Here is a 54809-nt window from a genome sequence, read left to right as displayed (position 1 = left end):
GCTGGGTGTGGCGGCGAACAGCGAACCTTGTGGATCTCCCTCTTGGCTGTAATCGCCGAAAACGTACGTGCCGTCGAGCGAACCGATCGCACCGTCGTAGACGTAGCCACCGATGACCGAGAGGCCGATCGGTTCGCCGTCGCGGGCGTGTGGGTACTCGATGACGGGATCGCGGAGCGGTTCGCCGCCACGGACGTCCGGCGGTGTCGAATCGGGACACTCGTCCGGGATCGCTCCCGGGTTCGCGGTGCTGTAACAGTGCGTACCCTCCTTCACGTTCCACCCGTAGTTGCCGCCCTTCACGACCCGATCGACTTCCTCGAACCGGCTCTGACCGACGTCCGCGACGTAGAGCTCCCCGTCGGAAAACCCCATCCGCCAGGGGTTCCGAAAGCCCCACGCGTAGTGTTCGCTGAGGCCGGCTTCGCCCACCAGCGGGTTGTCGTCGGGGATCGCGTAGGGTCTGTCCCCGTCCGCGCCATCGACGTCGATCCGGAGGATCGATCCCAGCAAGTTCTCGGTGACGTCCTGGCCGTTGCCGCCCGTGTTTGCTTCGTACCAGTCCGCGGCGTGGCCGGGGCCGGTGTCTCTCGATCCGCCCCCGTCGCCGTACGAGGCGTAGAGGAAGTCGTCGGGGCCGAACGCGAGTGCGCCGCCGTTGTGGAACTTCGTGGGTTCGTCGACCGCCAGTAGGACCCGTTCGGAGCCCTCGACCACACCGGTCGCGTCCTCGGTCGCACGGAACTCCGAGAGCCGCTCCGTATGCGAGAACTCGTCGGGGGCGTCCTCGGCCAGCGGCGCGCTGTAACGCAGGAAAAAGCGCCGGTTCTCGTCGAACTCCGGATGGAACGCGAGCCCGAGCAGCCCGCGTTCGCCGGTGCGTTCGGCGAGACGGTCGCTGACATCGAGAAACGGTTCCCCGCGCCCGCCGCCCGACGCGACGGTGTAGATCCGTCCTGGGAGATCGACGACGAACTGACGGTCGTCGCCGGGCGCGGTGGCGAAGTCGGTCGGGACCTGGAACCCGCCAGCGACGGTTTCGAGCGCGACGGTCGGCCCCTGTGGGACGGGACCGCCCGCGCTTCCGGAGGACCCGGCCTCGCTTTCGGTGGTGTCGGTTTCGGCCACCGATCCTTCATCGACGGCGACCGCTCCGCGCATCGTACCGCTGTGTGGCTCGCAGATGTACTCGGCCATCGTCTTGCGCGCCGTGAACGTGAGTGACTGGGTCGTGCCCTCCCCGCTCATCACCTCGGTGCGTTCGAGCGTCGCGCCGTCGGCGTCGAGCAGCGCGACGTTGTGGCCCATCCCGTCGAGGTTCTCCCAGACGATGCGGTAGTCGGTTCCCGGTTCGAGATTCAGCGTGGGGTTGGTCTCGCCGGCGATCGCGTCGGGCGCGCGGCCCTGCCAGCCGGCGATTTCGCCGCCGAGCCGAATCTCCTCGGGCTCCGACTGGGCCGTGGCGCTGCCGAGGCCGCCGACACCCGCGAGCGCACCGGCAGCGGCCGCTCCGAGAAATCGGCGGCGGGATGCCTGGTGCCCGTCAGTGTTGCGTGGATCACCTGTCATCGTGTTCACCGGACCGTTCAGTGAACGAAACCAACGACCGTCCGAGTAAAGCCCTGACGGACTCGGCCGGCACGGCCGCCGATCGCCTCCGGGAGCGCCGTGCGCATCACGCCGTCGCTGTCCCCGTTTCCGCGCTCTGTCGGCTCGCGATCTGGAAACGGTCGGTGCGGCCGCCGTCCCAGTAGAGCCGCACCACCTGTCCGCGAGACGCCTCGACCGCGACCCCATCGCCCGTCGTTACCCGATCGTCCCACGCGGGGTGACGGCTGTACCCATCGACGGTCACGACGAGCGCCGACCCCGCGACCGACTCGCCGCTGTCGTGTGCGATCCGGACGTGTGTCTCGTTGATCTGGCGGATCGACCACTCGGCGTCCGGAGGTTCGACCCGATTCGCCGGGACGTTCACCGCGATGACGACACCGACGACGATCACCACCACTAGCGCGACGACGAGCGCAGCCCCGATGACGTTGAGCAGCCGATCACCCTCGTCGGTCATCCGTCCTTACACGTCCTCCGCGAGGCACTTCGAGGGCCGTGGATAAAAAACCGAACTCGGTGAAGTAAGCGAAACAGCGAGCGACAGCATGCCCGCAACCTTCGGGATTGGCTGACAGACTCCTGCTCTTGTGAGTTGTAGAGTGCAATAAAACCGGTGATACGACACTGAACAAACAGTTTCCGATGGATCGTTTTAGCCCTTCTAAAGACGGCATAGCTTCCAGAAAATACTGTCTCGATTCTCGATGTGTTCGGCGTTAGTCGCGCTCGATCCACGATCAATAACTGGGTTCACAAGGCGGAGTTACAGCCAGAGTCCGGCAAAACGCCGGATCACGTCGCGGTCGACGAGACCGTGATCCGACTCGACGACGAGCGCTACTGGCTGTACGCTGCGGTCGATCCCGAGTCGAACGAACTGCTGCACACGAAGCTTGAGCCCACCAGAAACACCGCTCTCGCTCATGGCTTCTCCGCCGAACGTCGTCAGAAGCACCACGTCGACGACGCCACGTTCCTCGTCGACGACGCCACGTTTCTCGTCGACGGCGCGACACCGCTACACGAAGCCTGCCGCCGCCGACGGCCTCGATTTCCGCTCCGAACGACACGGAAATCGTAACGCCGTCGAACGTGTCTTCCGCGAGGGAAAACGACGCATCTCCTCGTTCTCGAACTGTTTCAGTCATGCCGGCGCAGCAACTGCCGACGAGTGGTTACGATCGTTCGCCGTCGCATCGAATCTGCGTATCTGAACACGACCGTCACGACTGGGACAAGATTTATTTGCTAACGAGTGACCTTCACGGGGCGTGAACCGTTCGCAGGTCTTCGCTATCGCTGTCGCCGTGGTGGTCGTGCTCTCGGGCTGTAAGCTCTCACCGGTAGCGACACCGAAACGGACACACCAACCGTTACCCCGGCCGCCGTCCCGACCGACGAACCGACACCCACCCCGATGCCGATGCTCGCGCCGGGACTCACACAGGCAGGCGTCGTGAGTGTGAGCGAGCTGGCGGGCGCTCACGAGGCCGCCCTCGCCAACAATTCGCATACAGTCGTGTCAAATAACACTGTCAGATACGAAAACGACACGCTTCGTCATCAGATGAACCGAACGATGCGAGTAGCGGAGGGGTCGGAACCGTTCTACGCCATTAGCAGATACGATGGATCGGGACGGCAACCCGTCGTCTCCTCACAGCGTATCGAGCGATGGTCGGAGGGTGAACAGCTATACTCCGCGGTCGTCCGAAAAAACGATACGAGGTATTCAGTAAGCGCGTTGAATCGGGTGTTCTTCAGTGTGCAGAACAGAGAGCAGTTCATCAAGCTCTTCAACGCGCTCGAAACGCGCGTCGTCGGTCAGGAGACACGCAACGGCACGGAACTCTACCGGGTTCGGGCGACGAACGTCTCGAACCCGGAGTACCTCCCACGATCCGTTCTCAACGCCTCGAAAAACCCGCAGAACGTCTCGTTCCGGGCGCTCGTCGACTCTCAAGGTATCGTTCGGTCGTACTATCTCGGCTACACCGCGACCGACATCCGGCGGAGAGTCAACACCACGAACCGCGTCACGCAGTCGCTTCGCTACACCGACATCGGCTCGACGACCGTCGAGCGACCTGATTGGTACGAGGCGGCGAACCGAACGACCACGGTGGCAGAATGACCGATTGAAACATCCGAACGAGTGAATCGGTGACTATCCGACCTCGTCACGGTCCTCGTTCGTCGAAACTCGTCCGAGCGGTGTGTCGCCGGAGGGGGTGCTCGTCGAGAGCGGCTTTCGGCGCGCGGTGAGACTCGCCTGCAACCCACGTCGGACCCGTTCGCGGAGTTCGGTAGCCTCGTTCGCGTCGAAATCCACTGCGCGTGCGCCCCGATCGGTGACCGAGAGCGATCCGGCGGTATCGATCGCGACCGTGGCGAGCGACCGCCACCGCTGGAAGGGTGTCGCGGTCTGGATCACCGTTTGGACGCGGTAGGCGGGCACGACTGCGATCGAGCGCCGCCAGAACCCGTTGCGCGTCTGGACGTGCCTGCTACCCACGTCGTACCCGCGATGGAGCCACTTGTAGTGGCCGCCGATCGGTGCGAGCACGATCGCCACGAGCGGGGCGTACCAGTAGCGGAGAAGCGACACGTCGAGGAAGATGTTCGCGATCCAGAGGACGCCCGCGAGCAGGCCGAGCGCGAGCGCATACCGGACCGCGTAGCGCCGCCTGGCACGGCGAGGCGGGCGGGTGAACTCCGGCTCGTCAAACTCGAACCCCTCGATCGAGCGGGCGAGGGAGAGCACGCGGGCACGCCCCGCGAGCGGGATCGCCGCCTCCGAACCGCCGGATGGCCCCTCGCCCGGCGTGTAGCCCGCAGTCTCGATGGCGAGCGACGCGTAGCCGACCCGGCGCATCAGGACGTTCTCGCGCACGTCGATCTGCTGGATCTTTCCGATCGGGATCGAGCCGTCGTATCGGCTGAGCAGTCCGCGCTCGTATCGGAGTTCGTCGCCGATTCGGGTGAGCCGGAAATCGTAGTACCGCGCGGCGGTCACTGCGGCGGTGCCGATCCACGAGACGATCGCGAGCGCCGCCCCGCGCGGCCCGACCGTGAACGCGCCGGTCTCGGCGAGGAGGTCGGGAATCGAGATCCCGACCGTGGGAACGGCGAAGAAGAGCACGGGCAGGAGCGCACGGAGGTCGGGAGCCACCAGCCCCAGTATCGCGAGGTTCCGTGGCGAGAGCGCGAACAGCAGCTCCTCGGGCTCGTCACGGCGTCGGGGTTCGGCTGCGTCCGCAGTAGCCGCGTCCGCGGCAGCCGCGTCCGCATCGGTCGTGTCCTCGGTACGCGCCCCTCGTCCATCCTCGTCGCTGTCTTCGCGTGCGCCGCGCCGCAGGTCACGCTGGAGGCGTTTCGCCTCGTCGTAGCCCACGTACCGGAGGCTCGCCTCGGTCTCACCGCCGCCGGCGGTCTCGACGTCGATGGCCGCGATCGAGAGGGCGCGCTGGACGATCCCCCGCGAGATATCGACGTTCTGGATCCGCCGGAGCGGGATCTCGCGCTCGCGCCGTGAGATCACGCCCGAGCCGATGTCGAACGTGTCCGCCGTCACGTCGTACTCGAATCGCCGGTAGTAGACGACCTCGTAGCCCGCCCCGAACACGAACCCGAGGACGGCGAGGGTCACTGCAGGTGCGAGCGAGCCGAGCGAAACGATCCCGACCTCGGTCACGACGATGGAGAGAAAAAATCCCATCGCTGCGCCGTTTACCCCACGCGGCAGCGCCCGAAGCGGCAGCGAGAGTGGGTGAAGTTTCATCGGTAGCTTACACCGCATCCTCCAGCTCGCCGGGTTCGCTCTCGGTGGCGAGCCGGCGAAGCTCGGCCTGGATCGTTTCGGCGCGCTCTGGTCGGAGTCCAGGAATCGTGACGTCAGCCCCTCGCGAGCCCGCGGTGTAGACGACCACGCTCGACAGCCCGGCGAGCCGTTCGATCGGTCCCCGTTGTGAATCGACGTGCTGGACCCGAACGAACGGGACGACCGAGTTCACACGGGTCACGACGCCGCGTTCGAGCGTGACCGCGTCCGCCTCGATGTCGAACCCCCAGACCCGGTATCGCTGGAGCGTGTAGCCCACACCGATCAGGGCGAGGACGACGAAAACGACGGGTCCGACCCAGACACCGATCTCGAACCATCGTCGATCGGCGATTCCGACCGCCACAGCCACCACCAGCGCCGTGAGAAGCGAGCCCCCGAGCCAGACGATCCGCACGCGGGGATCGAGCCGTTCCATACCGCGGGCTACCGCCCCACCCCACATAAACCCATCCGCGTCCGGCGGTTGTGGGGTGGACGGCTCGCCGATCGAATTCATCTCAGACGACGAGATGCAGGACCACACCGCCGAACACCGCGAGACTACCGAGCCCGACACAGACGCCCCAGAACGCGACCCGCTCGACCACTCGCATCAGCGCATCGATCGTCAGATACCCCACGATCGCACTCGTGGCGAGCGCGATCGCCGCCATCGCCGGCGGAATCGCCGGGATGCCACTGTCGAGCAGCGGGAGCAGGCCGCCACCGATCGACGCCGGGATCGAGAGCAGGAAGGAAAGCTGGAACGACGACGGGCCGTCGTGGCCCCGGAGGAGCAGCGCGCTCGCGGTCGTTCCCGATCGTGAAATGCCGGGGAGGATCGCAAGTCCCTGAAGTCCGCCAACCAGCACCGCGTCCACGAGATCGGGTGTCTCCCGCCGGCCGCCACGGTCCTCGACCCCGCGTTGGACGAGCCCGGTGACGATCAACAGCGCGCCGATCAGCGCGACGAACACGCCGCCGGCGAGCTCGCTCACGAACCCCTCCAGCAGCACCAACGACGGGATGCCGACGATCCCGGTCATCAACGTGGCGACCACGATAAAGGTAAGCTCCGAACGCTCGCGGTCGAACGCGCGCTCGGGTCGCCACGATGGGAGCGTGCGGACGAGCGAGGCGACCTCGTCGCGATAGTACGCGAGCGCCGAGAGCGCGGTCCCCGCATGGAGGAACAGCGAGAGCTGGATCGCAACGGCCGGCTCGATGTTCGCCACGAGATTCAAAAAGAGCGTGATGTTCCCCTCACTGGAGATGGGGAGCCACTCGAAGATCCCCTGGAGGATACCGATGACGACCGCCAGAACGACCGACTCCTGCATGCGAGAGGAGGCTCGCCCACCGGATAAAGGAAGTTCGGTTGCGCGCTCGTCGGACGTCGCCTCGACCCCAGCCCCGCTCGTCGTCGGCCGGGACGACTGACACCACGAGAACCGACACATGTATGTCGGACTGTGTTGTAGCTTGTCAGAGAACGGACGTGAGCGAGATCACCACCGAGCGCTTCGGCACGCTCGACGACACCGTTCTCGCCGACGACAGCGACGCATTGACGTACGCGTGGACGGCCGCGCTGTTGACTTCCCTTCTCACGGTCGTGATTCCGGTGGTCGGTCTCGCGAGCGATGTCTCGACGCCCGTTCTCGTCGGGGCCGCCGCTGTCCTCTACGTCGCGACTGTCCTCGCGGCCGGTGTGGCGTTCGAAGGGGTCGCCGCATCGGTGTTCGTCCTCGGACTGTTCGACATCGCGGTGACGCTGATCGACGGCCCAGGGATCGCCACTTTCGACCTCGTAGCGGTCGACGTGGTCGCGATCCCGTTGGGGTTCGTGCTCGTCTACGACTGGTTTACCGAGCGTCCTCAGCTCCGCCCGACCGCCCGCGGGATCGCGGTGGCGGCGTTCGCGGGCTTCGTGAGCTGGTCGTTTCTCACCACGTTCTTCGGCAGCGGCCCCTCGGAGCTGGCCGCCGGACTGTTCGCGGTCGAACAGCTCCGGTATTTCGTAGTGTTCGTCGTGGCCGCCCTGATCGTCCGCCGGACGAACCCGTGGTGTGCGATCTACCCGTTCGTGATCGCCGCGCTCGGGAACCTCCTCGTCTCGCTTGCCCAGATCGCGAACGGCGGGCGGCTCGGCTTCCCGCTGCTCGGCGAGCCACCCGACCGATATCTCGGTGCGTTCGCGCTCGGCGCGGCGGAGATCCCGACCGGCTTCTACGCCGGCGGGTTCGTCGGCCACGGTCGGGAGCTGGCGATGGTGCTCTTTCTGTTCGTTCCGCTAGTGATCGCGGTCGCGCTGCGGCGGTCATGGGGCGAACTCGGGCTGGCGGGCGTCGCGGTCGCCGCCTCGGTGTTCTCGATCCGGGTCGCCGACACCGACGCCGGCTGGGCGACGCTGCTACTGCTCGGTGCGGTGTTCGGCACCTACCTCCTCGGGGTGGCGCTCGTCCGGATCCGGCGACGCTACTCGGCGCTCGCGCTGGTGCCGGCGGTGGCCGCCGTCGTCGGGTTCGTGTACGTCCTCGTCCGGGGCGTTCTGGCCATTCTCGCGTCGAGTGCGGGCGACGGTAACCTACTGGTGTTCGAGACGAACACGCTCGCCGTGCGGATCGACCAGTACGTCGCGGCGGTCGGGATCGCGCTCGACCAGCCGCTGTTCGGACTCGGCGGGGAGAACTTCGTGCTCGTCTCGGAGCGCTACGTCGACCAGGCGAATCTCGGCATCCACAACACCCTGCTCGCGAACCTCGCCGCGACCGGGTTCGTGGGATTCGGCTTCTACCTGCTCGCCATTGTGGCAGTGTTCTGGGTCACGCTTCGTCTGGCGCTCGACACGAGCGGTGACGAACGCGTGCTCTGGGTTGCAGTGGCCTGTGCAATGTTCACCTACCACGCCTACTCGTCGTGGATGTGGTCGTACCCCTGGACCGTCGGCAACAGTGCGTTCTGGCTGCTCGCGGGGGTCGTAGTCGGCGGCGCGGCGTCGCGGTGGAACGATACGGTACGGTCGATCAGCGGTCGCATCGTTTAGGAGCCACGGCGTCGTGGTCGCGGTATGCACGATGTCTCCCTCGTCGGTGCGGGCCAGTCGCCGTTCGGCTCCTCTCCCGACAAAAGCTACCGTTCGCTGTCGCGACTGCCGACGACCGCGCGCTCGACAGCGTCGACGGCGAGCTTGACCCGAATCGGATCGACGAAGCGTTCCTCGGCACGCTCGGCGTCGGTGGCCGCCAGATCGGTCTCAGCGCGCCCGCCGTCACTGATCGAGGGTTGCTGTGACGCCCGGTCAGAACGATTTTATAACCATCGAAGCAACGGTTGAACGTCATGGTCGAAGCAACGACGGGCGCGGACTCGCGCGAGCAACTCACCGCCCTTCAAGACGAGCGCCTCGTCGAGACCGTTCGTCACGCCTACGAGAACGTCCCGTTCTATCGCGAGACGATGGACGACGCGGGTGTCGCTCCCGACGACATCGGTGGCGTCGACGACATCCAAAAGCTGCCGATGACCACGAAGGACGACTTCCGCACGGAGTACCCCGACGGGCTGTTCGCGGTCGACGACAGCGAAGTCCGCCGGATCCACGCCTCCTCGGGCACCACCGGCAAGCCGAAGATCGTTGCGTACACCGAGGGAGATCTCGATCGGTGGGCCGAAGTCATGGCGCGTTCGCTCGCCACCGCCGGCGTCGAGCCGGGTGACACGGTGCAAAACGCCTACGGCTACGGCCTCTTTACAGGCGGTCTCGGCTTTCACGACGGGATCGAGGAGTTAGGAGCGACCGTGATTCCGATGGGTGGCGGCGACTCCGCACGCCAGCTCTCGATGCTGGAAGACTTGGAAAGCGACGCGCTCGCCTGCACCCCATCGTACTGCCTCTATCTCGCGGATTTCGCCGCCGACCGCGGCGTCGATCCCCACGATTTGCCGGTCTCCACCGTGGTGATCGGCGCGGAGCCGTTCACCGACCCGATGCGCGAGGAGATCGAGGACGCACTCGACGTCACCGCAATCGATATCTACGGCCTGTCGGAGATCATCGGCCCCGGCGTCGCGGTTGAGTGCGCTGCGGTCCAGGAAGGCCTCCACGTCTGGGAGGACCATTTCTACCCCGAGGTCGTCGATCCCGCGACCGGCGAACCGCTCCCGGCGGGCGAGGAAGGCGAACTCGTCCTGACCTCGCTCACCAAGGAGGCCCTCCCCGTCTTCCGCTACCGAACCGGCGACATCACCACGCTCTACGAGGACGAGTGTGACTGCGGACGGACCGCAGTCCGGATGGGAAACATTACTGGTCGGACCGACGACCTCCTGATCGTTCGGGGCGTCAACGTCTACGCCAGCCAGATCGAGGAAGCGATGCTCGACATTACTGGGATCGCACCCCACTACCGACTCGATCTCCAGCGTGACGGCTCGCTCGACACGATGGACGTGACTGCCGAACGCCACGCCGAGGCCGACGCGAGCGCGGACGAGCTTCGGGCCGAGATCGAAGGCCGGCTCGGCGAACAGTTGGACGTCTCACCCGACGAGATCGACGTGGTCGAACCCGGCGAGATCGAGCGGACCGAAGTCGGGAAGGTCAAACGCGTCTTCGACCACCGCTGACCGGCTGTCGGGTTCGACCCGCGACCGACCACGGACGGCTGACCGACTCTCGATACGTTACGATCGATGCTGATCGCAGAGGTCTACTTTCGAATCACAAGCTTGGACGGGGTACGGCCCAGACGATCGAAGGGGCAACCGCATTGAACGAGGACCCCGTAGAGATAGACAATGAGTCACCGAAAAACCCAGCTCGACATTCAGGGGATGAGCTGTGCGAACTGTTCACAGACGATAACGGAGGCATTGCAGGACCTCGACGGGGTGGAGACGGCGAGCATCAACTACGCCACCGACGAGGGGACCGTCGAGTACGACCCAGAGACGACCTCGCTCGCGGAAATCTACGCCGCGGTCGACGACGCCGGCTACGAGGCGGTCAGCACTGCGACCTCGATCGCGATCACCGACATGACGTGCTCGAACTGCGCCGAAACCAATCAAGAGGCGCTCGAAGACGTCCCCGGCGTGATTGTGGCAGAGGTCAACTACGCGACCGACGAGGCGAGCGTCGAGTACAACCCCGCCGCAACCGACCGCGAGCAGCTTTACGCGGCGATCGAGGACGCAGGGTACTCGCCCGTTCGCGACGACGAGGGTGAGGAATCCGAACAGGACCAGCGCGACGCCGCGCGCAGCGAGGAGATCCGCCGCCAGCTCCGACTCACCTTGTTCGGTGCGGCGCTCTCGCTCCCGCTGATCGCGTTCATGGTCGAGAAGCTCATTCTTGGTGGCGGGGCGCTCCCCGAAACGGTGTTCGGGATCGAGTTCGGCTGGATCGAGTTCCTGCTCGCGACCCCAGTCCAGATCGTGCTCGGGCGACCGTTCTACGAGAACGCCTACACGGCGCTCGTCAAGAACCGCACCGCGAACATGGACGTGCTGATCGCGCTCGGCTCCTCGACGGCGTATCTCTACTCGGTCGTTGTTCTTCTGGGAGTGCTCGCGGGGAGTCTCTACTTCGACACCGCCGCGCTGATCCTCGTGTTCATCACGCTCGGCAACTATCTCGAAGCCCGCTCGAAGGGCCAGGCCGGCGAGGCGCTCCAGCAGCTCCTCGAGATGGAGGCCGACACGGCGACCGTCGTCGACGAGGACGGCAACGAGGAGGAACTCCCCCTCGATGAGGTCGATGTCGGTGACCGGATGAAAGTCCGGCCCGGCGAGCAGATCCCGACCGACGGCGTGGTGGTCGACGGCCAGTCTGCGGTCGACGAGTCGATGGTCACCGGCGAGTCGGTACCCGTCGAGAAGGAAGAAGGCGATGAGGTGGTCGGCTCGACGATCAACGAGAACGGCGTCCTGGTAGTCGAGGCGACCAAGGTCGGCGCGGACACGGCGCTCCAGCAGATCGTTCAGACAGTAAAAGAAGCGCAGTCGCGCCAGCCCGACATCCAGAACCTCGCAGATCGCATCTCGGCGTACTTCGTCCCGATCGTGATCGCGAACGCGCTGCTCTGGGGGCTGGTCTGGTATCTGTTCCCCGCAGCGCTCGCCGGGTTCGTCGACGCGCTGCCGTTGTTGGGGCTCGTCGCGGGCGGTCCGGCGGTCGCCGGTGGCGGCGTGTCGGTGTTCGAGTTCTCGGTGGTCGTGTTCGCCTCCGCCGTCCTGATCGCGTGTCCGTGCGCGCTCGGGCTCGCAACCCCGGCGGCGACGATGGTCGGGACCTCCATCGGGGCGAAAAACGGCGTCCTGTTCAAGGGTGGCGACGTCCTCGAACGCGCGAAGGACGTCGATACGGTCGTGTTCGACAAGACGGGGACGCTCACGACGGGCGAAATGGAACTCACCGACGTGGTTCCACTCGATGGCGCTCGGACCGCCACCGACGGCGGGAACGGGACGGCCACCGACGGTGGCACGCAGACGGTCAGTAGCGGCACGGAACCCGCCACCGATGAAATCGACGAGGAGACCGTGCTCTGCGCCGCCGCGAGCGCCGAATCCGGCAGCGAACACCCGCTCGCACAGGCCATCGTCGAGGGTGCCGAGGAGCGCGGCATCGCTCTCGCCAACCCGACCGAGTTCGAGAACGTCCCGGGACACGGCGTTCGGGCGACGGTCGACGGTGACGAGGTGCTCGTCGGCAACCGCAAACTCATTCGGGACAACGACATCGACCCCGCACCTGCTGAGGACGAACTCGAACGGCTGGAGAGCGAGGGGAAGACCGCGATGCTCGTCGCCCGAGGCGGGAGCCTTCTCGGGCTCGTCGCCGACGCGGATACGGTGAAAGAGAGCGCGAAGGAGGCCGTTGGGGCGCTCCACGACCGCAATCTCGCGGTGCAGATGATCACCGGTGACAACGAGCGGACAGCCGGAGCGGTCGCCGAGGCGGTCGGGATCGATCCCGCGAACGTGCGTGCGGAGGTGCTCCCCGAAGACAAGGCCGACGCGGTCGAGGAGATCCAGTCATCGGGCAGTCGTGCGATGATGGTCGGTGACGGCGTGAACGACGCTCCCGCGCTCGCGACCGCCTACGTCGGGACCGCGATCGGCTCCGGTACTGACGTCGCGATCGAAGCCGCCGACGTCACCCTGATGCGCGACGATCCGCTCGACGTGGTGAAGGCGATCCGCATCAGTGACGGCACGCTCCAGAAGATCAAGCAGAACCTCTTCTGGGCGCTCGGGTACAACACCGCGATGATCCCGCTCGCGTCGCTCGGCCTGCTCCAGCCCGCACTCGCCGCCGCGGCGATGGCGTTCTCGTCGGTCTCAGTGCTGTCGAACAGCCTGCTGTTCCGGCGGTACACGCCGGACGAGGACTATCGCCTGCTGTACCGCTGGCGATAGTTCGAGGAGGCGTGTATCTCGAAGTGCCAGCGGCACTTCGGCGGTACACGCCGGACGAGGACTACGAGCTACTCGGCTTCCTCCGATAGCTGTGTGAGGATTTCCGGCGCTTCTGTGACGGACGAACAGGTGGTTTCTTGTATCCCTCACGCGATCGATGAGGCAGTATGCCCTACAGCTACGAGCCGCACTACTTCGAGGACTTGGACGTGGGCCAGACCTTCGAGAGCGCCGGACGAACGGTGACGGAGACCGATTTCGCGATGCACTCGATGTTCACCGGCGACTGGACCGAACTCCACACCAACAAGGAGTATTCCGAGGACGGCCCGTTCGGCGCGCGGATCGCCCAGGGGCCGATGACGTTCATCCTCTCCACGGGACTCTTCCAGCGGACGGGGATCGTCGAGCGCACGGTCGTAGCCTTCCTCGGCATGAACTACATGGATATTCCGAATCCGGTGTTCATCGGCGACACCGTGAGCGCCGACTTCGAGGTGACCGAGAAACGCGATCTCGACAGCCGCGACGACGCCGGCCTCGTGGTGATCGACAGCGAGATGACCAACCAGGACGGCGAGTCGGTGTTCGCCGGCGATATGAAGTTCCTGTTCAAGACCAGAGAATAACAAACCTTTGAAAGACAGCCACAGTTTCGAGTGTCGTGTTAACCGTAGCAGGGACACGACCTCGTGTAGATCTCACAGAGTGATATCGGTCTCCACAAACGTGTCTGATAGCATTTCTGAGACTCTTTTTCCCCAAACGTCATCCTCAATTAGTGAAGGAAGATGACCAATATTCTTCATGAAATCTCCCCGCGTGAACACCACATATTCAGGGGCGAGAGGAGGTAGGAAGGCCACTTCTAACTGTAGTTTGGAGAGAAATCGATCCAAAACGCCAATAGTGTGATTGATTACAAATGCAATTGGGGGCCAGAATGGAGCAAGATCGTTTTCTAAGAAATCATCCTCGTTCCACACGTCAAATGTAGAAAAAGGTTCAAAATCGGACCTGACCGCATACCCCTCATCTGTGATGAAAATGAGTCTAACTGTTTCCCCATGATGCAAAATATTGTCTCTGAAATCCCTTATTTTGCTAAAAGTTTCTGCTTCATTCTCATAGAACTCTGCAATGGATGTGAGAAGACCATAATCCTTTTCCAAATTTTCTGATGAGACTGGCTGATCTCCATGTAGTGCAATACTTGAGAAACTCGTTGGGGGGAGTTGGTTGCCGCCATCTACGCCGATCAGGTTCCAAACATTTGCTATGATCTCTTGAAATAAGTCATACATACTTCTACATACGCTAAAGATATACTCTACTTCAGATGTTATCATGCGACTCCTGCCAGTGTTGTGTGCTTTTGGCAATTTTTCATACAACCCCAGCTTCGAAATCGAAGCACCCAAATTATGTATATCTTCAAATATGCGGCCAAGTGGTTCCAGAATTGAGTTGTAACACAGATACTGTGTGATCATATTATTAAATCTAAAGTATATATCATCTTGATGTTCTGGTCCCCGTCCAAAATAATGAGACTGTGCTGGATATCCTCTCAGACATTCGATTTTTCCTTCCTGTTCTACCCACATATACCAGTTACGAGGTTCATCCGCCCAATCAGGAATATATCCTTGATTTTCATCAGGGCAGTAGACAGGGTGCAAGGGGATATCTCTCCCGTGAATCTTGCTCGATATGTGGAATAGCTTGTGTAGACTGTCTTTGCGGATCACACCCGACACAATTTGAAGCTACGCTTATAATCTAATAAGACTAACGGGGATTCCGTTCTCAGAAGGTGATTAACACTACTCATCGATTTTTGTGTTTGGAGTGTAGTTCATATCTCCTCTTAAGGACAGAAGAAGACCTCTTATGTTAATATTATTAAATATAATCTCATCAAATCGTTACTTAAACCAAAACCCGACAGCGAATAGCAGCGCCAATCGAACGAGCACGGCTCCGACCTGGTTTACGGTCACGACGAATCCGAACGGTGAAAGTCCCCGCGGCGAGTCGGACTAGTAGTGGCAGTCCTCGCTCGATTGCTTGCGATGCTCGCCGTGGTGCTGGCCGGGACCGGGCTGCGCGCGATCGGGGTTCTCGATGATCGGCGGACTGGTCGGCTGAACGCGCTCGCGTACTACGTCGCGCTCCCGGCGCTGATCTTCACCGCGACGTACGACCAGTCGGTCGGCGACCTCCTCTCGCCGGCGCTGCTCGCGGGGCTGTTGGTCGTGCTGTTCGCGACGGCGGCGCTCGCGTGGCTCGTCCACCGGGATCGGTGGTCGCGGGCGCGCCGGAGCGTCGCGGTCGTCCAGTCGTACCACTCGAACCTCGGCTATCTCGGCCTCCCACTCGTCGCCGCGACGTTCGACGGCGAGGTGACCGCGATTGCGAGCGTGATCCTCGGGATCGTCTCGCTGGTCCAGGTTCCGCTCACGATCGTCGTGCTCGTCGGGATCAACGACGCCGACGCACAGGTGCGCGAGGAACTCCGTCAGATCGCGACGAACCCCGTGCTGGCGTCGCTGGTCGCCGGACTCGCCGTCGGAGAGATCGGCGTCGCGGTTCCATCGACCGTGGCGGCCGGTCTCGACGGCCTCGGTGCGCTCGCGCTCCCGCTTGCGTTGCTCTGTGTCGGTGCGTCGCTCGAACTCGATCTGCCGTCGGTCGACGCTGGTGCGACGCTCTCGGTCGTCGCGCTCAAGATCGCCGCGATGCCGGCGCTCGCGTGGATCGTCTTCTCCACGCTCGGCGTCGATCCCGCGGCGCTGACCGCGGGCGTGGTGATGTTCGGGACGCCGACCGCGGTCTCGACGTTCGTCTACACCACCGAGATCGGCGGTGACGAGGGGTTCGCGTCGCTCAACGTCTTCGTCACGACGGTCGCCTCGATCGGGAGCCTGTTCGTTCTCATCCACCTGATCGGGTAGTCCGGACGGACCCCAACCCTTACTGTTCGATCGCGTCACCTTCCGGTCGAATGCCATCGAACGACTCCCGCCGACAGTTCTTCGTCCGGGTCTCGGTCGTCGTGGCCGTCGCGACCCTGTTTCTCACCGCGAGCTTCGTCGGTCTGCTCGCCCTTCTCAACGGCGATCTGCGAGGGAGTTCCTCCCGTATCGCGTGGTATCTGACGATCGCTGCCGTCGCGTTCGTCGGCGTCATCATTCTCCTCGAAACCCAGGACGCCGCGGGAACGTCGATCATCACGACGGCTGCGATCGTGGCCGTGATCGTCTTCGTGCTCGTCTCGCTCGGTGTCGAAGGACTCCTCTATGCCGTCCGGAACCCGGCCGCAGTGTTCGTCTCACAGACCATTCTCTACTTCTTCGCGGCGGCGCTCATCGGCAGCGGGGTCGGCTACTGGGCGCTGCGCCACTGGCGGGAAGTCGTCGGCTAAGACGCGACGCTGTCGGCGGCCCGGCCAGCACGAACAGACGCGTTCACGGTCGGCAGCGAATCGCTCGCTTACCGATCGTCGCCAGCGAGTCGCCGACGGAGCAGGTACGATCCCAGCCGGAGGCGATAGCCGAGCGACCGAAGCAAGAACAGCGAGAGATCGCCGACTTCGGCGATGACTTCGCCGACGCCGGTGTGGTCCTCCGCGGTAGCCGGCGGGGTCGGCGGCGTCGGACGCTGGCGCGGCGACGACACGATGTCGTTCGGGATATCGATCACGCGTCTAGCCCGCGATCCGGTGTCCCTGCCGGTGGGATCGTCATTAGCGTCGCTGGCTGCGGGGTGGTCGGCTTGAGTAGCTCGAAGCTCGGCGACTTCGTTTTCGAGCGCACGATTCCGCTGTTGCTCTCGCTCGACCGCGGCTTCGAGCTCGGTCGAGTCCATGTTGTCGAGCGCTCGGTCGCCGTCGAGATCGGGTGACGCGGCGTCCACCGCCTCGTCGAGATCGGTGTTCGACGTCACCGTCGCCTGCTCGCCTGCCGCCGACTCGGCCCCCCAGTCCGAATCGGCACGGTTCGGTGCGTCGTGCTCCGGATCGACGTGTGCCGACTCGGGGTCGGTGTCGAGCGGCGATCCATCCGAGCGGAGTGCGTCGGCCGCGCCGCTTCCGGCCGGCGAGTCGTACGAATCGAGACCCGGCGTCGCGCCCGCGTCGTGGGTGGCTTTCCGCCGGAATCGGACGCGATCAACCGCATCGTCCCAGTCCGTGAGGAGGAACCCCTCGCCCGCGTCGAAGTCCTGAATCATGTCGGCGCGTTCCGAGCCGAGCACGTCACCCGCGATCGAGACGTCGTTCTTCCACGTCAAACGGTGCCAGACCAGCCAGTCACACTGGGTGATGAAGTCCTTGTCGACCGACGAGGGGCGCTGTGACATCCCGCAGATGCCGAACCCGCGCTTCCGGCCGCGCTTGCCGATCCGTTTCAGGAGTTTCGCGAGATCGGTGCCGCCGCCGGACTGCGGGAGGTACTCCTGCATCTCCTCGATCAGGAGCAAGAACGGCTTGCGCTCGCGTTTCTCCTTTCGAAAGAGGTGGGCAACCACGTCGTGGATCAGCGTTTCGGCCTCTTCGCCGTCGAAGTAGCCCGATACGTCGAGGATCACGGGCACGTTCTCGACGAGGGCGGCCTCGGCGATCGATTCGGCGTCGTCGGGCGCGACCTCGACGTCACAGAACTCGTCGGCACCGACGTGGAGCACCTCGAACCGTTCCTTCAGCCCGTAGTACTCGCCCTCGGTGTCGACGATCAGGAGGTTGTACCCGTCCGTGAGCAGCTGCTCGGTGATCACGCTCGCGGTGTTCGACTTTCCGCTTCCCGATTTCCCAGTGACAAATCCGCGCCCCGTGAGGATTTCGACGGTCGGGAGCGCCCTGCCGTCCTCGGTCACGACGATACGCTGTTCGCGCTCCTCTTGGGCCATTCGTGAGGATTGGTTCACGCCACCACGATAAAGATCCTGTGTCGACGGCGCGCCACCACGCCGGTCTGCCGAGGCCGACACACGTCGGGATCGACTCGCCGTAGCGGCGTGGGACGTGGGGTTCCGCAGCGTTCATACTGACTGGCCAGTTAGCGATTCGCAAGGAGATATCCTCTCGAAATGCTCGGAGCACTACGAGATCGGCTGTACGCTGCCGTGCTCCACTTCCCTGCGTTGCTGGCGCGGCTCGGCCTCGTCGACCGCGAGAAAGGGACCGAAGCGTTCGATCTCGCTGTCCCGGTGATGGTCTCAGGGGGATTTCGGACGCTGCTCCGAGTCACGGACTTCTTCATGGTGAGCCTCGCGCTCGGAAGCGCGGCGGTCGCCGGGCTCGAACTCGGCTTTCAGTACTACTTCATCGGCTTCGGGCTCGCGCTCGGGCTTTCGAGTGGGACGATCAGCGTCGTCTCGCGGTTCGTCGGGGCCGGCGAGGACGCGCGAGCGAACCTCGCCATCAAACAGTCGCTCTGGCTCGCGCTTTCGGTCACGATCCCGCTCACGCTCGTGACGTGGTTCGAGGCCGAGGCGATGGTCGGCCTGCTCACCGATGCCCCACAGACGATCGCCCTCGGCGGCACGTACCTCCGGATCGTGATGCTCTCGGTCTCCTTCCGGTTCTGGAGCATGATCGCCGCGCGGGCGCTCCAGGGCGCAGGCGACACCCGCACCCCGATGTACGTGCGCCTGCTCACGATCCCGGTCAACATCGTCCTGAACGCCGTCCTCATCTTCGGGGTCAGCGTGTTCCCCGCGCTCGGCGTCGCCGGCGCGGCGTGGGGTACGACGATCGCGAACGTCCTTGCGGGGGTGATCTTCTTCGTACTGCTTACTTCCGGGCGCTACTCCGTTCGGCTGCGGCTCGGGGGCACGCAGTGGTCGACCGACATCGCTCGGGAAGTGATCCGGGTCGGCTACCCGCTCGCCGGCCTCCAGCTGATCCGGACCTTTGGGAGATTCCCGTTCCTGTTCGTTCTCGCGAGCCTCGGCACGGGCGTGGTCGCCGCGTACGCGATCGCGCGGCGGGTCATGCTGCTCGCGATGATGCCGGCGTGGGGCTACTCCACCGCATCGAGCACGCTCGTGGGCCAGCACGTCGGCGCTGGCGACGCAGAGGAAGCGAACGACTACGCCTGGCAGACCCTCCGGATCGCGCTGCCGACACAGCTCCTGATCGCGGGCGTGCTCGTACTGTTCGCGCGCCCGATCGCACTGCTGTTCGCGACCGACACGCCCGGTCTCACAGTAGAATTCATTCGGGTGTTCGGGCTCGGCGTGATCGCGTTCAGCGTCTCACGGACGATGCGGGGCGGGCTCCGCGGCGCGGGCGACACCCGCTGGCCGCTCTACGGGACGCTGCTCGGCACCCTGGTTCGTCTGCCGATCGCGGCGCTCGCACTCCCGACGACGCTCACCATCACCGTCGTTGGTGTGTCGTTCGCGCCTGGTCTCGGCCTCGGCCTCGTTGCCGTCTACGTCGCGATGCTCGCGGATCTCTACCTCCGCGCGGGCGTCAACCTGTTCCGGTTCTGGACCGGGAAGTGGAAGACGATCGCGGCACGCTCCGGCGTCGGTGCCGGCAGTGACTGACGACTGGGTACTCGTGGCAGTGCTCGCATTCTGTACTCGGTGATCGAAAGTTCACGGCGTGTAACTGCAGCCATCGACGATCAGTCGGCCGTGTGATCGATCACCTCGTATCCGAGATCGGCGACGACCTGCTCAACGTAGCTTCCGGTCGTCGGGTGTGGCGTGGCGAACGCGACCACGCCCGTCTCGTGATCGGCTGTCACGTCCGTGACGTCGCCGACCGCGCCCACCTTGTCTTCGACGATCGCTTCACATCCCGCACACGTCATCCCGTCGACGTCGATTCGGTGACGCATAGTCTGTGATACCCACGGAGGCGGCTTAAGCTACCAACAATCTGAGAAAAAATGGATCGGACCGATCACACGTCGACGATGGTCGGTCGACGGTTCAGCCGCGCGTTTCGACCGGTGCTTCGCCGGCGTTCCGTCGTTTTTGGATGATCCCTTCGGAGGGTGACGACGGTTCCAGGTAGATTCAATCGAGATCGTGACCGCAGTGGGGGCACTGGTCAGGGCCGGGATCGGTGTCGGCGTCGTCCGCGATGAACCCCGAAGCGAGGATACTGGCGGGGAGCGCGACGAGGCCGGTGCCGAGCACCGCGACCGTCGCGCCGAGGAGTTTCCCGAGCGGCGTCACGGGGTAGACATCGCCGTAGCCGACCGTCGTCAGGGTCACGACGCCCCACCACAGCGCCGCCGGAATGCTCGAAAACGCCTCGGGCTGGGCGTCGTGCTCGACGAAGTACATCAGGCTCGATGCCAGCGTGAGGAGGAGACTCGTCCCGGCGATCGCGACGATCAGATCGCCGGTTTTCCGCTTCACCACCCGTTCGAACCGCGCCACCGACCGTGAGTATCGCGCGAGCTTGAACAGCCGGAGGAACCGGAAGAGCCTGAGCGCGCGGAGCACCCGGAGGTCCGAGACGAACACGACGGTGCCGAGATAGAAGGGTGCGACGGCGAGCAAGTCGATCACGACCGCGGGCCGCGTCATGAATCGCAGGCGGCCGAAAACCGGATGGTCGTCCTTCTCGGTCGCCGTCGCGGACCAGACTCGGAGGACGTACTCGGCGGTGAACACGCCGACCGAGACCAGTTCGAAGGTATAGAAAACGGCCTGGTAGCGGGTGAACAGCGGATCGACCGTACCACAGACGACGGCGACGACGTTGCAGACGATGAGCCCCGCGATCAGCCAGTCGACGGCCTGTGCGGCCGGTCCTCCCTTGCCGACCGTCAACAGGAGATGTGTCGAGCGCTTTGCGTCTCGATACCGCGCTCGAAGGTGACGTAACATCGATGAGACTGAAAGCTCGGCAAACGTCGACGTCGCTGCGTGTTTTCGGTTACGCCCGATGCATTCTCGTGGTCTCGAAACGGGTGTTACGGACCGAACTCCTCCTTGTGATCCTGATAGAGGATGCCCGTGAACAGGGCGAACGGGACCAACCCGAGCACGGCCAATCCCAGTCCGGCCCCGAGGAGTGCCGGGACGTTCGCATACCGGATGAAGTACACCAGCACGCTGATTCCGGCCCCGATGAACGCGACGACGCTCGTGATCGCCAACCCGAAGCTCCACTTCCGCATCCGCCATCCGAGGTTCTCCGAGCGCCGGAGCATCTGGATCAGGACCGCGATCGGCGGGATCGTCAGCGCCACCAGCTGGAGGAGGTTCAGCGCGACCTCTTCACTCACCGGCCGCCTCCAAAACCGATGATCGGCCGCCGTTCGATCGTGCGTCGTCGCTCTCGGACCGTCCGGATGTGTTTGGTTCGTGCATGTGTCGTGTTCAGCGTTCGATGATCGTTCCGTCCTCGCCGACCGCGACGTCGGTGGCTCCGAGCGCGATCCCCCAGAGGTCGGATTCAGTCGGGGAGTCGATGCCGCGCCAGCCTCGGCCGGGCGTTCGTTCGATGACCGCTCCACTCTCGCCCACCGCAACTGCGCGCGTTCCGTCATCGTGGCTCGCAGCGTGTTCGTCGCTGGCGAGGCCGTGAATCGCCGCCTCGCCGACCGAGAGCGGTGTCCAGTTGCCGCACGCGCGGTCGTAGCGATAGAGCATGCCGTCACCGCCGCCGACGAGCAGTGTCCCGTCCGCGGTGCACATTCCGTAGAAGTTGACCTGCGCGCAGTCGATCCCGATCTGGGCCCACTCCTCGTCGGCGGTTGCGAAGACGCCACCGCTGGTGTCGGCGGCGTAGCAGGCAGTCGCGTCGGCAGCAAGTGTGGCGATCGTCGAGCCACCACCGGGTTCGGTGACTGCACCGTACTGCGGACAGCCGCGGTCGTCGAACCCGATCGGGAGCAGTTCCCCCGACCCGTTCGCGACGCAGAGGCGCTCGTCGTCGGGTGTGCCGGCGACCGCGATCGCCTCCCACGTGCTCGTCTTCTCCATCGGGGCGGTGTAGTCGTACTTCCGGCCGGAGGTGGTGTCGTACATCCCGAGCGCGCCGCTGTCGCCCGCGAACCAGCACCGCTCGCGGTCGGGCGTGACCGCGGCGCAGGTGAGCCGGTTGCGCTTGGTCGCTGGCCCGGCCCCGATCACCGTCGTCCATCCAGCCTCGTCGCGTGCGAGAACTACCCCGTCCTCGCCGACCGCGTACGGGCCGCGGACGGTTTCGACGACGCCGAGAAGCGTCTTGTCGGTCGGTGAATCGATCGCTCGCCACTCGGTGCGGTCCCTGTGATTCGTCGTTTCGGTCATGGTGTGCAGTAATCGGTGTGGGTCGGGAGCAGCGCCACCAGTCTCACTGAAACCCGCCGAGCAGGAGGACGGAGAGGCCGTTCGTCATCACGAGTGCGATCGCCCACGCGACGACGCCGACCCCGACCGCTGTCGGGGGGCGCGCATCGGTCCGGTGGCCGACGACGCCGACCCACGCCGCGGCCGGCAGGATCGCTCCCAGGAGGGGGATCCAGCCGAACAGCAGCGCCACGACGACGGCGAGCACCGCGCCGACCGCTGCGGTGGCGAACGACTCTTCGCCGGTGGGCGTCGCCCCCCCTGCCCCCAGCGGGACACCGACGTAGATCGTGAGCCCGCCAACGAGGACCCCGACGACGAGGTTCACCAGCGCACCGAGGAGTCCGGCGATCATCGGTCGAGGAGCTTCGTGTGCGCCGTGGTCGTTTCGAGGTCGTCGACGTCGAACGTGGCGGCGTGGAACAGCTCGCCATCGGCCGAGAGCAGCATGACGAGGTGGACCTGGCTCTCGGGGTCGGGATCGGGGAGGACGTACAGCTCGTAGAAGTCCTCCGTGCCGTGCTCGCCGACGGTGGCTTCGAGATTGCCGGCAAGCAGGTCGTTCAGGTCGGCCAACAGGCCGTCGTCACACGTGATGTCGGGCGATCCACTCGTCCCCGCGCCCGCGTCCGTTCTTCCTTCGTGGCTCGGATCGGTGTGGTTACTGCTCATGATCGTTGGCCCCCAGTTCAGGCTGCCTCACCAGGGCCATCGAGAAGACACCACTCGCTCCACGCGGTGTGGGCTTCGAGGTACTCCCGTGCCGCCGCGCTCGCGCGGTAGGCGTTCGTCCGCCCGTCGACCGGACGCTTCTCGACCAGGCCCTCGTCGACGAGTTCGCGGAGGTTCTGGTAGAGCCGACCGTGGTTGATCTCCTCGTCGTATGCCTCGCGGAGCTCGCGCTTGATCTCCACGCCATTCGGATTCGTCCCGTCGAGGCTGACGACGACGAACAGCACGTCGCGCTGGAACCCCGTCAGTTCGGCGAGGGGCTGTGGTTCGTCCGGAAGGTCGGGTGCCGGTTCGTCGGTATCGCTGGTGGTGTCGTACACGGACATGGCAATCACGACGGCTCGCGCCGTCGACGCCGCGACCGGGACTCGAACCCGGCGGTCGGCCTGGCTACCGAACACGGTGGAATCGCTGCTACGCACGCTTGTCATCCGCAGTTGTCGCCGCCGAATCGGGACGGGATTCGGCCTCTTCCAGACGCTGCTCGAACCGCTGCCACTCCCGGGTGAACGCCCCGCTTGCCTTCAGGTTCCAGATGTCGGCGGTCTCGACGATTCGTCCTGTGCGCCACGAAACCAATATATTCCACAGCCAGAGCACCTGACCGAACCCGATCAGGTACGCCCCGAGAGTGGCGAGCTGCTGGGTGGTGGCGAACCGGACAGGATAGGACGCCATCCGTCGCGGCAGCCCGCCCATCCCGGCGACCAGCATGGCGAGGAAAGCGATCACCACCCCGATCGTCGTCAGCCAGAAATGCGCACGGGCGAGGCCGGGATCGAACAGCCGGCCCGTCAGGAGCGGGAACCAGTAATAACACGCCGCGAACAGCGCGAACACCACCATCCCGACGAGCACGAAGTGGAAGTGACCGACGACGTAGTACGTGCCGTGATACAGCAGATCGACGGGCACCGAAGCCAGGAACACACCGGTGACGCCGCCGATGATGAAGTTCCCGATCGCGCCGACACAGAACAGCATCGGTGCGGTCAATCGGATCGTGCCGCCCCACATGGTGGCGATCCAGTTGAACGTCTTGACCGCGCTCGGCAGCGCGATCGCGAGCGAGACCGCCATGAAGCTCGCTCGGAGCCGGGGATCGATCCCGGTCGTGAACATGTGATGAGCCCACACACCGAAGGCGAGCACCCCGATCGCCAGCGTCGAGTAGACCACGAACTGGAAACCGAACAGCTTCCGCCCGGTGAACTTCGGGATGATGTGGCTGAGCAGGCCCATCGGCGGGAGCGCGAGGATGTACACCTCGGGATGGCCGAAGAACCAGAACAGATGCTGCCAGAGGAGCGGGCCGCCCGCTTCGACCGCGAAGAAGGTCGTCCCGAGGTTGCGATCGAGCAGCAACATGACGACCGCGCTCCCGAGCACCGGAAACGCGAACAGGACGAGCCCGCTCGTGGTGAGCACCGTCCACGAAAAGATGTCCAGCCTGTGCCACCCGACCAAATCGGCGCGCTCGGTGACGATCGTCACGACGAAGTTGCCCGCACTCAGGAGCGTGCTGACGCCGCTCAAGTGGAGCCCGAGCAACACGAGATCGAGATCGACGTTCGGGGCGCGTCGCGACAGCGGCGGGTAGAGCGTCCAGCCGGTCGCCGGTGGGTGAATGTCGGCGATGCCGAGCAGATCGGCGACGATGCCGGCGCGCATGAGGACGAACGCCGCGGGGAGCAGCCAGAACGCGGTCGCGTTGACCCGCGGGAACGCCATGTCGTCAGCGCCGATCAGCGACGGCACCACGTAGTTCGCCAGTCCAAAGGCGACCGGGGTCGCGAAGAGAAAGAGCATCGTCAGGCCGTGGGTGGTGAACAGCTCGTTGTAGGTCTCGGGCCCCCAGACGTCGGCCGACGGGGTGAGGAGCCCGGTTCTGAGCAACATCGCGTCGAAGCCACCGAGCAGCCCGGCTGTGGTCCCGAAAACGAGATACAGCAGCCCGATATCCTCGTGATCGACGGTGGTAACCCACCTGAGCGCACCGCGAAGTTTCTCGCGGTCGTCGGTCGTTCGGTCGGTGGGTGGTCCTGCCATACTGAACGCTCGTTATCCGGTGTCGGTGGATTCGCCACCGAGTCGCGTCACGCCCACGAGGAGTTCACGGACGCCGACCGCGCCGACGACCGTCGCGAGACCGAACGCGAGCGTCGGGCTCACGGCGTACAGCACGCCACCGACGAGAGCGCTCGGAACGCGCAACGCGGCCCGTACCGTTCGGTAGCCGCGACGATCGTCCGAGATGTCGTTCGCGGCGCCAGTCTCCGTCGTCGTGTCATCCCCCGTTGTGATCGAATCGACGAACGCATGGCGGGTCGGGAGACCTGCACGATACAGCCCGAACGCCGCGAACAGACCGGCGACGATGGCCGCGTTCGCGGGCGCGCTGACCAGCGCGATCGGAAACAACGCTCCGACGAGGAGAGTGCCGGCGACGACGCGCTCGCGGCCGATTCGACTGGTGAGCCGCGTCAGCGGTCCGGTGGCAACGAGTGCGACGCTCATCTCGGCGATCAGACACACACTGAAGAACGCGTCGGGCCGGAGCCGGTGGCCGAACAGCGTGACGTCGATTTTGAGCACGCTCGTGACGGTGATCACAAGAAACACCGAGACCATCCCGACCGCGAACTCCACGAGCGCGTCGCCGACGAGGGGCTGGCGGACCGATCGCGGCAGCGAGCGCAGCGAATCGAGCGCGGATCGGATCGGCTCGTCACGGATAGCGATCCATCCGTCTTCCATCGTTTCGTCGTCCGCCGTCTCGCCGTCGGTCACACCGTCGGAGCGACCGTTCTCCGTCGTCGAATTCGCGCTCGCAGCCGGAATCTCGTCCTCGTCGAGCACCGCGAGGAGCACGGTCGTCGTCAGTCCGATCGCGGCCGCGAGGCCGAGCACGACCTGGATCGCCGTGATCGCTGGCGAGATCAGGGTCAGAAAGCCGACGGCGATCGGCAGGCCGGCGAGCAGCGCGACGTACCGTGGCGTCCGCGCGTGGCGAATCACCTGCGGGACGCGATCACGGATCCGCTGTGGAACCACGCCGATCGTGGCGGCGGTCTCCGGCCCGACGGCCTGCCACGACTCGATCAGCGCGAGGCCGACGAACACCAGCGCCACGGAGCGCAGACCGTCAGTCGGGCCGAGCTGCGGCGCGACCAGCCAGCAGACCACCCCGAGCGAGGCGAGAGCCCCCACGACGGGGGCCGCGCTCGAACCCAGCTGCTCGGCCACCGAGCCGAGACGGGGGACGGTCACCGCGAGCAGGGTTGCGCTACTCCCGAACAGACCGATGACGATCGGTCCGTTGCCGAGCAGTCGGAGGTACTCCGGGGCGTATCGGATCGCGGTGTAGAGTGCAACGTTGAACGCGACGACTGCCACCGACGCCGCAGCGTCGCCAGCCACGTTTCCCTCGAAAACGCTGGCGTCGGTCCGGGGTGCGGTGGTACTGTCGCTCGTCATCGGTGGTTCGTGCGGGAGTGAGAGAGCATTCTGTGAGAATCGGTCGCGATGGTCGAAGTACCGTTCGCGATCGTGAGGTCGTCAGGAACGTCCGGCGATCAGTCGGGTTGCTCGAACGCGTCCCTGAGACGTTCGATTGCGTCGTGAACGGTTTCGCGGAGCTGTGCAAGCGATGGGTATTCAGTGTCGTTCGTCATTGTCGTGTGTCGGTGAAGTGGGTGGTCGGTGTTCGGTACGTCCGGCTGCAGATCGGTCGGCGAACGTCGTCCTACCGGAGGTTTCGCCCCTCCGTGTAGAGTGTCGAGCAGGCGGCGCGCACGGCTCCGAGCGCCATCCGGAACGCGCCGCCGATGGTCACGATCCCCGCGCCGATCGAACGCACGCCCGCACCGAGCGTCCGGCCCGCGTCGCCGAGGTCGGCGAGAAACGCGCCGGCCGTCTGCACGAGGAGATCGGTCGCGTCGAGTACCGTCTCGAACCCGCGCCACGCGGTTCGGGGGAGCCCACGGACTGCCCTCGCCATCCGTTCGGGACCGTAGGTGACGTACACCTGCGCGAGGAACACCGGGGTGAGCACGAGATTCAGCGTCGTGGTGTACCCGCCCGAGAGCGTGCCGCCGACCTCGGTTCGTGGCGGGACGAGTCCGAGCCCGCCGAGGAGGTAGTGAGCGGCCACGCCCGCGACGACCGCCGCGACGAACAGCGAGGCGAACAGCACGGCGGCCATCCGCGCCCCGTAGTACCGCCGGTAGGTCCGCACCAGCGGCGGGATGATGAGGTCGGCGTAGATGAACGCGAGCACGCTCCCGAACGGGAGTCCGTTGGTCCAGAGCACGAGCGCGAACGGCACGTTGCCGACCGAGCACATGAACGTCACCACGCCGATGACGACCGCGATCACCGTGTCGAACACCACGGGTTGAAGCCCGGTCTCGGCACCGAACAGCGCCGCCCACCACGCCTCGGGGACGAACGCGCCGATCAGCCCCGCGAGAACGAACCCGAACGCGATGTCCTCCCAGAGCATCTCCCAGTCCTTCACCGTCTTCTTACAGGCGGCGTCCCAGCCGTCGACGGTGAACAACTTCTCGGTCCACGAGACTGCTGAACCTCCCGTCTCGCCGTGCTGGCTCTCGTAGGCACGCCGACAGCCACCACAGCAGAAGTACTTCGTTCCGCCGGTGGTTTCGGCGGCGATCGTCTCCTCGTCGGTCGGATCGGCCTCCATCCCGCAGGCGTCGCAACTCGTCTCCTCGACGTCGTGGAGATGCTCGCGCGCGGCGTCGAACCAGCGCTGGGGGACGACGTTTCGGAAGATCACGGCGAGCACGCAGATCGCGATCACGCCGCCGAGATACTCGCCGACCACGAACTCCCAGCCCAGCAGGACCCACATCACGAGCCCGAGCTCGATCACGAGGTCGGTGCTCGCGAACAGGAAAGCTCCGAGGCTCGCGACGCCCGACGCACCCTTCTTGAACAACGATTTGCTCGTCCCGGCCGCGGAGTACGAACAGCTCGACGAGGCCGCCCCGAACGCCGAACCGAGCGCGACCTCGCGCCAGCCGTCGTCGCCGAGCAGTCGGGTCATCCGCTCCTCGCTCACGAACACCTCGACTACGCCCGAGAGGGTGAACCCGAGCACGAGTGCCCACCACGTCTCCCAGGTCATCCGGGCGACGAGGCGGAGCGCATCGGCGAACGAAGCAGTGACTGACATGATCGTGGCTATGGTTCGATGAGTCCCAAGTCGTCGAGGTGTTGTCTCGGTGTTCGCAGCGGTTCGGCCGAGGCCTGAACACGCCCGAGGCTCGGGAGGATCAGTCGACAGGAACGGGCCGAACCCGCTCGAAGCGGTTCCGTCTCGCCGTAGAAACTACTGGCCATCGTCCCGGGGCTCATCCACGTCCGGTTCCCGGACGCGTCACCCCAGGTGGGCGTGCATGCTTCCGTATATTCTACGGTGTAATAAATCATTCCCTCTGTGAGATTATCTGTCCTATCGAGTTTATTCGGGATCGACGGTACCGATCGGTCGCGCGGTTCCATCGGTTCGGCCGCCGTCATCACTGGAAGTTCTCGAGGATCGTACCGTCGGCCCCCACGGCGACGTCGGAGTACTCGACCGTACCGAGCGCGACGCCGTGAAGCGTCTTCGACACGGATGTATCGGCCGCCGACCACTCGTTGCCGTCGACGGTGACGACCGTCCCGCCGGGGCCGACCGCGGCTCCGCGGCCGTCCCGTCGATCGACCGCGTGGAGCGCGTTCTCGACCGACGCGACCGAGATCCAGTTGAACCCGTTGTAGAGGAAGATCGATCCGTCGTCGGCGACGGCTGTCACGGTGTCGGCGTCGAGGGTCGCGACGTCGTGAATACCGGCACTCACGTCGTCGATTCCGATCGAGCGCCACCCGCCGTCGGATCGCTTTCGGGAGACGTTACCGTTGGTGTCACAGAGATAGCCGGTCGATCCCCGCATGGTAATGGCGTTGACGCTGTCGCCGTCGGTGGGTTTCGTGACCTCGCTCCACTGGATGGTTCCCTGCTGGTTGCGGCCAACGAGGAGTTCGCCGGAGCCATTGATAAGCGAGATTCGCTCAACGCCAGCTTGGCCGACGACCGCGACGTCCGCCCACGAACTCGTCTTCTCCTTCGGGGCCGAGCGGTCGGTCAGTTCGTCGTCCGCGACATCGTAGTAGCCCGCCGCGCCGCTGTCGCCGCACACCCATACGCGCTCGCCGTCGTTCGTGACGGCCGCGCCGGTGAGTCCGTTGCTCGCTCCACCCGGCCCGCTCTCGACGACAGTCTCCCAGTCGTCGTCGCTCCGGGCGAGCACACGGCCGCTCTCGCCGGCTGCGACGGGGCCCTCAGTCGAGAACACCACGTCGTGGAGCGCCTTCCCGGTCGGCGAGTCGACGCGCTGCCAGCCGTGGGCCGCCGTCGAGTTGCCCGTCAGACAACCAGCGAGTCCAACTGTGACCGCGCTCCCCGCGAACGCGAGCACGCTCCGTCTGGAGCAGCGGCGCGTCCGGGTCGGCGTGGTCGAGTCATCGTGCGTCATCGATACACCCCCGACTCACCACTCCTCCTGGCGATAGTCCGGCGTCTCACCGCGCGGCGTGAACGCGCCGGGCGACGCCGTGCGCTTCGCGATCGTGGCGATCCGGAGGATAAAGGAGAACAGCACGGCGAACGGGGCGAACGCGACCGCGAGCGCCATACTCACGAACACCACCATCCCGGGACCGTGACCGCTCGGCGGTGCGCCGTCGGCGAAGATCAGAATGAGGAACGCCGAGACCAGAAACGCACTGAGGCCGGAATACACGATGAGCCGCGAGAGTCGTGCGAGCTCCTGTTGGATGTACAGCGCCTTGTAGTACTGTCTGAGAATCGACAGTCCACGGTACATCTCGCGGAGATCGTCGAGGAGGGTGTCCGCACGTGCAGTGAGCGCGTCGGCGGACTCACTCTGGATGCGTCGCGCGGCGTTGATGTTCTCGGCGTAGCCATCGCCCATCATCGGCAGCAACACGTCGATGAGTGGGAGGTTTTCCTCGTCGGCTCGGGCTGTGAGCTGCTCGACCTGTCCGATCACCCCCTCGACGTACTCGTCGACCCGTTCGCGCAACCCCGCGTCGCCGCTCTCGACCCCTGCCTCGCGCAGCGACTCCGCCTCCCGCGACAGCACCCGGGCGGCGACCGCGAGGAAGGCCCCCGGATCGGTCGGGCTCACGGCTACGTCGGGAAGGCGTTCCTCGACCGTCCCCCGGAACGCCCGGACGCTCTCGATGCGCTCGCGCAGCCGATCGGGCGTGCCGAACAGTTCGGAGATCGTGAGCTGGTTGACCGCGACCACTATCGGCACGAACGAGAACAGCCCCGAGATGATCCCGCCGAACAGGCTCGTGACGAACCCCGCCTTGGCGATCCCAACGACGTCGGTGAGGCCACCGATCAGCGCCACGACGAACACGCTCGCCACGAGCCCGCCGACGATCGCCCAGCGGTTGCCTTCGAGTAGGAGCCATCTCCGTGCGCCGATTCGACGTTCGCGGTCGGTGAGATACGTGATCGCGATCCGGCCGCCGGCGACCAGCAACCGGCCGACGATCCAGACGAACCGCACGACGAACGCCACCACCGGCCGAAGTGCCGGCACGATGGTCCCGAGGACGCCGTCGGTGCTGTCGTCGCTCGGTTCGGTGTCGATCGATTCGTTGTTATCGGTTGGTTCGGCGTCGCCGGTCGGTTCGTTGCCGTCGCTGTCGTCGGTTTCGTCAGGCACAGTGTCATCGGTCATGGTTACAGGAGCAGTCCGGCGAGGCCGGCTAGCGTGCCGGTCGCGAGATGCGCGAGGAAGGTCGCGAGCACGATCACCGCGGTCGCGAGCACGATCACCCGCCGCAGCATCGTGCTCCGGGCTTTCCGGAGCTCCGACCAGCTCTGTGGGTGGTAGCCGAGATACCAGAGGCAGATGATCGCGGCGAGGTTGATCGAGAGGATGTTGAGGAGGACGACGGCGGCGGAGCCGAGAACGGCGGTCGGTCGTCCCCACGCGATCCCGACGCCGACGACCCCGAGCGGCGGGATCACGGCGGCGGCGATCATCACCCCCACGAGCCCGATGGTCGCGCTGGTCGAGAGGCTGATCGCGCCCGCAAAGCCCGCGCTCAGCGCGATCACCACTAGCAGGAAGCTCGGCGCGGTGTGGTTGCTGAGCTGGAGCACCCGATCGACGTTCAATCCCGTGGGAATGAACTGGGTCGAGCGGATCAAGAGGGCAAATCCGACCGCGCTGGCGATCGCCACCACCCCGCCGATCGCTTGGAACTTCAGGCTCCGAGCAAAGAGTTTCTGGTCGTCGATGACCGTCGCCACGCTGGTCGCCATCGGCGGCCCGATCAGCGGTGCGATCACCATCGAGCCGACCAACACGGCAGTCGATTCGAGCATCACCCCCGCTGTGGCGACCACCGCGCTGATCGCGGTCATCAGCGAGTAGATCACGAGGTCGGGGATGAGATCGGCCGCCTTCGAGTGGAGCTCGCTCCGTGAGATCCCCTGATGGCCGAGCCCTTCGACCTGCTTGTAGAGGTCGTCTGACTCGCCCAGTCGATCCGAGGTGATCGTCTCGGGCTCGACCACGACGGTGTACATGTCCTCGCCGAGATCGAGCGCCGCGAGCTCGTTCTGGATCGGTTCGACGGTGTGTGACGGCAGCGGGAACGAGATCGTTGCCGACGTATCAGGATCGTCGGTGTGGTCGGAGACCGTGTAGTCGAGATCGTTCGCGTCGAGCACGTCGAGCACCGTCTCGCGGGTGCTTTCGGACATCGTGATGATCTCGACCAGCCGCATGTCCTTGCGGGCCATCTCAGCCCACACCTCCACGTTGCGGGCGATGCGTCGAGACGAGTTCGATAGCGATCCAACCTGTCAGGGACGTCGGTTGACGGTCGACGTCCGTTCGAGCGTATCGGTGGGTCGTTTCCATTTCAGCGAGAGCTATCGGTGATGAGTCCAGCAGTCGAGAACGTCGAAACGATGGCCGCTATCGAACGGCGGGCGGCACATCGCTCTCGTGGTCGTCGCGGTCGCAAGCGGTTCGTCGTCGATACCACCAGCATACCAAGAGCAGCGTCGTGATCATCGATAACGAAACGGGACGCCGGTCGGGTCACGTCCGCGAGTACCCTCGCCTTCGGTCAGCACCGTCGGTCGATCGGCGGTCCGCTGTGATCGAAACCCGGCGGCTGCGAGGCTGTCGGCCGCGGAGGTCATCCACGCCCGCCGTGGGCGCGTCGTCCGGCGTCGCTCCGTGACCGACGATCGATCGCCGGCGGAGAAAAGGACACCAGATCGTACAGCACGGTAGTCTGTGCTGCCGGAGAGCGCTGCCGTCGTCGCTCGTCGGGGCGACTGTTCCCCGTTACCGACCACCGGATCGGCGTGCGATCGCGGCGCTCAGTTGACTTCGGGTTCGTGTCGCGGCGCTGGTTCGGGCTCGGGTCCGGTCCCGCCGATGAGCGATCTCGCGGCTTCGAGCGCCTCCAGCCGGTCGCCGATCTCCGCGAGGAGATCCGCGCGTCGGGCGCGGAGTCGCGCCTCACTGTATCCCGCCTCCGACTCGGCCGACTCGTCGAGGAGTTCGACGAATTCGGCGAACAGTTCGCGCTCGGCGAGGTCTTCCGGTGGTGTTTCGCGGATTCCCATCGGTAGCTACCACCGCGTCCGCCGACAACTTCGGTTTTTCTAGTCATAGACTAGAGAAATTGTGTGTCGTGACACGTGGCTGCCGAGGCGATGGGAGCGCTTCGGGCGAACGCTGCCGTCACGAAGACGGAGTCAACAGCGGGTGTGCGCCGTGAGCAGGCCTGAAAGCGAGCGCTGACGGTCGTCAAAACTGGAGGAGGTCGGCGGGCGCAACGGCTTCGTCGAACGCACGGGCGTGCAGATCGGCGATCGTTTCCCTGATTGCGGACAGTTGGTCGATACCGGTGCCACAGTCGGTCACACAGCGAGCGGTCACGTCGTCGGCGTACTCCTCGTAGCGGAGTCGGCCGTGACAGTGTGGACACCGCGGTTCGGCGTGGGCGTGCATCCAGTCGACGTCGTAGCCGGCCGCAGCCAGCCGCTTTTGGAGGGCGTACCAGACGTGAACGTCCCACGATTCGGTGCCCTCGGCGGTTCGTTTGAGCCGCGCGAGTGCGAGCGCCGCCTTCCGGTAGAGCGCGTCGTCGGTCGGGTGATGGGTGGCGTGACACCGTCGAAACCGGTTGAACAGCGCGGCCTTCGACGATCGAGCCGCGCCAGTGGTGAACTCGCCTGCCGTCGCGGACGCCAGCGACTGCTCGTCGGCGGTGACGACGCGCCGTGGCCGTCCCTGGTCGTCGTACTGTTGCTCGTCGGAAAGCGATGCCCCGGTCTTCGGACAAAACGCGTCTTCCCCAATCATGGTTGTACTCACTACTGATCGAAAGAAACCGCTGCAGCCCGGCGGGACGCAGTATCCCAGCCGTGTTCACAGCGAAAAGTCGTGGCCTGAGCTTGTATCGAGCCGCGGTGATTGTTCGCGCTCGATGGCTCGTCTGATTTCCCTCGCAACGCCGTGGTGCGCCCGATGAATCCACGCACGACCCCGTGCTGGTCGGTGGGACGTCATCCGCGCCCCGACGGGAGCGCGTCGTCCGGCTCGGGCATGCGATAAATCCGTAGAATACTCCGGGCAAAAAACGTTTCGTCGATGTCGTCTACCGGAGAATCGTACCGAACAGCCGGTTCGCACGGGTCGAAACCAGTTCGTTGGCGGGTGATCGAGGGGGCCACAAGCGAGGACGCTCGGCGTTCCCTTCGTCGAATTTTCGAGCACACCTACGATCGTGGGTTGGAGCCGCCGACACGTCAGCGCCGACGAGATCGGGTTTCGATCGTGTCCCGAACGGTGCTCGGAATCCGCGATCGTCGCTGTAGAACGATAGACGAACTTTCCACAACGTGTCGTCCCGTTAAGTTGTTGGTAGACCTCTCGCCGAACGCGCATGGTGGAATACACCTTCCAAGTAGCCGATATGAACTGCCGAGGCTGTGAAAACATGCTCCGAGAAGGGGTTACCAGCTTGCAAGGCATCGCGACCGTCGAGACTGACTCGCCAACGAACACGCTCGTCGCGCGCGGCGAGTCGGGGATGGAAGACCGCGTTCGGCAGGCGATCGCCGAGCACGGCTACAGCGTCGCGGAGTAGCCGGAGCCGCGCTGTTCGAACAGGAATCAGCAGTTCGTTCACTATCCAATCATGAGTGTCAGTACCGAAATCGCGGACAGGGTGAAGAACGGCGTCGGCCAGTTCGAGATCGATTTCGACCGCACGACCACGACCGTGGTCGCCATGATCGGCCTCGACGTGCTCTGGTGGGTCATGCTGTACAACGGGAACGTCCCGATGCCGGGGATGACGTGGCTGATGGAGCAGGCCATCCCGATGGCTACGCCGGGGGCGATGGAACTCGGTGTTTTCCACGTCGGAACGCTCGGTGCGATCGTGGGGTACGTCTCGATGTGGGGCGTGATGATGTGGGCGATGATGCACCCCGCAATGCTCCGATTCACTCGGGAGTACGCCGCTGCGTACCAGGGGTCAGCGGTCGGGGCGACGACGGCGGTGACGGCGTTTCTCGCGAGCTATCACCTCGTCTGGGCGCTCTCCGGCGTGATCCCGCTCGGGTTCCACGCGATACTGCCGGGTGGGATCTACGGGTTCACGCAAGCACACACCCACCTCGTCATCGGCGGCGTGCTCGTGCTCACCGGTCTGTACCAGCTCTCGTCGTTCAAGCGGTGTCGACTTCGGGCGTGCTGTGCGCGTATCGACCCGCACAGTCAGGGCGTCATGGTGGCGTTGAAGAAGGGGTTCGATCACGGGATCAGCTGCGTGTTGATCTGTCTCGGCCCCTTCTTCCTGCTCATGCCGTTTTTCGGCGAGATGAACTTCTTCTGGATGGTCGCACTCACCGGCCTTGCCACCATCGAACGCCTGCCCGACTGGGGACGTGAGCTGGCGATCGCGACGGGGATCGTCGCCTTGCTGGCCGGAGTGGGTGTGCTTGTCCTCCAGCCGGATCTTCCGATCGCGTTCACCATGTCGATGTGAGATGAACGGGATTCACGAACGACCGATCGTGCGGATTGTGGTGGGCGGGATCGCTACTGGATTGTTCGTCCTGTTCGGGTTCGCTGCGGTCGGCTATCTGCTGTCGGGCGACGCGTTCGGCGTAGTGACGCTGAACGTCGGTCTCGCGGTGGTCACCGGCGCGCTTGCTTGCCACGAGTTTCGCGCGTTCGATCGCTGTTGCAACCGATAGCATCAGCCGTCCCTCCGCTTCGCTGGCGATCGCTTCCCCGACTGCCGAAACGGCGCTGCTACGAGCAGCGTTCGTGGGTAGCGGCCCGATGTCGGACACACCGAGCCTGCGGTGGCGAACCCGAAGGGACAAGACGCTGGCTACCGTCCCGTCGGCCATGTTCGGAGGAGGCGGCGGGATGAACCCGCGCAAGCTGAATCAGATGATGGAACAGATGGGCATCGATATCGAGGAGCTCGATGCCGAAGAGATCGTGATCCGCACCGGCGACGAGGAGCTCGTCTTCGACCAGCCCGACGTCCAGCGAATGGACGCCCAGGGCCAGGCGACCTACACCATCACCGGTGAGCCCGAAACGCGGCCGGCTGGCGGTGGCGAAGAGGCGACGCCGCTCGGAGCCGGCGACGACGGCGGGAGCAGCGGCGATGGCGACGAGAACGGTGGCGACGTGATCCCCGAGGAAGACGTCGGGATCGTGTCCCAGCGTACCGGCGCGAGCGAGGACGACGCGCGCGAGGCACTCGAAGCGACTGACGGTGACCTCGCGGCCGCCGTCTCGCGGCTGGAGTGACCGCCGTTCTGCTGGTCACCGACGACCGCGAGTATCTCCGCGAGCCGGGCGAGACCCTCGAAACCGATCTCGGCGTGCTCGACGTACCCGACGACGTCGAGCCCGGTGAGGCCCTCGAAACGCACCTCGGGACCGAGTTCCGGGTGCGGGAGCTCCGCGGCCCCGACCTGTTCAATCACTTCGATCGCACCGGCGCACCGATGATGCCCCGAGACATCGGGCTGATTGCGGGCCACACCGGCGTCGCGACCGGCGATTGCGTGCTCGACGCCGGGACCGGAACCGGCGTGCTCGCCGCGTATCTCGCGCGGGCTGGTGCGTCGGTGGTGACCTATGAACAGGACCCCGAGTTCGCCGACGTGGCGCGCGAGAACATGGCGCTCGCCGGCGTCGCCGGGGCGGAGTCGGAGGACGAAGCCGAGTCGACTCCCGAGCCAGGTAGCGCTGCGGTCCGGGCCGGTGACGTGCTCGACGAACTCGACGACCTCTCGGGGTTCGATCTCGTGACCCTCGACACCGCCGACGCGCCGGCGGTGGTCGAGCACGCGCCGGAGCTGCTGGTTCCGGGCGGGTTCCTCGCGGTCTACTCGCCGTTCGTTGAGGATTCTCGCGCGGTCGTCGAGAGTGCCCGCGAGGCCGGTCTCGCCGTCGAGACCTACGAGACCATCCAGCGTGAGATGGATTTCGACGAGCGCGGCACCCGTCCCTCGACCGCCGGCGTCGGCCACACCGGCTATCTCGTGTTCGGCCGGAACTAACGGCCAGTTCTTCGGTTATCTGGGGCTATAAGCCCGTCACACCCCGAGCGAAGGTGGACCATGAGTGAATCCGAACCCGAGGAGCGACTGGACGAGACGACGACGTGGCCCGAACTCGCGATCGGACTCTACGACCGGTTGACCGGCCGCGGCGCGGAGATCACCTACGAGTTCGAGGAGATGGAGGTCGCAGTACCGTCGAAAGCCGGCGAGGACGCCGACCACGCCCACTGGCACGTCGACGGAACGCTTCGGATCACGACGCGCGAGCCGTAGCCGTGAACGCCTCGCGCGCGCTCGTGGCGATCGCTGACGAGGACCTCGCGCCGCTCGACGTGAGTGCCGACCTCGCGGTGTCGATCGACGGCCACGAGGTCACGATCGAAGCCGCCACCGACCGGCTTCACGTCGCGGTGCCGACGGTTGGAGTCGCGGCGACGCTGGTTCGGCGAGCGCGTGGTGTGCTTCCTGAGGCGGCGCGGGTGCTCGCGGCGGCCGACCTGACCGCAGTGGTGCGGGTGCGTGGGACGGTCGTGGCCGTCCTCGGCGCGGAGGCGCGTCCCGGTCGGCTCGGCGAGCGACTCGACGCGCCCCTTCAGGTCAGCGCCGACGGCGCGCTCACGGCGGCGATCCGCGAGGCGCTGTCGACGCGGTGATCGGCTGTGGAGACAGCTGACCGCACAGCCGCTCTACTTGACGGCCCGTAACAGTTCGAGCAGTTCCTCACGGTCGGCAGCCGGATCGAACGTGTACTCGACGCCGAGCACCGCGAGCAGCGCGTCGAACCCCTGTTTTGGGTAGGCCCCGCCAGCTATCCGGAACGATCCCTCGTGAATCCAGACGGCCAGCCACGCCTCGATCGCGATCTCGCCGTCGTAGTCGCTCGTTGCTATGGCGTGGCGCGCGGTGTACTTCGTGAGGCGAGCGCGGTCGCCGCTCTCGGTCCACATTCGCTCGGTGCGGCTGCGGTCGATGGCGCGGAACCCACGGTCTTCGAGCCTGTCGACGAACGCGCGGCGCGCTTCGGCGACCACGGTGGGACGGATCATCGCCGGTCCGACGCCGGCCGCGAGCGGCGGGCGGAAGGTGAGTCGCGTGGCGAAGAAAAACCGCCACGGGCCGTCGAGGCCGCCGTCGGACGCCGTCTCGATCGCGTCGCGCCGGTTAGCGTCCTCGTAGACGAGCGTGTGGCCCTCGACCCGGACAGCGGAAAGCTGGAACACCGTCTCGGTGGAGTCCTCGGCGCGCTCCCACCCGCCCTCCGCGAGGCGTTCGTCGGGAACCGACGGCATTGGTGATGGTGCTACGCGCCGAGTGCTCTTGAAGGTCGGCGGTGGCCGCGGTGCGGTTGCGGTCGTGTGGTTGCGGTGGCGGCCGTGCGGTTGCGGTGCGGACCTGGCGGATGAAGGGCGAAGCGCGCGAGCGACCGCAGGGAGCGAGTAGCGAACGGAGTGAGCGCGTGCTGAGGGCTTCGACGGAGCGGTTGCGGTGGCGGGGCGGTTCCTCGGAGGATCGAGGGCGAGGCCCGTAGGGCCAAGGGCTCGGGCGGTGCTGTGCGGGGCGGTTGCGGGGAGCGCCAGCAGTTCTACCGCGAGTGAGCGTCGAGCGGCGCTACGCGCCGCTGACCGTTCGAGCGGGCCTTCGGCCCGCGAGAAGAAAGCGAACGAGCGGGCCGAGGAACCCCCGAAGGGGGTGACGACGGCTTTTGATCCACATTTTGCCAGCGGAGCGAGCGTTAGCGAGCGGAGCGTAGCAAAAGGTGGGGGCTAGTGATCGTCCTCGCGCCAGCTGTGCTCGCACTCGGTACAGACGAAAAACCGGGTTTCGGACTCGTCGGCCGCCCGGATCTGCTGCATGTACCAGTACGCGCGGTCGTTGTCACACTCGGGACACTCGACGTCGGTCGTCGGCAGGCCCCGGTCCTCGGCGTCGGTGACGTCGATGATCTCGGACTGTTCTTGTGACTCGGTGGTGCCAGTCTCGCCGGTGATCTCCTCGAAGAGATCGGCGTATTCGTCGTCTGCCATGATGGAATCACGCGCTGAGCGCGGTCGCTCGCGGTTGGTTCCTCAGCGGTTTAAATCGACTGGGTTCCGTGCCACGAAGCAAACTGTGATAGGTTCGCAGGGCGTGGCGTCGGTAGATGGTTTTTCGACGCTTGTGGGAGTGGTTTCGCGCCACGTTCCTCGGCACCGACCGCCGGGTGCTCGTGCTCGCGCTCGCTCGGATGGCCGACTCGATCGCGAACTCTTTTCTCATCGTGGTGTTGCCGCTCTATCTCGCCAGCGGGCAGATTCCGATCGAAGGGTTGGTCGGCATCGAGGTGGGTCCGATCACGGTGTCGGAGGAGCTCCTCATCGGGATCGTGCTCTCGCTGTTCGGCTTTCTCAACAGCCTCGGCCAGCCGTTCACTGGTCGGCTGTCGGATCGAACCGGTCGACGCCGGCCGTTCATCCTCGGCGGACTCGCACTGCTCGGGGTCGCGAGCGCCGCCTACGCGTTCGTCGACAACTACTACGCGGTCGTCGCCTTCCGGATGCTCCAGGGACTCGGCGCGGCGCTCACCATCCCGGCGACGGTCGCGCTGGTGAACGAGCTCGCGACCTCGGTCGATCGGGGCGAGAACTTCGGCGTGTTCAACACCTTCCGGCTGCTCGGCTTCGGCCTCGGACCGATCGTCGCCGGCGTCCTCATCACCGGCGGACTGTCCGGGACGAGCGTCGTCACGTATCGACTGTTCGGCACGACGGTTTCCGGCTTCGAGGCTGCGTTCGCCGTCGCCGTTCTCGGCGCGGCGGTGAGTTTCGCTCTGGTGACGCTGCTGGTTTCGGACCCGCCGGAGACCGAGGCCGCCGCCGGCGAGGATCTCTCGGTGGCGATCCGCGATCCGACCGGCGAGCACCTCTTCGATCCGGTGTTCACCCTCGGCCTCGCCACGCTCTTCATGGCCATCGGCATCGGCCTCTTCGCGACGCTTCAGGAGTTGATCAACAGCCGACTCGACCAGGGACCGTTCCTGTTCAGTGTCGAGTTCGCCGCCGTGGTCATCGCGAACGTCGTTCTTCAGGTTCCGATCGGCCAGGCGAGCGACCGCTACGGCCGCCGCCCGTTCATCGTCGCCGGATTCGTCCTGCTCGTCCCCACGACGTTCGTTCAAGGGATCGTGACCGAACCCCTGCTGATGATCGCCGTCCGGCTCGGCCAGGGCGTGGCGGTGGCGATGGTGTTCGCACCGGCACTCGCGCTCGCGGGCGATCTCGCTGGCGAGGGTCAGTCGGGCACGCAGCTCTCGATCCTCACGATGGCGTTCGGGCTCGGCGTCGCCATCGGCCCGCTCGCCTCCGGCTTTCTCGTCGGGTTCGGGTTCGTCTACCCCTTCGCGTTCGGGGCCGTGCTCGCGGCGATCGGCCTCGTGTTCGTCTACACTCAAGTCGAGGAGACGGTCTCCGATACCGCCGCGCCAGGTGGCGACATCGTCCCGCAGGACGACTAACCACCCACGTTTTTAGACGGGGGAATCGCGCCCTTCGGGCGCTCAACCCCCGACCAAAAACCTGGACCAAAAAAGCCGCTCGTTCGCCTGACGGCTCACTCGCGGTAGAACTGCTGGCGCTCGCCGCAACCGCCCCGCACAGCACCGCCCGAGCCCTCGGCCCTACGGGCCTCGCCCTCGATCCTCCGAGGAACCGCCCCGCCACCGCAACCGCACCGCTGCCGCAGTCAAAAACCAACGATCGCCGTCAAAACGTCGTATGGTCGCTGTTACTCGAACTCGGGTTCTCGATCCTCGACGAACGCAGCCATTCCTTCGCGCTGGTCGTCAGTACCGAAGAGGCCGCTCCACGCCCGGCGCTCGTAGGTCAGCCCGGCCGACTGGTGTGTCTCGTGGACCTGGTTCATGGCCTCTTTCGCGGCCTGAAGCGCGTGTTTCGGCTTTGCGGCGAGTTCGGCGGCCATCCCGGCGACGTGATCGTCGAGTTCGTCGTGCGCCACGACCTCACCGACGAGCCCGTGCTGGTGGGCGTCCTGGGCGTCGACGCGCTCGCCGAAGAACACCAGCCGGCGGGCGAGTTCGTCGCCGACCAGCCGCGAGAGGCGCTGGGTCCCGCCCCAGCCAGGGACGATCCCGAGATCGATCTCGGTCTGGCCGAGGACGGCGTTCTCGGCGGCCACTCGGAGGTCACAGGCAAGCGCGAGCTCACAGCCACCACCGAAGGCGTAGCCGTTGATCGCGGCGATCACCGGGGCGGGGAACGTCTCGATCGCGTCGGTCACCCGATGGCCGAGTTCGGCGTAGGCCTGCGCCTCCGCGACCGAGAGCTCAGCCATGTACGCGATGTCCGCGCCCGCGACGAACGCGTCATCGCCCGTTCCCGTGAGAACGAGCGCGCGGGCGTCCTGGGCCTCCACCAACGCCTCCTCCAGCGCTTCGAGGGTGTCGGTGTTGAGCGCGTTCAGCCGATCGGGGCGGTCGACGGTGATCGTCGCCACACCGTCCTCGCGGTCGAGATCGATCGTATCCCACGACATGCGCCGGTCGAGGATCGGCAGCCACAAATCGTTTCGCAGTCCACACCGATCACCGAAAGCGGATCAGTCTCTCACCAGCCGAAGGATCGACAGCGTCTCGAACGGGAACGGGTCCTCGGTGACGGTCTCGCTTGCGAACCCCTCGGCTGCGGCGTGGTCGACGATCGTCTCGACGCCAGCGAGGCTACTCACGAGCAAGAGGACTCGTCCATCGGGCGCGAGCACGCGACCGACATCCGCGAGGAACGGTTCGATGACCGCTCGCCCGGTCTCGCCACCCGACAGCGCCACCCCCATCCAGTCGTCAGCCGCCTCGTCGGGCTCGGTCGGGAGATAGGGTGGATTGAACGTCACGAGATCGAACGCATCGGCCGCGAACGCGGTCGTGAGATCCGCTCGAACGGCGTCGATCCCTGCCTCACGAGCCTGCCGGCAGGCGTGGGGGTTTCGATCGACACCCACGACCTGCGCTCCGGCCGCTTGCATCTGCGCTGCGACGTAGCCCGATCCCGTACCGACATCGAGCGCGCGGTCGGTCGCCGTGACGTCGGCCGTCGCTGCGGTCGCGAGGAGATCGGAGTCCTCGGCGGGTTGGTACACGTCGTCGCGTTCGCGGCGGTCGTCGAGCCCCATCAGTCCTCGCCGCCGTTGGCTGCCGTGGTCGATCCCCGTGCTCGGTCACCTGATCCAGTGCGTTCGGGCGTGCCATGTCCGGTGACGTCGACGTCCGACTCCGGGCGAGCGGTGAGCGTCCGCTGGGGGAACGGGATGGTGATCCCCTCGCGATCGAAAGCCGTCTTCACCGACTGGATCACGCTGGTCTTCGACGCCCAAACGCGACGAGCGCTCGGCTTGTCGACCCAAAACCGGAGTTCGAGCACGATCCCCGAGTCGGCGAACCGTTTCAACACCGTCCGTGGCGAAGGGACCTCTCGAATTCGGTCGTCGTGGTCTTCCATCGCTTCGGTGGCCACTGACATCGCGTGATCGAGGTCGGTCTCGTAGTCGACGCTCACCTCGATGTCGGCTCGGAACCGATCGTTCTCCGAGCGGTTGATCAGCGGATTGCTGGTGACTTCGTTGTTCGGGATCAGTACGTGCTCGTCGTCGAACGTCCGAATCTTGGTGTTGACGATAGTCACGTCCCGAACCACGCCCTCGTGTTCTTCGACCTCGATCCAGTCGCCGACACGGAACGGCCGTGAAAAGAGGAGCACGAACCCGGCGGTGATCGCACCGAGGGTGTCGCGTGCCGCGTAGCCGAGCACTGCCCCGAGCACGCCCGCACCGACGAACAGCTGTCCCGGATCGATGCCCCAGATGACGAGGAGCCCCATGAACGCGAACACGAACACCCCGACGTCGGCGACGTGATACGCCACTTCGCTCTGGTGGTCGGTGATCGCGTCGTACTCCTCGGAGAGCCGATCGATCGAGCGGTTGATGAGTCGGATGAGGAGGTACGCGATCACGAGGACCGCGATCGTGACCAGTACGCGAGCCGCCTCGAAACGGGAGATGGACGCCGATTTGACGAGATATTCGACGAATCCGGTGACGTGCCAGACCACGGCCAACGCGAGGACGACACCCACGGTGAGCACCGCCACCGCGCCGGCCTGGGTCGCCTCGGTCAGCCGCGAGCTGTACCGTCGTTTGAGCGGTCGACCGGCCCGTCTGATGGCCTCGCCGACCACCGCCAGCAGCCCGAACAGCACGACGGTCCCGAGCAGTTGCTCGCCGAGCGTGTGGAAGTACGCCTGCTGCAACTCCTTTGCGTACTCGAAGACGTTCATCGTCGCGTCCCATCGCGGACATCGATGACGGCCGGTCGTCTCACTACCGGTTTCGACGGTCGAGCAGTCGACCGACCGTTCGAGACGGAACCCGACCGCCGAGACACAGAACAGTCGCGTACCCGATTCAAACGGCGTCGAACCGCTCGCCACCGCATTCCGGACAGAGCTGCCGGCGCTCGTCGAACTCCGCGAGACAGTCGGTACAGCGATACGTCCTCGTCTCGTCGTCCCCGTCGGAAAGGATCGAGTCCCGCACCTCGTCTACGACGCCCATACCCATCCGTGCACCGCCACCCGTTTTTCTTCGCTGCATTAAATCGCCGGGAACCCACGAACGCGGCGGTCACGTCGAGCGGTTCATCGACCCCGATCGTCGACCACCGGCCACGGTTCATTCGATCTCGCTCCCCGACGTCGCTTCCTCGCTGGGCGCACCGCCGACTTCCACACCGAGACGGGCGAGTGCAGCGAACTCCGTGGGAGTGAGATCGCCCGCTCGCTTTCTCAGTAACCCCTCGTCGGCGGCCTCGACCACCGCTGCCGGTTGCTCGATCCCCGAGATGTGGGTCGTGTTGCGGATCGCGTTGCGGACGGTCTTGCGCCGCTGGGTGAACACCGCCCTGACGAACGCGAGAAACGCCGTCTCGTCGATCGCGTAGTCCGGATCGCGCGGGGAGGCTCGCACGACACTGCTCTCGACGGCCGGTGGCGGCGAGAACGCCTCCGGTGGCACAGTTTCGACGATCTCGCACTCGGCGTAGTGGCCCACGGTCACCGACAGCCGACCGTAGTCGTCGGTGCCGGGGGCAGCGACCATCCGCTCGGCGAACTCTTTCTGTACCATGACCACGAGCGGTCGCTTCGCTGGCAGCAATCGAAAGAGCACCTCGCTCGACACGCCATAGGGAAGGTTCGACACCGACGCGGAGAACTCGGGCAAGTCCACCGAGAGCGCGTCGCCCTCGATGATGTCAAGCCGCCCGTCAGTGCAGGCGTCGGCGAACTCCTCACGAAGGAAGTCGGCGAGACGCGTGTCGCGCTCGACCACTGTGACGCGGTCGGCGACATCGAGCACGCGATCGGTCAGCGCGCCCGTTCCGGCCCCGATCTCGAGGACGTGACTAGTGTCGAATCCTTCAGCGTACGTCGGAAGACGGTCGAGCACTCGATCGTCGACGAGAAAGTGTTGATCCTGGTTCCGGTCGGGTTGGATGCCTGCCCGGGCCAGCAGCGCGTCGGGATCACGACTCTCCGTCGACGAACGGTTCCGCCCGGTCATGACTCGGTGTATCCGTTCGTCGCTTGTTAAACGCCCTGTTTGGCTGCGGCGCGCGCTCGGTCGGTCAACGATGGTCGAGATATGATGGCGGGTTCGCTACCCTTCGTTCGGGTCGCGCCCGACGAAGATGCGGTACTTGAGGTCGTCGTCGCGGAGTTCCTCGATCAGCCGTTCGACGAGGATCTCCTTCGGGCGGTGGAGCCCCGCGACCCGCTCTTCGAGGTCGTCGAACCCATCAAATGGTTCGCGCTTTCGCTCGTCGAGGATCGAGTTCCGGAGCTTCTTCCCGATCCCGGGGAGCAAGTTGATCTGGTGGAGCCGGAGCGTGATCGGCTGAGCGTCGTTGTAGAAGTCGACGAACCGCGCCTCGTCGCGGTCGATGATCTCCTCGACCGCGTACTCGAGCTCCGACCGCGCGGCGTTCGAGAGGTCGTCGTAGGCCACCTCACGAGCGGATTCGACTCCCTCGGCGTCGAACTGGATCCGATCGCCGATAGAAATGTCGGCGTCCTCGGCCAGCGTCAGCTCCCGGAGTTGAAACTGTGACTCCCCGAGGGTGTAGGCGAGCGGCGGTTTCCGGTGTGCTGGCCGGTCGTCGTCGGGACGGCCGTTGGGCAGCAGATCGAGCACGACGGCTCGTGTCCGCTCGGTCGATGCCCCGTCGTCACTCTCGGTGTCACTCATGCCCCCATTACACCGAGGACGTACTTAAATTCGCGGCGATCAGACGTGTTTCGCCACGATCGCGAGAACGTCGTCGAGCTCGTCTCCCGACAGCGAAAACCGCTCCTGGGCGTAGATCGCCCGGAGCTCGTCACGGTTCGCCGGTTTGAGATCCGCGATCTTGTACGCGGTCGGTTCGTCGACTTTCTCGTGGTCGCGGAGCTCGGCCACGAACTCTCGGGCCTCCTCGGGCGTGAGATCCGCGAATCGGTTGACGTGATCGATGGCGCGTGCGAGCTCGTAGGGCATCTCACGGTCCTCGTCGGCCGCGTGCTCGGCCTCGACGTCGGCGAGCAGTTCCTTGGTTTCGGCAAGCGTGAGATACTCCTCGTCGAGCTGCTCCTTGAAGATCGTCATTCCTGCCGGCTGAGATGCTCCGGGGTGACGATCAGGGTCTTCGCGGTGTCGCCGTCGACGATCTCGACCTGATAGGCACGACCCTGGCTGCCGAGCACCTCGCCAGTGTGACCGTTGAACCGAGGATGGAATCGTCCATCGGGGACGCTCGGATCGAGATTGAGGTGGACGCGATCGCCCTCGTCGAAGTCCTCGATCGCACGCTGGGGCGGGGACGTGCCGCGCTCACGTGGATCGTTCGAGAGCTTGTGCCGGGTCTTCTTCAGTGGTCCTTTCGAGTTAGGCATACGGCTCGGTTGTTTTCCGGCCGTGATAAAACGTGCGTTCCGGGCCGACACGTCGCGACGGTCGCAACGCCTCTCCCGCTTATATCCGGCCGACGTTCTCGACTGCGACGCTTTCGACGGTATCGACCTCGGTGAACGCCTCCTCGACCGCCTCGGTCCCACCGGCGTCGTCGGGCACGATCACCGTCGGCAGGAGGGCAACGAGGCCGAACGCGACGTCGTCGCGCTTGAACCCGTTGATCTTCGCGCCCTCGGGTAGCGAGTCCTCGAGTTCGTGCTGGAGCTCGTCGAGGTCGATCTCGGGGCTCTCCGGCATCACCTTGAGCTTCGCGGCGACCTTCCCCATCGTTAGGGCCCTGTGAACCCGCAGTCGGGACACTCGTAGAGGTTACTCTGCTTGCGACAGGTCGCACACCGGTAGATCTGGGTCCCACACTCGGGACAGTCGAAGGCGGCGGCGTTGGTGCCCGAGATGTTGATCCCACACGAGACACACGAGCGGGTCTGGCTTCCCTGTTGTTCGCTTTCGCTCATGATGGATCGGATGCGACCGGCAGGTTAAGTCTTGTCGAAACCCGCTCGCGACCAAGCGAAAAATCGGCACGTTCGATCGGCGCAGTCGGTCGCGGAGCGCCCGAGGACTACTCGACGGTGATCTCGGCGTCGTCGACGACGGCGCTGCCGTCCTGGACGTAGGCACCGTCGGCCTCGCCGCCGGAGGTGAGGAAGTCGTAGCTGCCGTTGCCGTTGGTGTCCTTGTGCGGCATGGCGATCAGGGTCTGGTCCTCCTCGAGGCTCGACTGATCGTAGTCCCCGCCGGGGACGCCCGAGTACAGCGGTACGTTCACGTCCATCTGCGTGCCGGCGTCGAACTTCTCGGAGACGCCGATGACGCTCCCGGCGACGTTACCGTCGAGCAGACTGCTGTCGTGCATCGCGACGAACCCACCGTCGGGCAGCGCGGCCGACGCGACCGTGACGCTCGATCCGTCCGTGGTCTGGTTCTCGAACGTCGCCGACGCCATCTCGGGCACGTCGTTCTCGCCGACGATGAACTGTTTGGCGATCGGAAGCACCTGGTCCATCGAGCGCGCCTCGTTGAACGCCTCTGGTGCGGGCCGCTGGAGGTTGAGCAACTGGAAGTACGTCTGGTGTTCGGCCTCCACGCTGTGGATGCTGAGCGCGGCCTTCAGCACTTCCTCGTTGTCGATCATCGGTGCTGCGCCGGCGTAGGCGGAGACGCCGATGGCCTCGATCCGGTCGCTGAGTGCGACGAACTCCTCCATCGAGGAGTACGGGAACTCGTACTCGGCGGCCTCGACGGGTGTACCGCCGAGATCGTTGATCGTCTGTGTCAGCGCCTCGACGTGGGCCTGTTCGTGGTCCCGAACGTCCTGGATCTGCTGGTACGTCGAGTACTGGAGGGTCGGTCGCGCGAAGTACTGGGCCACTGCCGACCGTTCGACTTCCTCCTCGGAGTGTTCGGCGAGGAACTGGTCGTAGTAGTTCGCTTCGAGGTGTTCGAGCGTCAGCGCGAAGTTCAGGATGTCGACGTCGCTCGGACCCGATCCACTGCTTCCGCCGTCGCTGCCGCCCTCGTTCGCGGCAGCGGTGCCGGCTCCGAGCGCCGACAGCGCGGTTGCGCCGGCACCGACTTTCGCCGCATCGCCCATGAACGCCCGCCGCGAGCGCAGTTGATCGCTGACCTGTCCGACGAAGTCGAGAACGCCATCAGACTCCTCTCGGATCGTGTTGTTATCAGTCATTGTCGTTCCGTGCGTCGCCGCACGGACCGTTGTTCGCCCATCGTCCGTATGAAGGTAGGCCGAACTGCGGCCCAAATTCGTCTGATGGGGCCGGGACGGCAGTGAACGGAGACGGCTCTCGGCGGTGCGTGACCGTTCGAAAAATCGAGAGTGTGGTGCCGCTGGATTACTCGGAGACGATCAGCGGGGAGACGATACCGACGACCTGGTCCATGCTGCGGGCCGGGTCGAACGCGTCCGGCATCGAGCTCTTCGGCAGGAGCGCACCGAAGTAGCTGGTGTGGCGTGCCTCGACCGAGTGGATCGACAGTCCCGCCTTCACGACAGCTTCGGCCTCGAGGAACGGCGCTGCGCCCGCGTACGCCGACGTGCCGACCGCTTCGACACGGTTCGAGAACTTGACGAACGATTCGAGCGAATCGTACGGGAACTCGTAGTCGGCAGCCTCGACCGGCGTGCCGCCGAGGTCGTTGATCGTCTTCGTGAGTGCCTCGACGTGAGCCTCCTCGTGGTCGCGGATCGTCACGAGCTCCTGCCAGGTCGAGTACTGGAGCTGCGGATCGGCGAACTTCGCCCCGATGGCGTCGGATCGCTCGATCTCGCCCTCGGAGTACTCGTCGAGGAACTCGTTGTAGTACGCGGCCTCGAGATGTTCGAGCGTCAGCGCGAAGTTCAGGATATCGACGTCGCTGGCCTCGTGATAGGCGGCCGCAGAGCCCGACGCGACGGTCCCGAGCGCGACCGCACCGGCCCCGGCCTTCGCAGCGTTGCCCATGAACGAACGTCGGTTCAGTGCGCCGCTGACACGGCCGAGCAGGTCCCGCGTGCTCTCGCTCGCGCGGTCGATGCCGTCGTCTGTGTTGTCGAACTCGAAGTCGTCCGGATCGACGAAGCTCTCCCCTGCTTCGATGCGTTCCGCAATAGTGTCGTTTGACATAGTTGGGTGCTCACCCACTCCGTAATCACACCAAGACCATATAAAAATATACCCCGAACTCGGACCCAAATTCGTCCCCGTTCACGCTGCTGCCATCCCATTGCATCGATTCATGCAGCCCGAACCGTGCTGCCGTGCACTGGCCGGTGGTGTGCCGGTAACGAGACCGATCAAACGGGACTCGCACAACGGTATCACCGAGCGTGCCATGGACTATCTCAACCCGAACGCTTTAACTGGCTGTCCGCGAATCGTCCCATGATACACGAAAACAGTGATGGATCACTGCACGGACGACGGCCGGCGGTCGCCCGCGTTCGAACCACCGGTTCGTCACGCGGTTTCGTCGTCCCGTCACGGTCGGGATCCGTTCGGCGGAGAACCCATCGACCGGGCGATCGCCTGGCGGCCAGAGGGACATCGGACGCCGACGCAGCGACGTCTTCCACGTGGTGGTGCGTCGTGAATCTGATCGCCGTCGTCGATATTGCTCATTCGGATCTCTCCCTGGCACCGACGATCCGCGAGTGTTCCGACGTGACGATCCGGGTCGTGCCACAGTCCGGCACCGATCCCGACACGGGGATCTTCTTCTTCCTCGTCGAGAACCCCGGTGAGGAGTTCGAAGCCCAGCTCGACGAGGACCACACGGTCGCGGAGTGGGAGTTGGTGGCGGGCTCGGAAGCGACCCGCGTCTATCGGATCCGCCACCCGCCCGAGACGAAGCTCATCTCGCCGAAGACGAGCGAGCTCAGCGGGCTGATGCGCGAGGCGATCACCAACGCCCGCGGCTGGACGGTCCGACTCCAGTTTCCCGACCGGGAAGCGCTCGCCGCGCTTGCGGACTACTGCGACGAAGAGGACATCTCCTTTACCCTCCAGCAGATGTTCCGGCAGGACGAGTGGAACGGCGGCGAACCCACGGGACTGACCGAGGCCCAGCGCGTCGCGCTGGTGACGGCCTACGAGAACGGCTACTTCGAGGAGCCGCGCGAGGCCCGCCTCGCCGACATCGCGGCCGAACTCGATCTCTCGCCGACAGCCGTCGGCGGTCGGATCCGTCGTGGGACGGCGAAGCTCGTCGAGACGGCGCTCTTGGAGGAATAACTCGATCGCGGTCGGCGTATCGATCGCCATAGCGTCGTCCACTCGCCGTGACGCACCGACTGACACGCGTGATCCGCGACAAAAACGACGGCCGGCTGGCGCGAGCGAGTTTTACTCGGACTCGGCGTCCTTTCGCGCGTTCAGTTTGGCCTGCTCGCGGGCGCTCGGGTTGACCGACTCCTTGAACGGCACTTCGGCCACCGTGGCGTACACCGACTCGCCAGGCTCCTCGGCGTACTCGTCGGGGAGATGCACCTGGAACTCGATATCGAGATCCTCCTCGTAGATCTCGTCGTCGAGCGCCGCGTCGGTCTCTTTCTGGAGTTTCTCCGCCGGCACGAACCCCAGGCCGATGTTGGTCTCCAGCTCGGGGTTGTGCCACGGCGAGGTCATGTACCCACACTCCTCGCCCGTGTCGGGATCGGAGACGAGCCAGAAGTCGGACGCGTAGTCCCGGATCGGCTCGCCCGCCATCTTCAGCCCGACCATCTTGAGATTGAACGGGTACTCGCCGTTCTCGATCTGCTCCTGCTGTGCTTCGAGTGCCTCCTTGCCGACGTAGTCGCCGTCCTTGTCGTCGGGGACCTGGTAGCCGAGGTTGACCTGGAACGGCGAGGTCTCGTGGTCCATGTCCTGGCCCCACGAGAGGATGCCTGCTGCGATCCGACGGTGGTGGCCCGGCGCGATCTGCATCCCGCCGTGGTCCTTCACGGTCTCCAGTACGGGGTCCCACACCCGCTCGGCGTTCTCCATCGCCTCTTTCACGTAGATCTCGAAGCCCTTCTCACCCGAAAAGCCGGTCTGGCTCACGAGCACGGGACAGCCGTCGACCTCGGCCTCCATCAGGCCGTAGTAGGGGATTTCAGATACTTCCTCGCCGACGACCTCGCGCATCACGTCCTCGGAGCGCGGGCCCTGGATCTGCATCGGCGCGACGTCGATCTCGTCGATCTCGACGTCGAACTCCTTGCCGACGTTGACGCCCTCGATCCACTGCATCAGCGTGGAGTCGGAGATCGAGAACCAGAACTCGTCTTCCTCGACGCGCAGCAAGATCGGATCGTTCAGCACGCCGCCGTCCTCGTTGCAGAGGATGACGTACTTGCCGTGCATCGGCTCGATCTCGGTCGCGTCCCGGGTGATGACGTAGTCGGTGAGCGCCTCCGCATCGGGGCCCTTCACGCGGATCTGGCGCTCCACGGCGACGTCCCAGAGGGTGACGGCCTCGGTCAGTGCTTCGTACTCGGCCATCGCGCCGCCGTCTTCGGGTTCGACCAGCCCTCGGGGGTGGTAGAGCCGGTTGTAGACCGTCGCGCGCCACGCGCCCTCCTCGTTGAACGACTTGTGGAAAAAGGGAGATTTGCGGACCCGGGTCGAGACCAGCATCTCGATGCCCGGGTCGCCCGACTGGCGCAGGTTTCGCGGGAGCACGCGGTCGGACTGGTCGACGTTCGGGTGGTTCGGATGCGAATCGCGTTCGGTGGACGGTGGTTCGGATTCTGCCATCGCCCTCGATTAGTGTTCCTCCGGAACATAAATGAAAGAGTTAACAGCACCACCCATTTATACCGGGGGTCGTCGATACCGTTCTCTCTGCGGCCGTTTCGTCCATCGGCCGCGCAGCCGGACGTGTCGTGAGCCACAGTACCGTCACTGGAAACCCGTTCATTCCGAGATCGGTGGCGTGCGGCTGCGTGCCCCTCCGTCAGCGCGCAACCCCTGTGCGAGGTCTGTGCGAACGGGGGCCATGCGCGGCGCTACGCGCCGCGAATTCGAGGCGGCTTCGCCGCCTCGTGCCGCCCGTGAGCAGACGCAACGAGGGCCGCCAAGCGGACGGGGAGCACCGTGGGACCAGAGGTCCCACGAGCCGTGCGAGCGGGCTTCGCCCGCGAGCAGAGCACGACCCGTGAGCGAAGCGAGTGCAGGCTCGTCAGAGCGAAGCTCTGACGGTGGATGACTGAGCGAAGCGAACGTCGTGAGCGAGCGAAGGAATCGGCTGGGGAGGCGTGTGGCCTGCGGTTTTCGTTTGAGTCGTGATTCGTTCGATACTGCGGTACTGTCGATCGGAACGTCGGCTCGATAGGATCGGTTGTCTGCCACTGGCTCTGCGACGGCGATCGTCGAAACGTTCTGAGCGACAGCATGCGTGCCGAGCCTGCCCATCGTCACGGACAGGTTCAAGCGAGGGCCGCTCCACATCGTTCGTATGCCGACCGCCGAACGGCTGCGTGGCGAGCCGGTCGCGGCCGAGATCCGAGCCGACGTGCGCGATCGCGTCCGCGAACTCGACGAGCGAGGCGTCACGCCGACGCTCGGGACCGTGCTGATGAGCGACGACCCGGCCGACGAGCGGTTCGTGGCGCTGAAACACGCGGCCTGTCGCGACCTCGATATCGCGAGCCGGGACGTCCGGATCGATCCCGGCGCACCCGCGGAGCGACTCCATCAGGCGATCGATCGGCTGTGCGCTGACCCCGAAATCGACGGCGTGTTCGTCCAGATCCCGCTGCCGGACCACGTCGCGCTCGCCGAGGTACGGCGACGGCTCGATCCGGCGACGGACGTCGACTGTCTCAGTTTCGCGAACCTCGGCCGGCTCGTTCGGGGTGATCCCCGCTATCTTCCAGCGACGTCCGCCGCCGTCCGTCGTCTCCTCACAGCGAACGACGTCTCGATCGAAGGCGAGGACGTCGCCATCGTCGGTCGCTCGGAGATCGTCGGCAAACCCCTCGCGAATCTGCTCCTTCACGACGCGCCGGACGGCAACGCCACCGTCACCGTCTGTCATTCTCGAACCACGGATCTCGGTGCCGTGACTCGCTGGGCGGACATCGTGGTTACCGCCGTCGGCGTGCCGGGACTCGTCGACGACTCGATGCTCTCGCCGGGCGTCACCGTCGTCGACGTGAGTGCGAACCGGATCGAGTCGGAAAGCGGGGAAGACACGCAGGTCGTTGGCGATGTCGACTTCGAGAGCGCGGCGGCGGTCGCGGGGGCGATCACGCCGGTCCCTGGCGGTGTCGGCCCGGTCACGCTCGCGATGCTCGTTTCGAACGTCGTCCTCGCGGCCGAGCGCCGAGCGGACGGCGAGGGCTGAGCACCAGGCGCTCAGTCCTTGGTGCTACCGATCGTCGGGACGACAGCGCCGTTCGAAGTTCTCCAGCATCGTCATGCCGACGTCGGTCAGGATGCTCTCGGGGTGGAACTGGACGCCCTCGTGGGGGAGTTCGCGGTGGCGCACGCCCATCACGACGCCGTCGGTTCCGGCTGCGACCGACGAGCCTTCGTCCGTCGTGCTCGTGGCAGTGCCCGCCGAGTGCGCCGTCTCGACAAGAGGGTCCGGGAGGTCGTCGCGCTCGATCGCGAGGGAGTGATACCGGCCGGCGGCGAACGTCTCGGCCAGCCCTGCGAAGACCCCGCGACCGTCGTGGCGAACCGTCGAGGGCTTGCCGTGGACCACGCTGGGCGCGTGGCCGACCGGCGCGCCGTGGGCCGCACACAGCGCCTGATGGCCGAGACACACCCCAAGGGTGGGGTAGTCGAGCTCGCGGAACACCGGGATCGACACGCCGGCGTCGGCGGGCGTGCCTGGTCCTGGGGAGACCACGATTCCGTCGGGGTCCAGCTCTCGAATCCCTGCGACGTCGATCGCGTCGTTGCGCCGCACCACGATCTCGCCGTCTTCGGGAGCGTCGACCGCCGCGCCGGCGTACTGGACGAGATTGTAGACAAAGGAGTCGTAGTTGTCGATCACGAGGATCCGGGTCATCGGTCCGCAGCCTCCCCATCGTCGGGTGTGGACGCACCGCCGTCCGCCGCAGTCGCACGCTCGATTCCGAGGTCGCCGTGATCGCCGAGCGTGTCGTCGATCGCGGTGATCAGCGCACGGCCCTTATCGAGGGTTTCGGCGTACTCGCTATCGGGTTCGGAGTCGTGGACGATCCCCGCACCAACCCTCAGGAAGTACTCCTCGCGGCGGCCCACCAGCGTCCGGATCGTCATGTTGAGCGTGGCGCGGCCATCGAACCCGAAGACGCCGATCGAGCCGGTGTAGGGGCCGCGCCTGGTCGTCTCGACCTCGTCGATGATCTCCATCGTCCGGGGTTTGGGCGCGCCGGTGATCGTCCCCCCAGGAAAGGTCGCGGCGACGGCATCCACGAGGTCACGGTCAGTACGGAGGCGTCCCTCGACCAGCGAGACGAGATGCATCACTTCGGAGTAGCGGTCGACCCGGCGGTACTCCGAGACCTCGACGCTGCCGTACTCGCTCACCTTCCCGAGGTCGTTGCGCTCCAGATCGACCAGCATCGCGTGTTCGGCGCGTTCCTTCTCGTCCGTGAGGAGGTCGTGTTCGAGGTCGGCGTCTTCCTCGGGGGTGTCACCGCGCGGGCGGGTGCCAGCGATGGGTTCGGTCAGGAGACGATCGGCCGCTCGCGGCTGGTCGCCGCTCGCGCTGTCCGCGGCGCGTTGCGCCGCGCTGTCGACATCCAGAAGGAGCTCCGGCGAGGCACTCACGAGATCCACACCGGGGAACTCCAGCAGCGCCGAGTAGGGCGCGGGGTTCACCCGCCGGAGGGCTCCAAACGCCGCAACAGGATGGACGGCGGCCGGCGCGCGCAGGCGCTGGGAGACGTTCGCCTGAAACGTGTCGCCGTCGCGGACGTACCGCTTGACACGGCGCACGCGCTCGGTGAATTCCTCGGGGGTGCAGTCGCTCTCGAACGTAGCGTTGTCGGCCTCGATGGGTGCATCGCCGATCGACGGATCGCCCGCGACTGCGGTGCGGGCGAGATCGAGCGCACGCTCGCGACCGCGCTCGTAGGCCGCGTCGGGGTCGTCACCGACCCGTGGACAGGCCGTCACACGGAGCGTCGTCTCGTCCGCCGACCCTGACTCCCACGCAGCCACCCGGTCGAAGACCCCGAGCTGGAGGCGCGGCAGTCCACGATCGTCGACGGTGGTATCGGGAAGATCCTCCAGCTCGCGGGCGATGTCGTAGGAGAGCCAGCCGAACGCCCCGCAGGGGTAAGGAACGTCGCAGTCGCCGCGGACGAGCGTCTCGCGGTCGAGCAGCCCCGCGAGCTCCGCAAGTGAGGGCGACGGGTCGGTGTCGCCGACGGGTTCGAGGGTGTCGCCGACCTGTAATCGGAAGATCGGGTCGGTGGCGAAGTAGCCCCAGCCCGCCTGACCACCGGTCGTTTCGAGGTACACGCCTTCGGCTCCTTCCGTCTGCTCGCGACCGCGTGCGCGCCGATAGGCGAGGAACGGGTCGTCGACGCTCACTCGAATTTCGACCGGCACGCGCGCCGCTCGTGGGGACTCGTGGGCGGTTTCGGCGAACGCGGAGCGGGTCGTGACGACGCGTGGTTCGTTCATCAGGGGAGTCGATCGGTCGTTCTGGCAAACCGGTCGACAGCCTCTCGGGTGGAGGACGCCTAAAGGATTTCGTGGAGAT

Annotated in this window: 58 protein-coding genes and 1 pseudogene (1 of these 59 cut by a window edge); 19 read left to right on the top strand and 40 right to left on the bottom strand. The window is 65.5% G+C overall.

The genetic code is table 11. The features are described from left to right. Both PHA81_RS01405 and PHA81_RS01400 read right to left on the bottom strand, forming a co-directional pair. A protein-coding gene (locus tag PHA81_RS01405) for a PQQ-dependent sugar dehydrogenase (RefSeq protein WP_049910405.1) crosses the window boundary here: on the bottom strand, window positions 1-1569 show its 5' portion. It extends 531 nt beyond the left edge of the window; the window shows 1569 of its 2100 coding nt (coding positions 1-1569); it begins with the start codon at window positions 1567-1569; the stop codon falls past the left edge of the window. A gap of 106 nt (window positions 1570-1675) precedes the next feature. Beyond that, entirely contained in the window at window positions 1676-2071 is a 396-nt protein-coding gene (locus tag PHA81_RS01400; protein ID WP_005045926.1) for a hypothetical protein, read from the bottom strand. A 228-nt stretch (window positions 2072-2299) separates the two neighbouring features. Here PHA81_RS01400 and PHA81_RS01395 point away from each other — a divergent pair. Together PHA81_RS01395 and PHA81_RS01390 are read left to right on the top strand one after the other, a co-directional pair. Next, window positions 2300-2828: pseudogene (locus tag PHA81_RS01395) on the top strand (IS6 family transposase); the annotation flags it as partial. Window positions 2829-3379: 551 nt separating this feature from the next. Beyond that, window positions 3380-3748, top strand: coding sequence for a hypothetical protein (locus PHA81_RS01390; protein WP_273834806.1), 369 nt, complete (start codon window positions 3380-3382; stop codon window positions 3746-3748). Between the two features lie 33 nt (window positions 3749-3781). Here the strand turns inward: PHA81_RS01390 and PHA81_RS01385 are convergent, their stop codons facing one another. The 3 genes from PHA81_RS01385 to PHA81_RS01375 all read right to left on the bottom strand — a co-directional run bounded on the left by PHA81_RS01385 (window position 3782) and on the right by PHA81_RS01375 (window position 6777). Continuing rightward, on the bottom strand, window positions 3782-5395 hold the full coding sequence (locus PHA81_RS01385; RefSeq protein ID WP_049910407.1) for a PH domain-containing protein: 1614 nt from the start codon (window positions 5393-5395) through the stop codon (window positions 3782-3784). A 7-nt stretch (window positions 5396-5402) separates the two neighbouring features. Then, window positions 5403-5873 (bottom strand): PH domain-containing protein, encoded by a 471-nt coding sequence (locus PHA81_RS01380; RefSeq protein WP_005045933.1) that lies wholly within the window; start codon window positions 5871-5873, stop codon window positions 5403-5405. An 82-nt stretch (window positions 5874-5955) separates the two neighbouring features. Next, entirely contained in the window at window positions 5956-6777 is an 822-nt protein-coding gene (locus PHA81_RS01375; RefSeq protein ID WP_005045935.1) for an undecaprenyl-diphosphate phosphatase, read from the bottom strand. Window positions 6778-6935: 158 nt separating this feature from the next. Here PHA81_RS01375 and PHA81_RS01370 point away from each other — a divergent pair, with 158 nt between their 5' ends. The 5 genes from PHA81_RS01370 to PHA81_RS01350 all read left to right on the top strand — a co-directional run bounded on the left by PHA81_RS01370 (window position 6936) and on the right by PHA81_RS01350 (window position 13491). After that, window positions 6936-8483, top strand: coding sequence for an O-antigen ligase family protein (locus tag PHA81_RS01370; RefSeq protein ID WP_273834801.1), 1548 nt, complete (start codon window positions 6936-6938; stop codon window positions 8481-8483). Beyond that, on the top strand, window positions 8441-8731 hold the full coding sequence (locus PHA81_RS01365) for a hypothetical protein (protein WP_005045943.1): 291 nt from the start codon (window positions 8441-8443) through the stop codon (window positions 8729-8731). Before PHA81_RS01370 ends, PHA81_RS01365 begins: the two co-directional genes overlap by 43 nt. A gap of 48 nt (window positions 8732-8779) precedes the next feature. Then, window positions 8780-10066, top strand: coding sequence for a phenylacetate--CoA ligase PaaK (gene paaK, locus PHA81_RS01360; RefSeq protein ID WP_005045945.1), 1287 nt, complete (start codon window positions 8780-8782; stop codon window positions 10064-10066). A 171-nt stretch (window positions 10067-10237) separates the two neighbouring features. After that, on the top strand, window positions 10238-12862 hold the full coding sequence (locus PHA81_RS01355) for an HAD-IC family P-type ATPase (protein WP_005045947.1): 2625 nt from the start codon (window positions 10238-10240) through the stop codon (window positions 12860-12862). 167 nt (window positions 12863-13029) lie between these two features. Beyond that, entirely contained in the window at window positions 13030-13491 is a 462-nt protein-coding gene (locus PHA81_RS01350; protein WP_005045949.1) for a MaoC/PaaZ C-terminal domain-containing protein, read from the top strand. A 72-nt stretch (window positions 13492-13563) separates the two neighbouring features. On the opposite strand, the gene PHA81_RS01345 is transcribed toward PHA81_RS01350, so the two are convergent. Beyond that, window positions 13564-14613: a hypothetical protein gene (locus PHA81_RS01345; protein ID WP_273834799.1), complete on the bottom strand. Its 1050-nt coding sequence runs from the start codon at window positions 14611-14613 to the stop codon at window positions 13564-13566. A 297-nt stretch (window positions 14614-14910) separates the two neighbouring features. Between PHA81_RS01345 and PHA81_RS01340 the strand changes: the two genes are divergently transcribed. Both PHA81_RS01340 and PHA81_RS01335 read left to right on the top strand, forming a co-directional pair. Further along, window positions 14911-15819, top strand: a complete 909-nt coding sequence (locus PHA81_RS01340) for an AEC family transporter (RefSeq protein ID WP_049910409.1) — start codon at window positions 14911-14913, stop codon at window positions 15817-15819. Between the two features lie 50 nt (window positions 15820-15869). Then, window positions 15870-16289: a hypothetical protein gene (locus PHA81_RS01335; protein WP_005045952.1), complete on the top strand. Its 420-nt coding sequence runs from the start codon at window positions 15870-15872 to the stop codon at window positions 16287-16289. A 68-nt stretch (window positions 16290-16357) separates the two neighbouring features. On the opposite strand, the gene PHA81_RS01330 is transcribed toward PHA81_RS01335, so the two are convergent. After that, window positions 16358-17770 (bottom strand): DUF87 domain-containing protein, encoded by a 1413-nt coding sequence (locus PHA81_RS01330; protein WP_005045954.1) that lies wholly within the window; start codon window positions 17768-17770, stop codon window positions 16358-16360. Window positions 17771-17950: 180 nt separating this feature from the next. On the opposite strand from PHA81_RS01330, the gene PHA81_RS01325 reads away from it, so the two are divergent. Then, window positions 17951-19417, top strand: coding sequence for an MATE family efflux transporter (locus PHA81_RS01325; protein WP_005045956.1), 1467 nt, complete (start codon window positions 17951-17953; stop codon window positions 19415-19417). Between the two features lie 80 nt (window positions 19418-19497). On the opposite strand, the gene PHA81_RS01320 is transcribed toward PHA81_RS01325, so the two are convergent. The 15 genes from PHA81_RS01320 to PHA81_RS01250 all read right to left on the bottom strand — a co-directional run bounded on the left by PHA81_RS01320 (window position 19498) and on the right by PHA81_RS01250 (window position 33336). Continuing rightward, window positions 19498-19713, bottom strand: coding sequence for a heavy metal-associated domain-containing protein (locus PHA81_RS01320; protein WP_005045957.1), 216 nt, complete (start codon window positions 19711-19713; stop codon window positions 19498-19500). Between the two features lie 181 nt (window positions 19714-19894). Then, entirely contained in the window at window positions 19895-20716 is an 822-nt protein-coding gene (locus PHA81_RS01315; RefSeq protein ID WP_049910412.1) for an ion transporter, read from the bottom strand. Window positions 20717-20802: 86 nt separating this feature from the next. Next, window positions 20803-21117 carry a hypothetical protein gene (locus tag PHA81_RS01310; RefSeq protein ID WP_005045961.1) on the bottom strand — a complete coding sequence of 105 codons (315 nt, stop codon included), beginning with the start codon at window positions 21115-21117 and terminating at the stop codon, window positions 20803-20805. Between the two features lie 94 nt (window positions 21118-21211). Then, window positions 21212-22126 (bottom strand): hypothetical protein, encoded by a 915-nt coding sequence (locus tag PHA81_RS01305; protein WP_005045963.1) that lies wholly within the window; start codon window positions 22124-22126, stop codon window positions 21212-21214. Window positions 22127-22169: 43 nt separating this feature from the next. Then, on the bottom strand, window positions 22170-22520 hold the full coding sequence (locus PHA81_RS01300) for a hypothetical protein (RefSeq protein ID WP_005045965.1): 351 nt from the start codon (window positions 22518-22520) through the stop codon (window positions 22170-22172). Next, window positions 22517-22837 (bottom strand): hypothetical protein, encoded by a 321-nt coding sequence (locus PHA81_RS01295; protein WP_005045969.1) that lies wholly within the window; start codon window positions 22835-22837, stop codon window positions 22517-22519. Before PHA81_RS01295 ends, PHA81_RS01300 begins: the two co-directional genes overlap by 4 nt. Window positions 22838-22854: 17 nt before the next feature. Beyond that, window positions 22855-23328, bottom strand: a complete 474-nt coding sequence (locus tag PHA81_RS01290; RefSeq protein WP_005045971.1) for a helix-turn-helix transcriptional regulator — start codon at window positions 23326-23328, stop codon at window positions 22855-22857. After that, entirely contained in the window at window positions 23312-24946 is a 1635-nt protein-coding gene (locus PHA81_RS01285; protein WP_005045973.1) for a cbb3-type cytochrome c oxidase subunit I, read from the bottom strand. The genes PHA81_RS01290 and PHA81_RS01285 overlap by 17 nt, the downstream gene beginning before the upstream one ends. A gap of 12 nt (window positions 24947-24958) precedes the next feature. Continuing rightward, window positions 24959-26374: a hypothetical protein gene (locus PHA81_RS01280; protein ID WP_005045975.1), complete on the bottom strand. Its 1416-nt coding sequence runs from the start codon at window positions 26372-26374 to the stop codon at window positions 24959-24961. A gap of 268 nt (window positions 26375-26642) precedes the next feature. Then, window positions 26643-28094, bottom strand: coding sequence for a permease (locus PHA81_RS01275; protein WP_005045977.1), 1452 nt, complete (start codon window positions 28092-28094; stop codon window positions 26643-26645). Window positions 28095-28440: 346 nt separating this feature from the next. Further along, window positions 28441-29439, bottom strand: a complete 999-nt coding sequence (locus PHA81_RS01270; RefSeq protein WP_005045980.1) for a hypothetical protein — start codon at window positions 29437-29439, stop codon at window positions 28441-28443. A 15-nt stretch (window positions 29440-29454) separates the two neighbouring features. After that, window positions 29455-30681, bottom strand: coding sequence for a hypothetical protein (locus PHA81_RS01265; protein WP_005045981.1), 1227 nt, complete (start codon window positions 30679-30681; stop codon window positions 29455-29457). A gap of 2 nt (window positions 30682-30683) precedes the next feature. Continuing rightward, window positions 30684-31754 carry a TIGR00341 family protein gene (locus PHA81_RS01260; RefSeq protein WP_005045983.1) on the bottom strand — a complete coding sequence of 357 codons (1071 nt, stop codon included), beginning with the start codon at window positions 31752-31754 and terminating at the stop codon, window positions 30684-30686. A 591-nt stretch (window positions 31755-32345) separates the two neighbouring features. Beyond that, entirely contained in the window at window positions 32346-32594 is a 249-nt protein-coding gene (locus PHA81_RS01255; protein ID WP_005045986.1) for a hypothetical protein, read from the bottom strand. Between the two features lie 184 nt (window positions 32595-32778). Then, on the bottom strand, window positions 32779-33336 hold the full coding sequence (locus tag PHA81_RS01250) for a hypothetical protein (RefSeq protein WP_005045989.1): 558 nt from the start codon (window positions 33334-33336) through the stop codon (window positions 32779-32781). 583 nt (window positions 33337-33919) lie between these two features. Here PHA81_RS01250 and PHA81_RS01245 point away from each other — a divergent pair. Then, on the top strand, window positions 33920-34123 hold the full coding sequence (locus tag PHA81_RS01245; protein WP_005045993.1) for a heavy-metal-associated domain-containing protein: 204 nt from the start codon (window positions 33920-33922) through the stop codon (window positions 34121-34123). 51 nt (window positions 34124-34174) lie between these two features. Next, window positions 34175-35029, top strand: a complete 855-nt coding sequence (locus PHA81_RS01240; RefSeq protein ID WP_005045996.1) for a DUF2182 domain-containing protein — start codon at window positions 34175-34177, stop codon at window positions 35027-35029. Here PHA81_RS01240 and PHA81_RS01235 read toward each other — a convergent pair. After that, entirely contained in the window at window positions 35013-35339 is a 327-nt protein-coding gene (locus tag PHA81_RS01235) for a hypothetical protein (protein ID WP_161606978.1), read from the bottom strand. The two genes, PHA81_RS01240 and PHA81_RS01235, sit on opposite strands and share 17 nt — an antisense overlap. A 58-nt stretch (window positions 35340-35397) precedes the next feature. On the opposite strand from PHA81_RS01235, the gene PHA81_RS01230 reads away from it, so the two are divergent. From PHA81_RS01230 to PHA81_RS01215, 4 genes are read left to right on the top strand one after another with little or no spacing between them, the layout of a single operon-like run. Continuing rightward, on the top strand, window positions 35398-35811 hold the full coding sequence (locus PHA81_RS01230; RefSeq protein WP_005046000.1) for a nascent polypeptide-associated complex protein: 414 nt from the start codon (window positions 35398-35400) through the stop codon (window positions 35809-35811). Continuing rightward, the gene (locus PHA81_RS01225) at window positions 35808-36569 is read left to right on the top strand and encodes a methyltransferase domain-containing protein (RefSeq protein ID WP_005046002.1); all 762 of its coding nucleotides are present in this window, start codon (window positions 35808-35810) and stop codon (window positions 36567-36569) included. Before PHA81_RS01230 ends, PHA81_RS01225 begins: the two co-directional genes overlap by 4 nt. 60 nt (window positions 36570-36629) lie before the next feature. Beyond that, complete coding sequence (locus PHA81_RS01220; protein WP_005046005.1) at window positions 36630-36845, top strand: hypothetical protein; 216 nt, start codon at window positions 36630-36632, stop codon at window positions 36843-36845. A 2-nt stretch (window positions 36846-36847) separates the two neighbouring features. Beyond that, window positions 36848-37225, top strand: a complete 378-nt coding sequence (locus PHA81_RS01215; protein ID WP_005046008.1) for a hypothetical protein — start codon at window positions 36848-36850, stop codon at window positions 37223-37225. 33 nt (window positions 37226-37258) lie between these two features. Here the strand turns inward: PHA81_RS01215 and PHA81_RS01210 are convergent, their stop codons facing one another. Further along, on the bottom strand, window positions 37259-37861 hold the full coding sequence (locus tag PHA81_RS01210) for a hypothetical protein (RefSeq protein ID WP_005046010.1): 603 nt from the start codon (window positions 37859-37861) through the stop codon (window positions 37259-37261). Window positions 37862-38335: 474 nt separating this feature from the next. After that, window positions 38336-38596, bottom strand: a complete 261-nt coding sequence (locus PHA81_RS01205; protein WP_005046012.1) for a transcription factor TFIIS — start codon at window positions 38594-38596, stop codon at window positions 38336-38338. A gap of 116 nt (window positions 38597-38712) precedes the next feature. Between PHA81_RS01205 and PHA81_RS01200 the strand changes: the two genes are divergently transcribed. Next, entirely contained in the window at window positions 38713-40062 is a 1350-nt protein-coding gene (locus PHA81_RS01200) for an MFS transporter (RefSeq protein WP_005046014.1), read from the top strand. Between the two features lie 269 nt (window positions 40063-40331). Here PHA81_RS01200 and PHA81_RS01195 read toward each other — a convergent pair whose 3' ends face one another. The 12 genes from PHA81_RS01195 to PHA81_RS01140 form a co-directional block, all read right to left on the bottom strand. Then, window positions 40332-41099 (bottom strand): enoyl-CoA hydratase-related protein, encoded by a 768-nt coding sequence (locus tag PHA81_RS01195; RefSeq protein ID WP_005046015.1) that lies wholly within the window; start codon window positions 41097-41099, stop codon window positions 40332-40334. 63 nt (window positions 41100-41162) lie between these two features. Further along, window positions 41163-41732 (bottom strand): HemK2/MTQ2 family protein methyltransferase, encoded by a 570-nt coding sequence (locus tag PHA81_RS01190; RefSeq protein ID WP_005046017.1) that lies wholly within the window; start codon window positions 41730-41732, stop codon window positions 41163-41165. Further along, entirely contained in the window at window positions 41732-42895 is a 1164-nt protein-coding gene (locus tag PHA81_RS01185; RefSeq protein WP_080510331.1) for a mechanosensitive ion channel family protein, read from the bottom strand. Before PHA81_RS01185 ends, PHA81_RS01190 begins: the two co-directional genes overlap by 1 nt. A 127-nt stretch (window positions 42896-43022) precedes the next feature. Further along, on the bottom strand, window positions 43023-43172 hold the full coding sequence (locus PHA81_RS01180) for a hypothetical protein (protein WP_005046021.1): 150 nt from the start codon (window positions 43170-43172) through the stop codon (window positions 43023-43025). A gap of 117 nt (window positions 43173-43289) precedes the next feature. After that, the gene (locus PHA81_RS01175; protein ID WP_005046022.1) at window positions 43290-44177 is read right to left on the bottom strand and encodes a 16S ribosomal RNA methyltransferase A; all 888 of its coding nucleotides are present in this window, start codon (window positions 44175-44177) and stop codon (window positions 43290-43292) included. A gap of 96 nt (window positions 44178-44273) precedes the next feature. Continuing rightward, window positions 44274-44861 (bottom strand): DUF655 domain-containing protein, encoded by a 588-nt coding sequence (locus PHA81_RS01170; protein ID WP_005046024.1) that lies wholly within the window; start codon window positions 44859-44861, stop codon window positions 44274-44276. Window positions 44862-44900: 39 nt separating this feature from the next. Beyond that, complete coding sequence (locus PHA81_RS01165; protein ID WP_005046026.1) at window positions 44901-45257, bottom strand: RNA polymerase Rpb4 family protein; 357 nt, start codon at window positions 45255-45257, stop codon at window positions 44901-44903. Next, the gene (locus PHA81_RS01160; protein WP_005046027.1) at window positions 45254-45544 is read right to left on the bottom strand and encodes a 50S ribosomal protein L21e; all 291 of its coding nucleotides are present in this window, start codon (window positions 45542-45544) and stop codon (window positions 45254-45256) included. The genes PHA81_RS01165 and PHA81_RS01160 overlap by 4 nt, the downstream gene beginning before the upstream one ends. 79 nt (window positions 45545-45623) lie before the next feature. Next, window positions 45624-45890 carry an elongation factor 1-beta gene (locus tag PHA81_RS01155; RefSeq protein WP_005046029.1) on the bottom strand — a complete coding sequence of 89 codons (267 nt, stop codon included), beginning with the start codon at window positions 45888-45890 and terminating at the stop codon, window positions 45624-45626. Between the two features lie 2 nt (window positions 45891-45892). Further along, entirely contained in the window at window positions 45893-46078 is a 186-nt protein-coding gene (locus PHA81_RS01150; protein ID WP_005046031.1) for an HVO_2753 family zinc finger protein, read from the bottom strand. A gap of 107 nt (window positions 46079-46185) precedes the next feature. Further along, entirely contained in the window at window positions 46186-47310 is a 1125-nt protein-coding gene (locus tag PHA81_RS01145; protein ID WP_005046034.1) for a ferritin-like domain-containing protein, read from the bottom strand. Between the two features lie 166 nt (window positions 47311-47476). Beyond that, complete coding sequence (locus PHA81_RS01140; RefSeq protein ID WP_005046036.1) at window positions 47477-48247, bottom strand: ferritin-like domain-containing protein; 771 nt, start codon at window positions 48245-48247, stop codon at window positions 47477-47479. A gap of 462 nt (window positions 48248-48709) precedes the next feature. Here PHA81_RS01140 and PHA81_RS01135 point away from each other — a divergent pair, with 462 nt between their 5' ends. Then, window positions 48710-49354 carry a helix-turn-helix domain-containing protein gene (locus PHA81_RS01135; protein WP_005046040.1) on the top strand — a complete coding sequence of 215 codons (645 nt, stop codon included), beginning with the start codon at window positions 48710-48712 and terminating at the stop codon, window positions 49352-49354. 111 nt (window positions 49355-49465) lie between these two features. Here the strand turns inward: PHA81_RS01135 and PHA81_RS01130 are convergent, their stop codons facing one another. After that, window positions 49466-50860: a glycine cleavage system protein T gene (locus PHA81_RS01130; protein WP_005046042.1), complete on the bottom strand. Its 1395-nt coding sequence runs from the start codon at window positions 50858-50860 to the stop codon at window positions 49466-49468. Window positions 50861-51560: 700 nt separating this feature from the next. On the opposite strand from PHA81_RS01130, the gene PHA81_RS01125 reads away from it, so the two are divergent. Beyond that, complete coding sequence (locus tag PHA81_RS01125; protein ID WP_005046044.1) at window positions 51561-52451, top strand: bifunctional 5,10-methylene-tetrahydrofolate dehydrogenase/5,10-methylene-tetrahydrofolate cyclohydrolase; 891 nt, start codon at window positions 51561-51563, stop codon at window positions 52449-52451. Window positions 52452-52475: 24 nt separating this feature from the next. Here PHA81_RS01125 and PHA81_RS01120 read toward each other — a convergent pair whose 3' ends face one another. Both PHA81_RS01120 and PHA81_RS01115 read right to left on the bottom strand, forming a co-directional pair. Then, window positions 52476-53123, bottom strand: coding sequence for an aminodeoxychorismate/anthranilate synthase component II (locus PHA81_RS01120; RefSeq protein ID WP_005046046.1), 648 nt, complete (start codon window positions 53121-53123; stop codon window positions 52476-52478). Continuing rightward, window positions 53120-54730: an anthranilate synthase component I family protein gene (locus tag PHA81_RS01115; RefSeq protein WP_005046047.1), complete on the bottom strand. Its 1611-nt coding sequence runs from the start codon at window positions 54728-54730 to the stop codon at window positions 53120-53122. The genes PHA81_RS01120 and PHA81_RS01115 overlap by 4 nt, the downstream gene beginning before the upstream one ends. Between the last annotated feature and the right edge of the window lie 79 nt (window positions 54731-54809).

Source organism: Halococcus sp. PRR34 (assembly GCF_028617175.1).
In the GTDB taxonomy this organism is placed as follows: domain Archaea; phylum Halobacteriota; class Halobacteria; order Halobacteriales; family Halococcaceae; genus Halococcus; species Halococcus salifodinae.
Note: the sequence above shows the minus strand (reverse complement) of the source record. Positions and strands in the feature narration are given on the sequence as shown.

What these genes read in the sequence shown, in the direction of transcription:
- PHA81_RS01315 (WP_049910412.1), bottom strand. Translation starts at nt 20,716, where the DNA reads ATGTTACGTCACCTTCGAGCGCGGTATCGAGACGCAAAGCGCTCGACA.
- PHA81_RS01325 (WP_005045956.1), top strand. Translation starts at nt 17,951, where the DNA reads ATGCTCGGAGCACTACGAGATCGGCTGTACGCTGCCGTGCTCCACTTC.
- PHA81_RS01380 (WP_005045933.1), bottom strand. Translation starts at nt 5,873, where the DNA reads ATGGAACGGCTCGATCCCCGCGTGCGGATCGTCTGGCTCGGGGGCTCG.
- PHA81_RS01350 (WP_005045949.1), top strand. Translation starts at nt 13,030, where the DNA reads ATGCCCTACAGCTACGAGCCGCACTACTTCGAGGACTTGGACGTGGGC.
- PHA81_RS01170 (WP_005046024.1), bottom strand. Translation starts at nt 44,861, where the DNA reads ATGAGTGACACCGAGAGTGACGACGGGGCATCGACCGAGCGGACACGA.
- PHA81_RS01335 (WP_005045952.1), top strand. Translation starts at nt 15,870, where the DNA reads ATGCCATCGAACGACTCCCGCCGACAGTTCTTCGTCCGGGTCTCGGTC.
- PHA81_RS01255 (WP_005045986.1), bottom strand. Translation starts at nt 32,594, where the DNA reads ATGGGAATCCGCGAAACACCACCGGAAGACCTCGCCGAGCGCGAACTG.
- PHA81_RS01120 (WP_005046046.1), bottom strand. Translation starts at nt 53,123, where the DNA reads ATGACCCGGATCCTCGTGATCGACAACTACGACTCCTTTGTCTACAAT.
- PHA81_RS01265 (WP_005045981.1), bottom strand. Translation starts at nt 30,681, where the DNA reads ATGACCGATGACACTGTGCCTGACGAAACCGACGACAGCGACGGCAAC.
- PHA81_RS01295 (WP_005045969.1), bottom strand. Translation starts at nt 22,837, where the DNA reads ATGAGCAGTAACCACACCGATCCGAGCCACGAAGGAAGAACGGACGCG.
- PHA81_RS01240 (WP_005045996.1), top strand. Translation starts at nt 34,175, where the DNA reads ATGAGTGTCAGTACCGAAATCGCGGACAGGGTGAAGAACGGCGTCGGC.
- PHA81_RS01115 (WP_005046047.1), bottom strand. Translation starts at nt 54,730, where the DNA reads ATGAACGAACCACGCGTCGTCACGACCCGCTCCGCGTTCGCCGAAACC.
- PHA81_RS01160 (WP_005046027.1), bottom strand. Translation starts at nt 45,544, where the DNA reads ATGCCTAACTCGAAAGGACCACTGAAGAAGACCCGGCACAAGCTCTCG.
- PHA81_RS01385 (WP_049910407.1), bottom strand. Translation starts at nt 5,395, where the DNA reads ATGAAACTTCACCCACTCTCGCTGCCGCTTCGGGCGCTGCCGCGTGGG.
- PHA81_RS01300 (WP_005045965.1), bottom strand. Translation starts at nt 22,520, where the DNA reads ATGATCGCCGGACTCCTCGGTGCGCTGGTGAACCTCGTCGTCGGGGTC.
- PHA81_RS01320 (WP_005045957.1), bottom strand. Translation starts at nt 19,713, where the DNA reads ATGCGTCACCGAATCGACGTCGACGGGATGACGTGTGCGGGATGTGAA.
- PHA81_RS01245 (WP_005045993.1), top strand. Translation starts at nt 33,920, where the DNA reads ATGGTGGAATACACCTTCCAAGTAGCCGATATGAACTGCCGAGGCTGT.
- PHA81_RS01155 (WP_005046029.1), bottom strand. Translation starts at nt 45,890, where the DNA reads ATGGGGAAGGTCGCCGCGAAGCTCAAGGTGATGCCGGAGAGCCCCGAG.
- PHA81_RS01220 (WP_005046005.1), top strand. Translation starts at nt 36,630, where the DNA reads ATGAGTGAATCCGAACCCGAGGAGCGACTGGACGAGACGACGACGTGG.
- PHA81_RS01130 (WP_005046042.1), bottom strand. Translation starts at nt 50,860, where the DNA reads ATGGCAGAATCCGAACCACCGTCCACCGAACGCGATTCGCATCCGAAC.
- PHA81_RS01285 (WP_005045973.1), bottom strand. Translation starts at nt 24,946, where the DNA reads ATGGCAGGACCACCCACCGACCGAACGACCGACGACCGCGAGAAACTT.
- PHA81_RS01275 (WP_005045977.1), bottom strand. Translation starts at nt 28,094, where the DNA reads ATGTCAGTCACTGCTTCGTTCGCCGATGCGCTCCGCCTCGTCGCCCGG.
- PHA81_RS01270 (WP_005045980.1), bottom strand. Translation starts at nt 29,439, where the DNA reads ATGACGCACGATGACTCGACCACGCCGACCCGGACGCGCCGCTGCTCC.
- PHA81_RS01250 (WP_005045989.1), bottom strand. Translation starts at nt 33,336, where the DNA reads ATGATTGGGGAAGACGCGTTTTGTCCGAAGACCGGGGCATCGCTTTCC.
- paaK (WP_005045945.1), top strand. Translation starts at nt 8,780, where the DNA reads ATGGTCGAAGCAACGACGGGCGCGGACTCGCGCGAGCAACTCACCGCC.
- PHA81_RS01175 (WP_005046022.1), bottom strand. Translation starts at nt 44,177, where the DNA reads ATGACCGGGCGGAACCGTTCGTCGACGGAGAGTCGTGATCCCGACGCG.
- PHA81_RS01305 (WP_005045963.1), bottom strand. Translation starts at nt 22,126, where the DNA reads ATGACCGAAACGACGAATCACAGGGACCGCACCGAGTGGCGAGCGATC.
- PHA81_RS01355 (WP_005045947.1), top strand. Translation starts at nt 10,238, where the DNA reads ATGAGTCACCGAAAAACCCAGCTCGACATTCAGGGGATGAGCTGTGCG.
- PHA81_RS01145 (WP_005046034.1), bottom strand. Translation starts at nt 47,310, where the DNA reads ATGACTGATAACAACACGATCCGAGAGGAGTCTGATGGCGTTCTCGAC.
- PHA81_RS01185 (WP_080510331.1), bottom strand. Translation starts at nt 42,895, where the DNA reads ATGAACGTCTTCGAGTACGCAAAGGAGTTGCAGCAGGCGTACTTCCAC.
- PHA81_RS01190 (WP_005046017.1), bottom strand. Translation starts at nt 41,732, where the DNA reads ATGGGGCTCGACGACCGCCGCGAACGCGACGACGTGTACCAACCCGCC.
- PHA81_RS01330 (WP_005045954.1), bottom strand. Translation starts at nt 17,770, where the DNA reads ATGGCCCAAGAGGAGCGCGAACAGCGTATCGTCGTGACCGAGGACGGC.
- PHA81_RS01210 (WP_005046010.1), bottom strand. Translation starts at nt 37,861, where the DNA reads ATGCCGTCGGTTCCCGACGAACGCCTCGCGGAGGGCGGGTGGGAGCGC.
- PHA81_RS01150 (WP_005046031.1), bottom strand. Translation starts at nt 46,078, where the DNA reads ATGAGCGAAAGCGAACAACAGGGAAGCCAGACCCGCTCGTGTGTCTCG.
- PHA81_RS01180 (WP_005046021.1), bottom strand. Translation starts at nt 43,172, where the DNA reads ATGGGCGTCGTAGACGAGGTGCGGGACTCGATCCTTTCCGACGGGGAC.
- PHA81_RS01125 (WP_005046044.1), top strand. Translation starts at nt 51,561, where the DNA reads ATGCCGACCGCCGAACGGCTGCGTGGCGAGCCGGTCGCGGCCGAGATC.
- PHA81_RS01230 (WP_005046000.1), top strand. Translation starts at nt 35,398, where the DNA reads ATGTTCGGAGGAGGCGGCGGGATGAACCCGCGCAAGCTGAATCAGATG.
- PHA81_RS01195 (WP_005046015.1), bottom strand. Translation starts at nt 41,099, where the DNA reads ATGTCGTGGGATACGATCGATCTCGACCGCGAGGACGGTGTGGCGACG.
- PHA81_RS01290 (WP_005045971.1), bottom strand. Translation starts at nt 23,328, where the DNA reads ATGACAAGCGTGCGTAGCAGCGATTCCACCGTGTTCGGTAGCCAGGCC.
- PHA81_RS01140 (WP_005046036.1), bottom strand. Translation starts at nt 48,247, where the DNA reads ATGTCAAACGACACTATTGCGGAACGCATCGAAGCAGGGGAGAGCTTC.
- PHA81_RS01205 (WP_005046012.1), bottom strand. Translation starts at nt 38,596, where the DNA reads ATGGCAGACGACGAATACGCCGATCTCTTCGAGGAGATCACCGGCGAG.
- PHA81_RS01280 (WP_005045975.1), bottom strand. Translation starts at nt 26,374, where the DNA reads ATGACGAGCGACAGTACCACCGCACCCCGGACCGACGCCAGCGTTTTC.
- PHA81_RS01375 (WP_005045935.1), bottom strand. Translation starts at nt 6,777, where the DNA reads ATGCAGGAGTCGGTCGTTCTGGCGGTCGTCATCGGTATCCTCCAGGGG.
- PHA81_RS01400 (WP_005045926.1), bottom strand. Translation starts at nt 2,071, where the DNA reads ATGACCGACGAGGGTGATCGGCTGCTCAACGTCATCGGGGCTGCGCTC.
- PHA81_RS01165 (WP_005046026.1), bottom strand. Translation starts at nt 45,257, where the DNA reads ATGACGATCTTCAAGGAGCAGCTCGACGAGGAGTATCTCACGCTTGCC.
- PHA81_RS01260 (WP_005045983.1), bottom strand. Translation starts at nt 31,754, where the DNA reads ATGGCCCGCAAGGACATGCGGCTGGTCGAGATCATCACGATGTCCGAA.
- PHA81_RS01200 (WP_005046014.1), top strand. Translation starts at nt 38,713, where the DNA reads ATGGTTTTTCGACGCTTGTGGGAGTGGTTTCGCGCCACGTTCCTCGGC.